The following is a 56,907-nucleotide window of genomic DNA, read 5'->3' as shown; positions in this document are numbered from 1 at the left end:
GCGTCCTCGAGCGGGAAGACCTCGCCCTCCAGCGTGACCGTCTCGCCGTCTCGCGGAAGGGCGCCGCGGAACAGCCCGGCCCAGTTCAGCGTCATGTCATTCCGAGCTCCCTTGCCTGGATCTGCAAGGCCAGAACCTTCGAATAGATGCGGCTCTGCGCCAGGCTTCCGGCGGTGAACCATAGCCCGTCCTGCCCGGTCGGGCGCCACATGTTGCGCAGCTCGCCATCCTCGCCGAAGCCCCAGACGGGACCGATGCGATCGGCGATCGCGCCGCCGAGGAAGTGTCGCACCACCTCCTGCTGGTTGAGGTAGCCGGTCGCCGTCACCAGCAGCTCGGCTGGCACGAGGGAGCCGTCGCGCAGCCGCGCGCCCCCGGCCACGAAGCGCTCGATGTCGGAGAACTGCAGCAGGCCGATCCGCCCGTCCACGATCATGTCCGAGGCGCCGACATTGAAGTAGTAGCCGCCGCCGCGCTGGAGATATTTCATCTGGAAGCCGGTGTCGTCGGGGCCGTAATCGAGACGGAAGCCGCGCGTCTCCAGCGCCTCCAGCAGCGGTTGGTCGACCTTGCGCGAATGCGCGGTCGAGAGCTGGTAGCCATGCTTCATCACCGCGAAGGGCGTGGCCATGGCCAGCAGGTCGCAATCCTCGAAGGGGATGCCCTCGGCATAGATGGAATAGACGCGCTGCGCCTCGCGGATGCCGACCACGTAGGTCGGGCTGCGCTGCACGATGGTAACCTTCGAGCCGCTGGCCGCGAGGTCCTGCGCCACGTCGTGGCCGCTATTGCCGCTGCCGAGCACCAGGGTCGGGCGGTCCTTCCAGGCCGCGCCCTCTGTATAGGCGCCCGAGTGCAGGACGGTGCCCTCGAACTCCTCCAGGCCGGGTAGGCGGGGCTTCACCGGAATGCTGCTGACGCCGGTCGCGAAGACGATGTGGCGCGGCTTCATCTCGCGCTCGGAGCCGTCCGCGCGGCGGACCTTCACGCGCCAATGCCCGCCCGCCTCGTCGTAATCGCCGCCGAGGAAATCCGTCCCGGTCCAGACGTTGAGCTCCATCGCCTCGGCATAGGCCTCGAACCAATGCGCCAGCTTGTCCTTGGGGATGAAGACCGGCCAGGTCGGCGGGAAGGGCATGTAGGGCAGGTGGTTGACGTGCACCTCGTTGTGCAGCGTCAGCGCGTGGTAGCGCTTGCGCCAGTTGTCGCCGATGCGCTGCTGGCGGTCGACGATCAGCGTGTCGATGCCCAGCGCCCCCAGCCGCGCGGCGATGCCCAGCCCCGACTGCCCTGCGCCGATGACCAGCACGGCCGGCTCGCGGTCCTCGTAAAGCTGGCGGCGCAGGCGCTTGTCGAGCCAGTTCTCGCCGCCGAAGTCGCGCTGGTAGTCGGCCTCGCCCGCGCCGGCGCGGTTGAGCTGTTCCTCATGGCCGCGGATGGCGTCGAGCGTGGTCAGCAGCACCCAGGCGCGGGGCCCGGCCGGCGTGGCGACGAGGCGCAGCACGCCCTCGCAGGGTCCGGTCGCGGTCTCGAAGGCGAAGAGGGCCTCGATGCATTCGCGGCCCGCGCGCTTCACCCGGCGCGGCGGCGTGCGCGTCTCGCTGAGACGCAGGCCGCGCGGGGCGATGCGGGGCAGCGTCCCGGCGAGCCGCGCGGCGATCTCCGGGGCGCCGTTGACGGTGTGGATGTCCCACCCGAAGGCCAGAACGTCGCGCCAATGCCCATCGGGCAGGAACAGGGCGGCGGCGGCCGCATGGTCGCCGTCGGTCAGGGCGGCGGCGAAGGCTTCCAGCCATTCGGCGGCATCCGTGCGGGCCGGGCGGTCCATGGCGTTCATGGCGGCGTTTCCTCGATGATTTCCGGCCAGCCGACCGGACGTCTCCCCGGCTGTCAACCGTGGGCGGGGCCGCGCGCCGCAACCCGTCTGCGTAGTTTTCCTGAATGGTACGGCTGGAGAACTTTCTCTACTTGAGATGAGTCGCCAAAAAACGGCAGGGAAACGCAAAAGTGAGCGATGTCCGGGTCGCCCGGGCCAGGCGCTGGGACCTGATCTGGGGTCTCTGGCTGGCCTTCCTCCTCGTGGTCGTGCCCACCCTGGCCTGGGTCCAGCACCTCGTGGCCGCGGCCGAGGCGGGGCGCTGGTGGCTGTGCCTGCTGGGAGGCCTGGTCTTTCCCATCGGCATCGGGAACGGCCTGGGGATCTGGCTCGGCTTCTGGCCCTGAAGGGCTCGGAATCGACAAAGGCCGCCGGCTTGCGCCGACGGCCTCCGAAGCGAGGTTCCGTAGCGGAGGAGCCGCTCAGCCGACCTCGAAGAGCTCCACGTCGAAGACCAGCGTGGCGTTCGGCGGGATGACGCCGCCCGCGCCGCGCGCGCCATAGCCCTTCTCCGGCGGGATCACGAGGCGGCGCTGGCCGCCGACCTGCATGCCCTGCACGCCCTCGTCCCAGCCCGCGATCACCTGGCCCGCGCCCAGATTGAAGCGGAAGAGATCGCCGCGATCGACCGAGCTGTCGAACTTGCGGCCCTTGTTGTCGGCCGCGGCCTCATCGAAGAGCCAGCCGGTGTAATGGACGGCCACGGGCTTGCCGGCGACGGCGGTGTCGCCCGTGCCCAGCTTGATATCGGTCATTGTCGTGTCTTTCCGTGAATGGCGTCGGGCCGGCTCACCGAGCCGGATGGCCTCAACGTGGCGCAATTTCCGAGATACGCAACTGCGTGGGCACGCCCGAGCCGCGGCCGTAATGGCCGATCCAGATGTCGTACTGACCCGAGAGCGGGTTGTTCAGCACCACGCCGGGATCGGTGCCCTTGAAGTCGTCGTTGCAGACCCACCGCCCGTTGGGCAGGTTGATGACCAGCGTCACATCCGCGTTCGAGGTGGCGGCGAGATAAAGCGGGAAGCCGCCTGCGCGGTAGTTCAGCCGCACATCCGGCGGATCGGCGATGGAGCCGACGCAGCCCGGCCCGCCGATGCGCTCGGCGGGGATGTTTCCGCCCGCCGTCACGTTCACGACATAGGGATCGGGCGCGAAATTCGCGGTGAGATTCACCGTGCCGAAGGTCGGCCGGCGGTTGTAGTTCTGCGCAACGACACTGCCCGCCGTGATGGCCAGCACGGCGGCCGAGACGGTCATGATTTTCGGGAACACATACGCCTCCGGATGAATATTCGCCCGAGAGGCTCCCTTTTCATGCCCCCGCGCGCAATCGGAAATTTGTCCCGTTTGTAATGTCGTCAGCGCGCCTCGGACCGCCAGGCGACGATCGCCACCCCCAGCAGCAGCGGCAGCATCAGCCAGGGCGGCAGCAGCGGCAGGGCCGCGATGCCCGTGACGGTGTGGTCCTCGCGGCGGCGCAGCCCGACCCAGCCCGAGCCCTGGGCGTCGCGCCCGGCCGAGACGCTGCGGATCTCGGGCACCGCCGCGCCGTCGCCGAACCAGCGCGCCGCGCCGCCGGTGGCGTTCACCAGCGCCTGCACGCGGGTGGGGTCGGCGCGCAGATCGGCGAATTCCGGAGGGTTGGCCGGCATTGCGGCGGCGAAGGCCTGGCGGCGCCCGTCGCTCACCTGCCACAGCCCCGGCGCGGCGGCCGGCGCCTCGGCGGAAGCGCGGCCGCCACCGGCATTGGCCAGGGGCATCCGGCTGGTCGTGCCGTCGGGGGCGGTGATGGTGATCTCGGGCGGGGCGCCGGAATCCAGGCTGCGGCGGTTCACCATCAGCCGCCCGGCCTCGATCCGCGCGGTGAGGTCCTCCTCCTCCAGCTCCGGCTCGCGCATGAGCCAATGGGCGGTGCGGCGCAGCAGCTCCTGCTGCGGCCCGCCGCCGTCATGCCCGCGCGACCAGAGCCAGATATGGTCCGAGAGCATGAGCGCCACGCGGCCCTGGCCCACCCGGTCCAGCACCAGCAGCGGTGCGCCCCCGGGGCCCTCCATGACGGTGCTGCCGGACCGCGCCTCGGTGCGGATGGTGCGGTACCAGCGGCCCCAGCTCGCCTCGGCGGTCTCGGTATTGGCGCCGGGCAGCCCTTCGGTGACGGGATGGCGGGTCCCCGCGCCGGAGATGCGCGGGCGGAAGGCCTGATCGAGGATCGCCTGGCCGCTGGCCGGCCGCGCCGGCAGCACGGTCCCGAGCGGGGTGGCGGCGAGGCTGGTCGCCCCCACGAATTCCGGCCCCACCGAGACCAGCATGGCCCCGCCGCCGCGCACATATTCGGCGATGTTGCGCAGATAGCTCGGCGGCAGGATGCCGCGATTGGCGAAGCGGTCGAAGACCACGAGGTCGAATTCGCGCAGCTTCACCTGGAAGAGCTCGCGCACGGGGAAGGCGATCAGCGCCAGCTCGTTGAGCGGCGTCAGGTCGTCCTTTTCCGGCGGACGCAGGATGGTGAAGTGGACGAGGTCCACGCCCGGATCGGCCTTGAGCAGCCGCCGCCAGGTCCGCTCGCCCGCATGCGGCTCGCCGGAGACGAGCAGCACGCGCAGCCGGTCGCGCACGCCGTTGATGGCGACGACGACGCGGTTGTTCACCTCCGAGACCTCTCCGGGCCGCGTCTCGGCCACGAGGTCGATGACGGAGGGGCCCGCGCGCTCGATGGGCAAGGTGATGCGGTGCTCGCGCCCGATCGGCACGCTTTCCGTAATCGGGGCCTGGCCGTCGCGCCGCAGGGTCAGCTGCGCCTGACCCGTCTGGGTCGGCACGCCGAGGTCCTCCACGATCAGCCGCAGCTCCACGCTTCGTCCGACGATGCCGAAGCCCGGCGCTTCCAGCAGGCGGATGCGGCGGTCCACCTCGCCCTGGCGGCCGGGCATGAGCAGATGCAGCGGCACGCCCTCGGCCGGCGCCCAGCCCGCGCCATCGGCCGGCACGTCGTGGATCTGGCCGTCGGAGAGCAGCAGCACCCCCGCCAGACGCGCGGCGGGAATATCGGCGAGCGCCTGTTCCAGCGCGGCGAAGGCGCGAGTGCCCTGGTTGCCGCCCTCGGGGATGTCGACGACGCGCAGCTCCACCTCGCGCAGGCGGCCGATCCGCGCCTCGATCTGGCGGCGGGCGGCCTCGATGGCGGCGGCGTGGCCGGCGGCGGCGAAGGTGCTGTCGCTGCGGTCCACCAGCAGCAAGGCGATGTCCGGCCGCGTCTCGCGCGTCTGCTCGATCAGGCGCGGCTGCGCGAGCGCGCCGAGCACGAGCAGGAAGGCCAGGGCGCGCCACCAGGTGCCGCGCGCGCGGCGCAGCACGGCCGGGACCAGCGCCAGCAGGCAGAGCAGGCCGAGCGCGCCGATCAGCCAGAGCGGCAGGATGGGCGCGAGGTCGAAGCCGAAGGCGGTCTGCATCAATTGCCCAGCCTCTCGAGGATGGCGGGCACGTGCACCTGGTCGCCCTTGTAGTTGCCGGTGAGGGCGTACATCACGAGGTTCGCGCCGAAGCGATAGGCCAGCATGCGCTGCCGCGCCCCGCCGGGAACGGCGGCATGGAGGTTCTGGCCGCGCGCATCCACGGCCCAGGCGCCGGCCCAGTCATGGCCGCCGATCACCACCTGGCTCACGCTGTCATTGGCGCGGTCCTGCTCGCGGCTCACCCAGACGGTGCCACCCGCGAAGCGCCCCGGCAGCTCGGCCAGCAGGTAGAAGGCGCGGCGCAGGACGTGCTCCTCCGGCACGGGCATGAGCGGGGGGATGGCGAGGCCCTGCGTCACCCGCCGCAGCGCCGTCCGCGCGCCGGGGGAAAAGCCCTCGCCCGACCCCTCGTCGCGCGTGTCGAAGAGGATGATGCCGCCATTGCGCATGAAGCCGTTGAGCGCGCCGACCGCCTCGGGGCTGAGCGCCGTCGCGTCGGGGCGGACGGTGAAGTAGAGCAACGGATAGATGCTGAGGTCGTCGCGCCCGGGCGTGACGCCGGCCGGCTCGGCCAGGGCGGCGGCGGTGCGGCGGTTCACGAAGTCCGACAGCCCGGTGAGGCCCTGGCGCATGGTCTCGTCGACGCCGCTATCGCCGGTCACGACATAGCCCAGCCGCGTGACGAGGGCGGGCAGCGCCGCCTCCTGGGCCTGGGCAGCGCCGCCCATCAGCACGAAAGCGACGGCGGCCGCGCGGGCGAGGCTCAGCAATCCGCGCAGCCGCAGCGAGGCCAGCAGGTCGATCGCCAGGATCGCCAGCGCCCCCGCCATCAGCCAGGGGCCGAGGTCGCGCTCGGGTGGGATGCCGGCGATGGTCCGCTGCGCCGTACCCGAGGGCGGGTTCGCGTGCAGCCGGGGCGCGGGCAGCGTGTCGCCGAGATTGAGCGCGCGGCGGAAGCCCTCGCCGCCCGAGGTGCCGTACCAGCCGGGCGGGTTGCGCGCCGAGGGCACGGCCTCGCCGCTGGCGGGGATGGCCTGCGCGCCGGGCGGCGGCGGGACGAGCCGGCCGAAGCCGTCCAGCGCCTCCAGCGGGGCGAGGGCGCCTTCGCCCTCCTGGCCGGAGACGCCCGAGGAGAGCGCCACCAGCCGGCGCAGCATGCTCACGAAGAGGCCCGAGAGCGGCAGGTCCGACCATTCGGCCGTGGCCGTGACGTGGAAGAGCACGATGCGTCCCTGGCCGCGCGTCTCGGCGGTGACCAGCGGCGTGCCGTCCGTCAGCTTCGCCCAGACCTTGTCGGCCAGGCGCGGCGAGGGCTCGGCCAGGACCTGGCGCTCGACGCTGATCTCGGCGGGCACGGGCAGGCCGGCGAAGGGCGAGCCCTCGGGGAAGGGCGCGAGATGCTGCGGCTGCTCCCAGGAGAGCGAGCCGCCCAGCTGGCGTTCGGCCCGCAGCTGCACGGGCAGGAGCGCATCGGGATGCTCGGCCAGCCGCGCGCCGGCGAAGCGGATCAGCATGCCGCCGCGCTCGACGAACTGGGTGAGCGCGGTCGTCTCCGGGCCTTCCGCGACCGGGCGGTCGGCCAGGATCAGCACCGAGAGCGGGCGGGCCAGCAGCCGGTCCACCTCGCCGCGGCGCAATTCGGAAAAGGGGTTGAGGGCGCGCTCCAGGTAGAAGAGGTCGCCGATCAACGGAGCGTCGGCCGCCGTCTCCTCCGCGCCGGGCAGCAGCCCTACGGGTCGGCGGCGGAAGCGCTCGTCCAGCAGGACCACCCCGCCCGGGCCGGCCTCGTCGGCGAGGTCCAGGCGATAGACGCGGTTGCGGATCTCGGTGGGCAGTTCCAGCACGGCCTCGGCCTGGGTCTCCCCCGCGCCGAGCTGGAAGGTGGCGCGCGCGAGCGCCCGTCCGTCCTGCGCGCGGGCGATGACCTGGGCCTCGCCCGGCGCGTTCACGGGCGATTGGCGCAGCGTCAGCATCAGCCGGTCGCCCTCGGTGCGCGGCGGGGCGAGCAGGCGCACCGGCCGCGTCTCGGCCCGCGCCAGGGTCAGCGTGCCGCCCGCCGCCAGCCGGGCCATGAAGGCCTCGGCCGTGTCGTCGGCGCGATGGGCGATGCCGTCCGAAAGATAGAGCGCGGAAATCCGTTCCGACCGGTTCCAGTTCTCCAGCGCGGCCAGGGCCGCCTGGCGGTCCGGTGGCCAGGAGCGCGGGCGCAGGGCCGCCAGGCGGGAGGCCAGATCGGCGGCCGGCATGGGGCCGATCACCCTCGGCGGCGCGGCGCCCTCGCCGGGGGCGGTGGTCAGCAGCGCGGCCGGGCGGTTCTCGCGCCCCGCGCGGTCCAGCTCGGATTGCGCGATCGCCACCCGCAGGGGCCAATCGGGGCCCGAGGCCCAGCCATCGTCCAGCACGAGCAATAGCGTGCCCTCGCCGGCATCCGCGCCGGTCGGGCCCAGGACGGGACGCGCCAGGCCCAGGATCAGCAAGGCGGCCGCCGCGATGCGCATCAGCAGCACCCACCAGGGCGTGCGCGCGGGCGTCTCCTCGGCGATGGGCAGGTCGCGCAGAAGCATCGCGGCCGGGAAGTCCATGCGGCGGGGCTGCGGCGGGGTGACGCGCAGCAGCCACCACAGCGCAGGCAAGGCGGGCAGGGCCAGGAGCAGCCACGGGGCGGCGAAGGTGATCATTCAGACGCCCCTGAGAGCCCCGTTCCTGCATCTCCGATGAAATTCATTCTGTAGCATAAGATGGGGCTCATGACGGGGCCAGCGCCTGCCACAGGGACAGCAGGGCCAGTTGGGGGGGCTGGTCGGTGCGATGCGTCGCGAAGCCCCAGCCGGCGGCGCGCGCCATGGTCGAGAGCCCGTCGCGATGGGCGGCCAGGCGCTCGGCATAAAGGTCGCGGATCGTCTCCACCCTCGGCACCAGCAAAGGCGCCTCGCCCTCCAGCCCGTCGAAGCGGATGCGGCCCGAATAGGGGAGGGTCTCCTCCGCGGGATCCAGAATCTGCAGCATCTGTCCGCGCAGGGGCCGCGCGGCATAGCGCGAGATCGTCGCCTGGACCTCGGCCAAGGGCTGCAGGAAGTCGCCGAACATGACCAGCCGGCCGTGGCGCGGCAAGGTGATCTCGTCGGCCGTCCCGGCGGCGGGGCGCATCAGGGCCGCCGCGAGGGCGGGCAGCGCCGAGCGGCCCATGAAGACCTGGCGGTCGCCCGGCGTCAGCCGCACCCGCTCGCCGCCGCGCAGCAGCAGCGCGGCCAGAGCCAGCAGCAGCAGGTCCGCCCGCGCCGCCTTCTCCTCGAGATTCCTTTCCGAGCGCCAGTTCATCGAGGGCGAGGGGTCGCGCCAGAGCAGCACGGTCTGCGCCGCCTCCCACTCCGTCTCGCGCACGAAGAGCCGGTCGGCCTTGGCGCTCTGCCGCCAGTCCACGGAGGAGGCGGCATCGCCCTGGCTATAGGCGCGGAACTGCCAGAAGGCGTCGCCATGGCCCGAGCGCCGGCGCCCGTGGACGCCCTGCATCACCGTATTGGCGACGCGCTCGGCCTCGACGACCAGCGGCGGGAGCCGCGCGGCGGCGGCCTGGGCACGCAGATGGGCGGCCGCGCCGGGACCAGCCGAGATGGGACTAGCCAAGATGGGACTAGCCAAGGCTGGCCTTCAGCTCGGCGATCACATCCGAGAGCTTCACGCCATCGGCCCGCGCCGCGAAGGACAGGGCCATGCGGTGCCGCAGCACGGGCTCGGCCAAAGCCAGCACGTCGTCGAGGCTGGGCGAGAGGCGGCCGTCCAGCACGGCCCGCGCGCGGGTGGCGAGCATCAGCGCCTGGGCGGCGCGCGGGCCGGGGCCCCAGGCCAGGTTGTCGCGCACGCTGCGCAGCCCGCCCTCGCCGGGCCGCGCGCCGCGGACCAGCTTGAGGATGGCGTCCACGATCTGCTCGCCCACCGGCATCCGCCGGATGAGCGCCTGGGCGGCGATCAGCTCGCGCGCCGTCATGGCGGCGACGGGCCTGGCCTCGCTGGCGCCGGTGGTGGCGAGCAGCATGGCGCGCTCGGCCGCCTCGTCGGGATAGTCGACCTGGACCTCCAGCAGGAAGCGGTCGAGCTGGGCCTCGGGCAGGGGGTAGGTGCCCTCCTGCTCGATGGGATTCTGCGTCGCCAGCACGTGAAAGGGCTCGGGCAAGGGGAGGATCTGCCCGGCGATGGCCACCTTGTGCTCCTGCATGGCCTGCAGCAAGGCGGATTGGGTGCGGGGCGAGGCGCGGTTGATCTCGTCGGCCATCAGCAACTGGCAGAAGACCGGACCCTGGATGAAGCGGAAGGCACGCTTGCCGTCCGCCCCTTCCTCCAGCACCTCGCTGCCCAGGATATCGGCCGGCATCAGGTCGGGGGTGAACTGCACGCGCCGCGCATCGAGGCCCATGACCGTGCCCAGCGTGTCCACCAGCTTGGTCTTGCCCAGGCCCGGCACGCCGACCAGCAGGACATGGCCGCCGGAGAGGAAGGTGATCAGCACCTGATCCACCACCTCGTCCTGCCCGAAGATCACCCGGCCGATCGATTGCCGGGCCTTCTGGAGCTTGACGCCCAGGGCCTCGATCTCGGCGATCAGGGATTCTGCGTCAGCCACTTCACCCATGTAGTTGCGGTTCCCATATTGACGAGGTGTGGTGGCGATGCTGCGTTGGGCGGCCGCGCCGGGATCACACGGTGATTGCTCAGGAAAGCCTATGCCGCCCGAAGCTGGGATCAAAGCATCGAATGGGGAGGGTCTCCCCGAATGCGCAAGGCGGATTGACCAATCCATGGGCCAGACGCCCCTTCGACAGAAGCACGACAACGGCCAGATCGACATGCGGATCGCCCGCGATGGGACCTGGCATTACAAGGGCAGCCCGATCAACCGCAAGGAGCTGGTCTGCCTCTTCGCCTCGGTGCTCACGCGCGGCGAGGATGGTAGCTACATCCTTGAAACGCCTGTGGAAAAGGGCTGCATCACCGTCGAGGACGCGCCCTTCGTGGCCGTCGAGATGGTCTGGCGGGACTGCGATTGCGGCGATGGCGGACCCATCCGCCAATGCCTCAGCTTCCGCACCAATTGCGACGAGGTCTTCCCCTGCAACGCCGACCACCCGATCCGCATCCAGATCGACCCACGCACGCGTGAGCCGCGGCCCTACATCACGGTCCGCCCCGGGCTGGAGGCGCGAATCGCCCGGCCCGTCTTCTACGAGATGGTCGCCCTCTCGGTGACCGAGCGCGTGGAGGGCCGCCCTGTCATGGGCGTCTGGAGCGAGGGGGTGTTCTTCCCGATCGACGACGAGCCCGCCCTCGGCGTGGCGGCGGAGTGAGGGCCGAGGAGCTTTGCGCCCGGCTGCGTGACCCCCGCTTCCTGGAATCGATGCCGCCGCCGACCGGCGACGACGCCCTCCTGCCACCCGGAACCATCATCAAGCCGGCGGCGGTCCTCGTGGCGATGGTGCTGCATCCGGACACGCCGGGCGTGCTGCTGACCCAGCGCGCCTCGCATCTCAACAACCATGCCGGCCAGGTGAGCTTCCCCGGCGGGCGGATCGAGCCGGGGGAGACGCCCGAGGCGGCCGCCCTACGCGAGGCCTTCGAGGAGGTGGCGCTGGACCCCAGCCTGCCGCGCGTGATGGGGCGCCTGCCGCGGCACCTCACCGGCACGGGCTATGAGATCACGCCCATCATCGCCGCCCTGCGGCCCGGCTTCACCCTGGTCCCCTCGCCGGACGAGGTGGCCGAGGCCTTCGAGCTGCCGCTCTCCGTCCTGCTCGACCCCGACGCCCCGCGGCGCGAGCGCGCCGAGTGGAAGGGGCAGATGCGCGAATACTGGGTCTGGCCGCACGGCGAGCATTTCATCTGGGGTGCCACCGCAACGATCCTCGTGAACCTCGCCACGGCGCTGCGGGCCGGCTAGGCACAGCCTCATGGGCGTTCTTCTCGAACTGGCTTTCTTCGCATTGCCCTTCCTGGCCTATACGGCCTGGTGGCGCCTGTCCGGGCGCAAGCCGGGGCACGAGCCCTCGCGCCGGCTGGTGACGCTGGCGGCGATCGGCGTGGTCTGCGCGGTGGCGGGGGCGATCTATTTCGGCCTTTCCCGCAGCCTCCAGGGCGACGCCTATGTGCCGGCGCGCATCGAGAGCGGCAGGATCGTGCGGTGAGCCTGCCGGATTATCTGCGCGCCGAGGGGCCCCGGCGCGTCTTCGCCGCCCTGGCGGATTCGCGCGCGGTGGGCGGCTGCGTGCGCGACGGCCTGGCCGGCCTGCCCGTGCGCGACCTGGACATGGCCGCGCCCTATCCGCCCGAGGTGCTGTCGGAGCGGCTGAAGGCGGCGGGCTTCCGCGTCTTCGAGACGGGCCTCTCCCACGGCACGGTCACGGCGGTGCTGGGCGGCGTGCCCATCGAGGTGACCTCCCTGCGGCGCGACCTCGTGACCGACGGCCGCCACGCCGAGGTCGAATGGAGCACCGACTGGCGCGAGGATGCCGAGCGGCGCGACTTCACCATCAATGCCATGTCGATGGGCGCGGACGGCCTGCTGCACGACTATTTCGGCGGCGCGGCGGATCTGGCCGCGCATCGCGTGCGCTTCGTCGGCGACGCGGCCCAGCGCCTGCGGGAGGACTATCTCCGCGCGCTGCGCTTCTTCCGCTTCCAGGCGCGCTATGGCGGACCGGAGCCCGATCCGACCGCCGTCCAGGCCGTGCGCGAGGCGGTGCCCGGCCTCGCCCGCCTCTCGGTGGAGCGCGTCTGGAGCGAGCTGAAGCGGCTGATGGAGGCCGAGGACCCGCGCGCCGCCCTGCGGCTGATGATCGGGACCGGCGTGCTGCCGGCCGTGCTGCCCGAGGCCGGCGATCCCTCGCGCCTCGATCTCGCGCTGGCGCGGGGCGTGACGGACGTGCTGCTGCGCTTCGCGATGCTCCTGCCCGCCGGCGTGAACGTGACGGCCCTGGCTTCGCGCCTGAAGTTCTCGGGCGAGGAGGCCGCGCGGCTGCGGGCCCTGCACGCCATCGCCGAGGCCCCCGGCCCCGAGGAGCGCGACCCCGTCATCCTGCGCCGCTTCCGCGCCGCCGCCCGGCTGCGCAGCGAGGCCGCCCTTCCGGCCGAGATCCTGCTCGTCGCCGCCGCCCAGCATCCCGAGCGGGACTACGGCCCGCTGCTCGACCGCCTGGAGCCCGGCCCCGGCCCGGCCTTCCCGGTCCAGGGCCGCGACGCGATTGCCTTGGGCGTGCCGCACGGCCCGCGCATTGGCCAGCTCCTCGGCCAGCTCCGCGCCTGGTGGCTGGAATCCGGCGCCTCGGCCGGCCACGCCGCCTGCCTCGAAAAGCTGCGCCAACTGGTCGAGGAGGGCGCTTCCTGATACCCCGCGCCCCCATGTCCTCCGAGACCGCCTCGCTCCCCCTCATCCGGCGCTTCTGGCGCGACCACCTGCACCAGCAGCGCGGGCGCCTCATCGTGGCCATCCTCCTGACGCTGATCCTGGCCGGGATCACCGCGCTCTACCCGGTCATCATCCAGCAGGCCTTCGACAGCTTCGGGAAAGGCAATACCGATGTCGTCTGGCTGCTGCCGCCGGTGATCATCCTGGTGACGGCCTCGCGCGGGCTGGCCATGTATTTCCAGCAGACCACCATGCAGGCGGCCGTGCTCGGCAGCATCGAGCATCTGCAGAACGGGCTCTTCGCCGCGCTCACCCGCGCCGACTACGCCGCCGTCAGCGCCGAGGCCCCGGCCCGCCACGTCACCCGCTTCACTTTGGACGCCACCCAGATCCGCGAGGCGCTGGCGCGCAGCATCAACGGCATGGGCGACCTGCTGACGGTGATCGGCCTGGTCGGCTCCATGGTCTGGCTGGACTGGCAGCTCGCCGCCATGGCCGCGCTGCTCTACCCCATCGCCGCCTGGCCGATCGTGACCATCGGCAAGCGCATCCGCCGCGCCTCGCGCGGCATGCAGGACCGCGCGGGCGAGACGAGCGCCTTGTTGAACGAGAGCTTCTCGGCGGCCCGCGTGGTGCGCAGCTACCGGTTGGAAGAGCAGGAGGAGGCGCGCGCCGCCGCCGCCTTTGCCGATCTGCGCAAGAGCCTCCAGCGCATCGTCCGCGCCCGCGCCCGTGTCGATCCCATCCTGGAGGCGCTGGGCGGGCTGACGGTCGGCGTCGTGCTCGGCGTGGTCGGCTGGCGGGTGACGACGGGGCAGGGGACCATCGGCGAGTTCACCGGCTTCGTGGCCGCCGTGCTGATCGCCGCGCGCCCGGTGCGCTCGCTGGGCTCGCTGAACGCGGCCTTGCAGGAGGGCCTCGCCGGCCTCGTGCGCGTCTTCGGCGTGATGGACCTCAAGCGCGAGATCGCCGATGCGCCGGATGCGCGCGCGCTGCCCGCCGGCCAGGGCGAGCTCGTCTTCGATCGTGTGGGCTTCCACTATCCCGGCAGCAACGTCCCCGCGATCCGGGAGCTGAGCTTCCGCGCGGCCCCCGGCGAGACGGTGGCGCTGGTCGGCCCCTCGGGTGCGGGAAAATCCACCGCCATCGCGCTGCTGCCGCGCCTCTATGACGCGACCGCCGGCACCATCGCCATCGACGGGGCCGATATCCGCCACGTCCACATGACCGACCTGCGCGACGCCATCGCCTATGTCGGCCAGGAGGCGGTGCTCTTCGACGACACCGCGCTGGCCAATATCGCCTGCGGCCGCCCCGGCGCCACGCGCGCCGAGGTCGAGGCCGCGGCCCGCGCCGCCCAGGCGCACAGCTTCATCGAGGCCCTGCCGGCCGGCTACGACACGCCCCTCGGCCCGGGCGGCGGGCGGCTCTCGGGCGGGCAGCGCCAGCGCGTGAGCCTCGCCCGCGCACTGCTGCGCAATCCGCGCGTGCTGCTGCTCGACGAGGCCACCAGCGCGCTCGACGCCGAGAACGAGGCGGCCGTGCAGGCGGCGCTGGAGACGCTGCGCGAGGGGCGGACCACGCTGGTCATCGCGCACCGCCTGGCCACCGTGCAGAAGGCCCACCGCATCGTGGTGATGGAGGAGGGCCGCGCCATCGAGCAGGGCACCCATGCCGAGCTGATGGCGCTGGGCGGGCTCTATGCCCGGCTGGTGCGCACTCAGGCCTTCGCCGAGGCCTGAGCGAGATCCCACAGATGCCGCGCGGGCGCTCGCGGCATCTCCTGCCGGCGCACGAGATAGAGGCGCAGCGGCCCGCCTGACAGCGCCAGCGTCCGGGTGACGCGGCCGGTCTGGCGCGCGGCCTCGGGCGCGACCCAGCCGAAGAGGGCCAGGATCAGCTCCGCGCCGAAGCCCTCGCGCATCTGGCGAAAGTCCAGGATGTCGGGGATTTCCACCAGCGTGCCGCCGGCCTCCACCACCGGCTCGAAGAGCGTGCGCGACAATTCCGGATTGAGCCCGCGCGTGAAGACCGCGACCTTGCGGCCCGCCAGCGCGGCCGGGGGGATTTCGGGCAGCGCCAGCAGCGGGTCGCCGGGGGCGAGGATCAGCTCCTGTGTGGTCCGCGCCAGAGCCAGCGCCTCCAGCCCGGCCGGCGGCGCGACGGCCACCGTGAAGGCGAGATCCAGCACGCCCTGCCGCGCGCGCTCCAGCAGCACCGGCGTCCAGCCGATGTCGAGCTCCACGCTGATGCTCGGCCAGCGCCGGCGGAAGGCCTCGATCAGGCTGTTCGTCACGGGGATGTGCGCGCCATAGGGGGGCGTGCCCAGGCGCAGCCGGCCCATCCCGCCGCGCAGGGACGCCGCCAGCTCCTCCACGCCCCGTGCCGCCTCGACCAGCGGCCGCGCGCGCGCCAGCAGGGCGCGCCCCTCCTCGGTGAGCTCCATGCGACGGGTGCTGCGCAGCAGCAGGGGAACGCCGAGCTGCGCCTCCAGCTGGCGGATGCGGGTGGAAAGCCAGGGCTGCGCCACGCCGAGGCGCGCGGCCGCGCGGGTGAAGGAGAGCTCCTCCGCCACAACCCCGAATTGCACCACGAGACGGATATCCAATCGCAACGGGCGGCCCCATTCATACGGTTTTCGTCATAATAGCCGCGAAGCCGTATTGGACAAATCCATTCGCGCCCCGCTTGGATGTCCGGACAACGCGGGCCTCAAGGCCCCAGGGGAGGACGGGATGACGACACGCCGCCAGATGCTCGCAGCCGCCACGGCCGCGCCGGCGCTCGCGGGAGGGCGCGCGAGGGCCCAGGCCCAGGCGCCCATCCGCCTCGGCGTGCTGGGTGATTTCTCCGGCCCCTACCGCCATCTCTCCGGCCCCACCAACGTCGCCTGCGTGCGACAGGCCGTGCAGGATTCCGGCCTGACCGAGCGGGGCATCGCCGTCGAGGTCGTGCAGGCCGACCATCTCCAGCGCGCCGATCTGGGCGTGTCCATCACCCGCGAATGGTTCGACCGCGGCGGTGTGGATGCGGTGCTGGAGGTGAACAACTCCTCCATCGCCCTCGCGCTGAACGGCCTCGTGCGCGAGAAGGACAAGGTGCATCTCAACACCGGCGCGGCCACCACGGAGCTGACCGGGCCGAGCTGCAGCCCCAACACGATCCACTGGACCTACGACACCTACATGGCCGCGCGCTCCTCCGGCGTGGCGACGATCCGCGCGGGCGGCGACAGCTTCTTCTTCATCACCGCCGACATGGCCTTCGGCCACCAGATGGAACGCGACCTCTCGCGCTTCATCGAGGAGGGGCAGGGGCGCGTGGCGGGGCGCGTGCGCTATCCCTTCCCGGGCACCTCGGATTTCTCGGCCTTCCTGCTCCAGGCCCAGGCGAGCCGCGCCAAGGTGGTGGCCTTCCTCAATGCGGGGGCGGACCTCATCAACTGCGTGAAGCAGGCCAATGAATTCGGCCTCGCGCGGCGGGGCCAGAAGCTGCTGGGCATCATCAGCTTCATCAACGACATCCACTCGCTGGGCCTGCCCACCGCGCAGGGCTTCCTGCTCACCGAGTGCTTCTACTGGGACATGAACGACCGCACCCGCGCCTTCACCCGCCGCGTGCTGCCGCGCACGCCCGACAACTATCCCAACCAGTGCCAGGCCGGCGCCTATTCGGCGGCGCTGCACTACCTCAAGGCCGTCGAGCAGATGGGCGCCGCGCGCGCCAAGGCCTCGGGCCGCGAAGTGGTGGAGCTGATGAAGCGCATGCCCACCGATGACGACGTCTTCGGCCCGGGCAGCATCCGCGCCGACGGCCGCAAGCTGCACCCCGCCTATCTCTTCGAGGTGAAGGCGCCTTCGGAATCGCGCGGCCCCTGGGATTACTTCAAGCTGGTGCAGACCTCGTCCCCGGAGGAGGCCTGGCGGCCGCTCTCCGAGGGCGGCTGCCCGCTGGTCGCGGCACGATAGGGAGAACGACGCATGGAACAGCCGCAGGACTTCGACGTGGTGGTGGTCGGCGCGGGCTTCGCCGGCATGTACATGCTGCACCGCCTGCGCGGCCTCGGCCTTTCGGCCGTGGTTCTCGAGGCGGGCGAGGATGTCGGCGGCACCTGGTACTGGAACCGCTATCCCGGCGCGCGCTGCGACGTGGAGAGCATGCAGTACTCCTTCTCCTTCTCGGAGGAATTGCAGCAGGAATGGCGCTGGTCGGAGCGCTTCGCCGCCCAGCCCGAGATCCTGCGCTATGCCAGCCACGTCGCCGACCGCTTCGACCTGCGTCGCGACATCCGCTTCCACACCCGCGTCGTCTCCGCCGTCTTCGACGAGGCCGCCGCGCGCTGGACGGTGCGCACGGAGCAGGGCGCGGTGATCTCCGCGCGGCATTGCGTGATGGCGACGGGCTGCCTGTCCAATGCGCGCAAGCCGGAGTTTCCGGGGCTGGAGAGCTTCCGTGGCCGGAGCTACCACACCGGCCAATGGCCCCATGAGGGCGTGGACTTCACCGGGCTTCGCGTCGGCGTGATCGGCACCGGCTCCTCGGCGATCCAGGCGATCCCGGTCATCGCGCGGCAGGCGCGGCACGTCACCGTCTTCCAGCGCACGCCGAATTTCTCCATCCCCTCGCGCAATCGCGAGATGGATGAGGACTACGAGCAGTCCTGGAAGGGCGATTATCCCGCGCGCCGCGTGAAGGCGCGGCAGATGCGGACCGGCATCGACTATCCGATCAATCCCACCCCCGCGATGGAGGCCAGCGAGGCCGAGCGCCGGCGCGAATACGAGGCGCGGTGGGAGCGCGGCGGCACCGCCTTCATGGCCTCCTTCGGCGATCTCATCCTCGATGAGAAGGCCAATGCGACCGCCGCCGATTTCGTGCGCGGCCAGATCCGCGCGACGGTGAAGGACCCCGCCGTCGCCGAGCTGCTCTGCCCGCACAACCACCCGATCGGCACCAAGCGCATCTGCGTGGACACCGAGTATTACGAGACCTTCAACCGCGAGAACGTCTCGCTGGTCGATGTGCGTTCCGCGCCCATCGAGGCCGTGACGCCCGAGGGCCTGCGCACGGCGGAAGCCGGCTACGAGCTCGACGCCCTCGTCTTCGCCACGGGCTTCGACGCCATGACGGGCACGCTGCTGGCCATGGACATCCGTGGCCGCGACGGCCTCACCCTCGGCGAGAAATGGGCGGCCGGGCCGGTCACCTATCTGGGGCTGATGACGGCGGGGTTCCCGAACCTCTTCCTGGTGACCGGGCCCGGCAGCCCCTCGGTGCTGAGCAACATGATCGTTTCCATCGAGCAGCATGTGGACTGGATCGCGGGCGCCCTGGCCCACGGCAAGGCGCGCGAGATCGAGACCATGGAGGCGACCGACCAGGCCGAGACGCAATGGGTGGCGCATGGCAACGAGGTCGCGCAGCGCACGCTCTATCCGCGCGCCAACTCCTGGTACATGGGCGTGAACGTGCCCGGGAAGCCGCAGGTCTTCATGCCCTATATCGGCGGGGTCGGGGCCTATCGCGAGATCTGCGACGCGGTGGCCGCCAAGGGCTATGAGGGCTTCCGGCTGGAAAGGCGGCGCGCGGCGGCGGCGGCGGAATAGCCGGATGCAACTCCGGCCGGGGATCCGCGTTACGCGGCTATGCGTGCCGCTGTTGCCCTCGCCGCGCTGATCGCCCTGGCGGCCTGCAAGGAGCACCGGGCGACCTCGCTTGTGCCGGTGCCGGAGGAAAGGCAACTGGCCGCGCGGACGGCGGTCGAGGCGTCGCTGCAGTCCCGTCTGCGCGGGCAGGGGACGCGGCCGCGCGGCGTGCAGGTCTTCTCCCAGGCGCTGCGCGATACCGTCGCCGTCTGCGGCCGCTCGGCCATGACCGGCGTGGCGGATTCGCGCCTGATCCCCTATGTCGCGGTCGTGTCCTTCGAGGGCGAGGCGGCGCGCGTGGCGAACCTCGTCTTCGGGGCGACGGGGCCCGAGGCCTCCCGCGTCTTCGTCGAGATGGTCGACCGCTGCTTCGACGGCGGCGGCCCCGCGACCACGCGGGTGACGGCGCGCATCTATCCCCCGCTGCCGGTCCCGGCCGCGGCCGAACCCGAGATCCTGGCCGAGGCGCGGCCCGAGCCGGCGCGGCCACTCGGGACCGTGACCGTTTCCGCGCGCAGCCCGGCGAATCTGCGCAGCGCCTCGCATGGCGGCGAGGTGATCCGCAGCCTGCCGGCCTCCAGCACGCTGGAGGTGATCGGCGAGGCGCCGGGCGGCTGGTACCAGGTGGGCCAGTCGGGCAGGCCGATGGGCTGGGTCCACGGCTCGGTGCTGGAGCCGCGCGGGCGCTGACTCACAGCGCTGATTCAGGGCGCCTGCGGCTCGCCGCCGAACAAGGGCAGGCCCTCGGTCTCGCCGGGCGCGGCGTTGAAGTTCGAGACGGTCACGCCCACCAGACGGATGCCCTTTCGCGGCGGATAGACCGAGCGGATCAGCTCCAGGCTCGCCTGGCGCAGCTGCTCCTGCGCCGTCACGCCGCCGGCATGGCTGCGGCTGCGGGTGATCTGGCGGAAATCGGCGAATTTCACCTTCACCGTCACGGTGCGCCCGAAGGCCCGGGTCTTTTCGCACCATTCCCAGACGTCGTCGGCCATGCGCAGCACACCCGCCTCGATCTCGGCGGCCTCGGTGAGGTCGCGGTCGAAGGTGGTTTCCGAGCCGGAGGATTTGCGCGTGCGGTCAGGATCGACCGGCCGGTCGTCCAGCCCGCGCGCGATGCCGTGATACCAGGCGGCGGAGCTGCCGAAATGCTCCTGCAGGAAGGCCATCGACCGCGCGCGCAGATCGGCCCCGGTCTCGATGCCGAGGGCGCGCATGCGCTCGGCCGTCACCGGGCCGACGCCGTGGAAGCGCCCGACCGGCAGGCCCTCCACCCAGGCCGCGCCCATCTCGGGCGTGACGGCGAACTGGCCATTGGGCTTGCGCTGGTCAGAGGCGAGCTTGGCGAGGAACTTGTTGTAGGAAATCCCGGCCGAGGCGGTCAGGCCGGTCTCGTCGTGGATGCGCGCGCGGATCTCCTTCGCCGTCGCCCAGGCGGTCGGCAGGCCGCGCAGGTTCTCCGTCACGTCCAGATAGGCCTCGTCCAGCGAGAGTGGCTGAATCAGCGTCGTGTAATCGGCGAAGATGGCGTGGATCTGCCGCGACACCGCCCGATAGACCTCGAAGCGCGGCGGCGCGAAGACCAGCTCGGGGCATTTGCGCAGCGCCGTCACCGAGGGCATGGCCGAGCGCACGCCGAAGGTCCTCGCCTCATAGCTCGCGGCCGCGACGACGCCGCGCGCGGCGGGCGAGCCGACCGCGACGGGGCGGCCACGCAGGCTCGGATCGTCCCGCTGCTCCACGGAGGCGTAGAAGGCGTCCATGTCGACATGGATGATCTTGCGGGGGGCTTCGCGCTCCATCCGCGGCATCCTAGCGCATAGAGAACGGGACGTGAACATGTGGACAGCGTCCGCGCGCGGCGAAACTCTCCCCGATGCGGCGGGTTCATGAAGCGACGACCGAGACGCCTTGTCGCAGGGAGATCACCATGTCCGACGAATACGCCCTTGGCCAGCAACGCATCCGCGAGCGGGCCTTCGAACTTTGGGAAGAAGCGGGCTCGCCCGAGGGCGAGGAGCAGCGCTTCTGGTTCGCCGCCAAAGTCGATATCCACCAGCAGGAGGCCAAGCTCGACAAGGAGGTGGCGGGCAGCTTCCCCGCCAGCGATCCCCCCTCCTCCAACGTGGTGACCGGCGCGACCGGCGAGCATATCGTCGCCGCCGAGGAGGCCGCCGACGCCAAAACCGACGGACGCAAGTCACGGTGAGGCGCGTCGAGGCCGGCGCGCCCTATCCCTTCGGCGCCACCGTCACGCAGCGCGGGACCAACTTCGCCATCTTCTCCGACAATGCGGAGGGCATGGAGCTTTGCCTCTTCGACGGTACGGGGGGCACCGAGCAGGAGCGCGTGGCCGTCACCGAATGCACCGACGGCGTGTGGCATTGCCACCTGCCGGGCATCGGGCGCGGCCAGGTCTATGGCTGGCGCGTGCACGGCCCCTGGGCGCCGGAGGCGGGGCATCGCTTCAACCCCGCCAAGCTGCTGCTCGACCCCTATGCGCGCAAGCTCGTGGGCGAGATCAAATGGGATGACGCGCTGCACGGCTATCCCGTCGGCACGGGCGACGATGCCGATCTCACCCAGGACGATCGCGACAGCGCGCCCTTCATGCCCAAGGCGCGCGTCATCACCAACCTGCCGCTGACCGCGACGGCGCCGCCGCGCAACTTCTGGCCGCGCACGGTCATCTACGAAGCGCATGTGCGCGGGCTGACCATGCGCCATCCGCTGATCCCCGAAGAGGCGCGCGGCACCTTCGCCGCCCTCGGCTCCACGCCGATGGTGGAGCATCTCCAGCGCCTGGGCGTCACGGCGCTCGAGCTGCTGCCGGTGCAGGCCTTCACCCAGGACCGCAATCTCGTGGAGAAGGGCCTGGCCAATTACTGGGGCTACAACACGCTGAACTTCTTCGCGCCCGAGCCGCGCTATCTCGGCAATGGCGGGCTGGACGAGATCGCGGCGGCGGTGGACCGCCTGCACCAGGCCGGCATCGAGGTCATTCTCGACGTGGTCTACAACCACACCTGCGAGGGCAATCACCTCGGCCCGACACTGTCGTGGCGCGGCATCGACAATGCCAGCTACTACCACCTCATGCCCGGCGAGCCGCGCTTCTACGACAACCTCACCGGCACCGGAAACGCGCTCAACGCCAGCCATCCGCGCGTGATGCAGATGATCATGGACAGCCTGCGCCTCTGGGCCACGGTCTATGGCATCGACGGCTTCCGCTTCGACCTCGCGACCACGCTGGGCCGGCGCGCCGACGGCTTCGATCCGGGCCATCCGCTCTTCCTCGCGATGCGCCAGGACCCGGTGCTGGGCCGCTGCAAGCTCATCATGGAGCCCTGGGACGTGGGGCCGGGCGGCTATCAGCTCGGCAATTTCCCGGCCGGCTTCTCCGAGTGGAACGGCGATTACCGTGACGTGGTGCGCGAGTTCTGGGTGGGATCGGACGGGCTGCTGCCCGCCTTCGCCTCGCGCTTCGCCGCCTCGTCGGATCTCTTCGGGGAAGCGCGGCGGCGCCCCTGGTCCAGCCTCAACTTCATCACCGCGCATGACGGCTTCACCCTGCAGGACCTCGTCTCCTACGACCACAAGCACAACGAGGCGAATGGCGAGGACAACCGCGACGGCCACGACGACAACAAGAGCTGGAACTGCGGCGCCGAGGGCGAGACGGACGATCCCGAGATCCTGGAGCGCCGCGCCCGCCAGAAGCGCAACCTGCTGGCCACGCTCTTCCTCTCGCAGGGCGTGCCGATGATGCTGGCCGGCGACGAGATGGGCAATTCCCAGGGCGGCAACAACAACACCTATTGCCAGGACAACGAGATCGGCTGGGTGGACTGGGACCGCCAGGACGAGCCGCTGACGGAATTCGTCGCGCGCCTCGCGGAGCTCCGCAAGAAGCGCAGCGCCTTGTCGCGCCCGGCCTTCCTCACCGGCGTGCGCAACGAGCGCGGCGTGCCCGATGTGGCCTGGTTCGCGGTGAACGGCGCACGCATGAACGAGGAGGAGTGGAACCAGCCGCATGCCAAGTGCCTCGTGGTGCGTCTCGCGCCCGCGCAGCCCGGCGATGTGAGCCTGCTCATCATGCTCAACGCCGCCGATCACGGCGTGGACTTCACCATCCCGCCCGGCGGCTCGGGCAAGTGGGAGGCGATCCTGGACACGGCCGCCCATCTGGAAGGCGAGCGCCGCGCCACCGGCGAGACGGTGATCGCGGAGGGACGATCGCTGATCGTCTGGGAGGCGCGCGCGTGACGACGCGCTTCGGCCCGCTCCCCGGGCCGGAGGGCGCGCTCTTCCGCCTCTGGGCGCCCGATGCGCAGGTGGTGTCTCTGGCCCTGCCGGATCGCGATCCCATCGCGATGCGCGCGGCGGGGGAGGGGTTCTTCGAAGCCACCGTGCCGGGCGCGCAGGCCGGCCAGCGCTATCGCTTCCTCATCGGGGACGAGCCCGTGCCCGACCCCGCCTCGCGCCAGCAGGAGGGCGATGTCGGCGGCTGGAGTCGGCTGCGCGCGGATCTCCCGCCGATGCGCCAGACGGCGCCGCCGCGCCCCTGGCATGAGGTCGTGCTGGCGGAACTACATGTCGGCACGGCCACGCCGCAGGGTGATTTCGAGGCCTTGATCGAAAGGCTGGATCACTACGTGGCTTGCGGCATCACGGCCATCGAGCTCATGCCCGTCGCCGATTTTCCGGGCCGGCGGAACTGGGGCTATGACGGCGTCCTGCCCTTCGCGCCCGAGGAATCCTATGGATCGCCCGCGGCCCTGCGCGCGCTGGTGGATGCGGCGCATGCGCGCGGCCTGGGGGTGATGCTGGACGTGGTCTACAACCACTTCGGGCCCCACGGGAATTTCCTGCCCCTCTACGCGAAGCGCTTCTTCAACGAGGCGCATCGCACGCCGTGGGGCGCGGCGATCGCGCTGGAGCAGCCACTGGTGCGGCGCTTCTTCGTTGAGAACGCGGTGATGTGGCTGAGCGAATACGACTTCGACGGCTTGCGCCTGGATGCCGTCCACGCCTTCGCCCCACCGGGCGGGGACCTGCTCCTCGCGGAGATCGCGGCCGCCTGCCGCGCGGTGAAGCCGGACGCCTGGCTCGTGCTGGAGAACGATCACAACGCCACGCGCTGGCTGGAGCGCGACGGCTCCGGGCGGCCGCGCCTCTACACCGCGCAATGGAACGACGACGCGCATCACGCGCTGCACGTCACCACGACGGGCGAGTCCTCGGGCTACTACGCCGAATTCGCCGAGGACCCCGCCGCGGCGCTCGGCGTCACCCTCGCGGAGGGCTTCCTGCGCCAGGGCGCGTCCTCGGCGCATCTACCGCCCGAGGCCTTCGTGCATTTCGCGCAGAATCACGACCAGATCGGCAATCGCCCTCTCGGCGACCGGCTGGCGGGCGGCATCGCGGCCGAGCGGCTGGCCTTCCTGCGCTTCGTCCTGCTGCTGAGCCCGGCCGTGCCCATGATCTTCCAGGGCGAGGAAGCGGGGCTCGACACGCCCTTCCCCTTCTTCTGCGATTTTTCGGGCGAGCTGGCCGAGGCGGTGCGCGAGGGCCGCGCCAGGGAATTCTCAGCGTTCTTCGCCGGCGCGAGCGAGCTTCCCGACCCGCTCGATCCGCAGACGATGCAGGCGGCGAAAATCCCCTGGGAGCGCATGACGCCCGAAGCGCTGGCGCCCTTCCGCAAGCTCACCGCGCAGCGCCGGCGCATGGTCTGGCCGCTGCTGGCCTCGGGCTATCGCGGCGGCGAATGGCGGCAGGAGGTGAGCTTGCTGCTCTGGCGCTGGCGCTTCGCCGCCGGCACGCTCTGCCTGCTCGCCAATCCCGATGCCCTGCCCGGCGAGATGTCGATCCAGCCGCGGCAGGACGGCGCGAGCGTCGGCGCGGCCGTCTTCGACGGATCGCATACGCGCCTCGGCCCCTGGTCGGCCTGCGCCTGGGTGGAGCCGGCATGACCGACTGGCGCGCGACCTACCGGCTGCAGTTCCATGCCGGCTTCACCTTCGACGACGCGCTGGCCATCCTCCCCTATCTGGCGCGGCTGGGGGTGAGCCACCTCTACGCCTCGCCGCTCTTCGCCGCGCGGCCGGGCTCGACGCATGGCTATGACGTGGCCGATCCGACGCGGATCAATCCCGAGCTCGGCGGCCGCGAGGGCTTCGACCGGCTGAGCGACGGGCTGCGCGCCGCCGGGCTCGGCCTGCTGCTCGACATCGTGCCCAACCACATGGCCGCCGACCGCGCCAATCCCTGGTGGATGGGCGCGCTGGCCGGCGGGCGCGAGGGCCCGGCCGCCGCGATCTTCGACATCGACTGGGAGCGGCATCCGCAATTGCTGCTGCCCGTGCTGGGCGACACGCTGGTCGAGACGCTGGCCCAGGGCGCCATCGCGCTGGAACTGGACGGCGAGGGCTGGATCGTCGCCAGCGCCCATGGCGAGCATGCCTGGCCGCTGCGCTCCGAGGATGCCGCCCAACTCCTCGAAGCGGCGGGCCTTGCCGAGCAGGGTCGACTCTGGCGCACCGACAGCACGCCCGATTTCTCCGGTGCGCGCGCGGCCCTGCGGGCGCTGGCGCCGGCCCAGGCCGCGGTGCTGCGCGCCGTGCTCAAGGCCGAGGACTTGCCCGCCTTGCTGGAGCGGCAGCACTGGCGCGCGGTGCATTGGCGCTCGGGGCGCGACGCGCTGTCCTCGCGCCGCTTCTTCAACGTCAACGAGCTGATCGGCGTGCGCGTGGAGCGGGAGGAGGTGTTCGCGCTCACGCACCGCCTGACCCTCGAACTGGTGCGCGAGGGCCGCGTCGATGGGCTGCGCATCGACCATATCGACGGGCTCGCCGATCCTCTCGGCTATGCCAAGCGCCTGCGCGCCGCGGTCGGGCCGGGGGTGCCGGTCCTGATCGAGAAGATCCTCGGCCATGGCGAGACAATCCGCCCCGAATGGCCCGTGGACGGCACCACGGGCTACGAGCGGCTGAACGTGCTGAACCGCGTCTTCGTCTCGGACGAGGGCTATCGCGCGCTTGCCGCCCATCTCGACGCGCAGGGCTGGGTGACGGGCACGCCGGACGCCCGGCTGCTGGCCGCGAAGCGCCAGATGCTGGAGGAGAGCTTCGCCCCGGAGCTGGAGCAGATCGCCGATCTCGCGCAGTCGCTGGCCACACCGGACGCGGCCATCGAATTCGCTTTGCCGACGCTGCGCGCGGCGCTCTCCTCGCTGCTGGTGAATGGCGCCGTCTATCGCAGCTACCTGACCGGCCCGCGCGCCGAACCGGCGGATCGGGCGCTGTGGGACGGGATGCTCGCCGCCGTCGAGGCGGAGGGCGATCCCTGGACGAGCGGGGCGGCGCGCTGGCTGGCGGAGGTGATCCTGACCGGGGATGGCGCCACGGCGGCCGAGCTGCGCCGGCGCTTCCAGCAGCTCAGCGGGCCGCTGACGGCGAAGGGGCTGGAGGACACGGAATTCTATCGCGCGGTGGCGCTGCTCTCCGTCAACGAGGTGGGCGGCGAGTTGGCGGAGGCGGGCGGTGACGTCGCCACCTTCCACGCCTGGGCCGCGCCACGCGCCGCGACCCATCCCCGCGACCTGACGCCGCTCGCCACCCACGACACCAAGCGCGGTCCCGAGGTGCGGGCGCGGCTGAATCTGCTGTCCTGGGAGCCGGAGAGCTGGATCGCCGCCGCCACGCGGTGGAGGGAGATGAACGCGCCGCTGCGCGCCTCCGAGGGGCCCGATCCGGCGGATGAATGGCTCATCTACCAGACGCTGCTCGGCGCCTGGCCGATCGACGCGGCGCGGCTGCGTGAATACCTCACCAAGGCGATGCGCGAGGCCAAGCGCCACACGCGCTGGGAGAATCCGCAGGAGGGCTATGAGAGCGCCTGCCTGGACTTCGCGACGGCCCTGCTGGAATCGCCCGAAGCCGCTGGTTTCCGCGCGGAGCTGGCGGATCATGTCGCCCGGCTGGACCTGCCGACGCGCGTCAACGGCCTCGCCCAGGCCGTGCTGCAACTCACCTTGCCGGGCCTGCCGGACATCTATCAGGGCACCGAATGGTGGGATTTTTCCCTGGTCGATCCGGACAACCGCCGCCCGGTGGATTACGCGGCGCGCGCGGCGGCGCTGGACGGCGCGCTGCCGCCCTTGGCCGAGGACAGCCTCGGCCTGACGAAGCAGCGCGCGACACATCGCCTGCTGCAATGGCGCCGCGACAATCCGGCGCTCTTCGAGGGCTATGCCGCGCTCGACCTGCCCCGGGACTTCCTCGGCTTCACGCGCGGCGGTGGAAAGCTCGCCGTGATCGTGCCGAGGCGTGCCTTCGCCCTCGCGCCGCCTCCCATGCCGCCCGGTGCGTGGCGCGACCTCCTGCCGGAGATCGCGCCCGTGAAGGTCCTGATCCGGACTTAGAACATCACCCGATCAGACGGAATCGTCTGGTCGGGTGAAGATGCTCGAAAAAACAAAGAGCTAGAGACTTCGAAGTGAGCCCTTGCGAACGAAGAAGGCTCTAGTGAGACGACGGCGTGAGCACCAATGTGCCCAGCGCCGGCAGCGTCAGCGACAGCGAGGCCTCCAGCCCGTGCGAGGCCTCGTTCCAGGCCGTCACGCGGCCGCCATTGCCGGTATTCGCGCCGCCATAGATCCCCGCATCCGAGTTGAAGACCTCCAGCCAATCGCCGCCGCGCGGCGCGCCGATGCGATAGCCCTGGCGCGTCACGGGGGTGAAGTTGCAGATCACCAAAGCGGGATCGGTGCCGTCGGGCCCGAAGCGCAGCCAGGCGAAGACGCTGGCCTCCCTGTCGTCCAGCACGACCCAGCGGAAGCCGGCGGGGTCGCAATCCAGCGCGTGCAGCGCGGGCAGGCGGGCATAGAGGACGTTCAGGTCGCGTACCATGCGCTGCATGCCGCCATGGCGCGGATCGTCGAGCAGGTGCCAGTCGAGCGAGCGGTCGTGGCTCCATTCGCGCGGCTGGCCGAATTCGCAGCCCATGAAGAGCAGCTTCTTGCCCGGATGCGTCCACATGAAGCCGAGATAGGCGCGCAGATTCGCATAACGCTGCCACTCGTCGCCCGGCATCTTGGCCGGCATCGCCCCTTTGCCGTGCACCACCTCGTCATGCGAGATGGGCAGGATGAAGCGCTCCGAGAAGGCATAGACCAGGCCGAAGGTCATCAGGCCGTGGTCGTAACGGCGGTAGATGGGATCGGTCTCCATGTAGCGGAGCGTGTCGTTCATCCAGCCCATGTTCCACTTGAAGTCGAAGCCCAGGCCGCCGTCGCGCGCCTTGCGCGTGACGCCGGGGAAGGAGGTGGATTCCTCGGCGATCAGCAGCTTGCCGGGGCAGCGTTGCGCGATGACCTCCGACAGCTCCTTGAGGAAGGAGATCGCCTCCAGATTCTCGCGCCCGCCATGGATGTTGGGCACCCATTCGCCCTGCTTGCGGCTGTAGTCGCGGTAGAGCATCGAGGCGACCGCATCCACGCGCAGCGCGTCCACGCCGTAATGCTCCAGCCAATGCAGCGCGCTGCCGATCAGGAAGTTCCGCACCTCCTGCCGGCCGAGATTGTAGATCAGCGTGTTCCAGTCCTGGTGGTAGCCCTCGCGCGGGTCCGCATGCTCGTAGAGCGCGGTGCCGTCGAACTGCGCGAGGCCATGCGCATCGGACGGGAAATGCGCCGGCACCCAGTCCAGGATCACGCCGATGCCGGCCTCATGGCAGCGTTCCACCAGTCGGGAGAAATGCTCCGGTGCGCCGAAGGGCGCATGCGTCGCGAATTGCCCGAGCGGTTGGTAGCCCCAGGAGCCGCCGAAGGGATGGGCCATGATCGGCAGGAATTCGAGATGGGTGAATCCCATCCCCTTCACATAGGGAATGAGCTTGTCGCCCAGCTCCTCCCAATCCAGCGGCGCATTGCCCTCGGCGCGCGCCCAGGAGCCCGGATGCACCTCGTAGACGGAGATCGGCTTGAGCGCCGGATCGCCCGCGACGACCAGCGGGCGCGGGGGGATGATGCGCGCGGTATCGGCGACGATGGAGCCGGTGGCCGGCGGCGGCTCGGCCTGCCAGGCCATGGGATCGGCCTTCAGCGGCAGCGCGTTCCCCTGGGCGTCGAGCAGCTCGTATTTATAGACCGCTCCGGGCCCGATGCGCGGGATGAACAGCTCCCACACGCCGGCCTCGTGGCGCAGGCGCATGGGGTGGCGGCGCCCATCCCAGCTGTCGAAATCGCCCACGACCGAGACGCGCCGCGCATTGGGCGCCCAGACCGCGAAGCGCACGCCCGGTATGCCGTCGATCACCATCGGATGCGCGCCGAGGCAGCGGCCGATATCCTGGTGCCGCCCCTCGCGCAGCAGATGCAGATCGAGCTCGCCGAGCAGCGGGCCGAAGCCATAGGGATCCTCGGTCTCCTGGACCGTGCCGCTCCAATCGATGCGCAGGCGATAGGGACCGGGCGCGATCCCGCCGGCGAAGAGCCCGGCCGGATGCAGCCGGGTCATCGGCACGCTCTTGCCGCCGGCGAGCAGCGTCACCGCGCTGGCCCCCGGCAGGAAGGCGCGCACGAGGGGGCCGGAGGGCGTCGTCTGCGGCCCCAGGATCGAGAAGGGATCGCCATGCCGTCCGTCGATCAGCGCCCAGACGGCTTCGGGATTCAGCGCCGATTCAGCCATGCGGCGCCTCCTGGGCCAGGACGCGGCTGGCGAGCAGTTCCAGGCCCCGCAGCGGGATGTGCAGCCAGCCCGGCCGGTTGGCCACCTCGTAGCAGACCTCGTAGGCGGCCTTCTCCAGCAGGAAGAGGTCCAGCAGCGCGGCCTCGGCTCCGGCGGTGACCCAGGGGCGCGGCGCCACGGCCTCCACCTCGCGATAGGCGGCGAGGAAGCAGTCGCTGGCGCTCTGGCGGAAATGCTCCAGCAGGGCGGCGGCGCGGTCCGGCGGCAGGCCGTGGACGCCCTCGCGCTCGGCGCCCGCCGCGGCGGCCGCATAGTCGAAGGAGCGCAGCAGCCCCGCCATATCGCGTATCGGCGAGGATTTGGCGCGGCGCCGTTCGAGCGACTTCGACGGCTCGCCCTCGAAATCGATGATGGAGGCGTCGCCCTGGACCACGAGAACCTGGCCCAGATGGAAGTCGCCATGCACGCGCGTCTTCAGCGTGCCCCGCGCGGCATCGGCGAGGCGCGCCACCGCGGCGAGAAGCTCCGGGCGGCGGGCCTTCAGGCTTTCGGCCTGGGCCCTGTGGCCGTGGGAATGCCAGCTCGTCACGCCCTCGAGCGCCTGGAGCGCGGCGTCGATCTGCGCGCCGGCCGCCTGGCCCCAGTCCAGGGCATCGGCAGCACTCGCGGGCTCGGGCTGGAAGGCGGGGTCGTCGCTGTCCAGCGCGAGGACGGCGTGCATTTCCGCCAGGCGCCGCCCCATGGCCGAGGCGAAGCCGAGATAGCTGTCGAAGACGCCGTCCTGCGCCTCCAGCGGCGCCTCGGAGACCGCCAGGGTGTCGATGACGCGGCTAATGAATTCCGTCGTCCAGCCCCAGCCGTCGCCCTGGTTGCGCACGAAGCCCTGGAGAACGACCAGCGTGCGCGGCACGCCATCGGGCGAGACGCGCACCACCTCGCCCAGCAGCGGCGCGGTCTGGGCGAAGCCGCGCTCGGTGAGGTGGCGCGTCATCTCCGTCTCGGGGCTGATGCCCTCGGTCACGCGGCGCACCAGCTTGAGCACCGCGAGGTCTCCGATGATGAGCGAGGAGTTGGACTGCTCGGCGGAGAGGCGGCGGATTTCCGCGTCGTCGGGGATGTCGACGCTCTCGAAGGCGGAGGTCGGCAGGAAGCGGATCTCGCCCTGGCTCAGCGGCATCACCGCGCGCTCGCGCAGGCCGCGCAGCACGGAGCCGGGCAGGGCGTCGAGCGCGAAGGCATCGGTCAGCACGCCCACGCGCCGGCCGCGGCGGATGCGCGCCAAGGCGAGCTGCTGCGGCAAGGCGGAGACGGTCTCGTCCTCCCAGGCGATGCCCATGGGCAGCAGGTAGCGGCCGAGGCCCGTGGCGTCATTCGCCTCGACCTCGGCGAGCAGCACTTCCGCGCCGTCGCGCCCCGTCATGATCTCCTGGAAGACGAGGCGGGCCTGCGGCACGGCGTCCTTGCCGGCGAACCAGCGGCGGCGGGCCAGATAATGCGGCAGGATGTCGACCTCGATGGTCTTGAGCGGCACGGGTGCGAGCACTTCCGACAGGCTCTTGCGGAGCACCAGCGTCAGGAGCTCGGACAACGGCTCGGGCGAGGGCATGTGCCAGCTCGGAAGCGCGGCCTGGGTCGCGAGCAGGAACCAGTAGAAGCCATAGGGGGGAAGCGTCAGCAGGTAGGGAAGCTGGCCGATCGGCGGGAAGGAGGAGCCGCCGACCAGCTCCACCGGCACGCGCCCGGCGAAGACGGAAAGGTCGAGCTCCACGGCCTGCGCGGTGCGCGAGAGGTTGCAGACGCACAGGATGGTCTCGCCCTCGAATTCGCGCAGATAGGCGAGGATCTTGCGGTTGCCCGGATAGAGATAGCCGAAGGTGCCGCGGCCGAAGGAGCGGTGGCGCTTGCGCACGGTCAGCATGCGCCGCGTCCAGTTCAGCAGCGAATGCTGATCGGCCGATTGCGCCTCCACGTTCACGGCGTCGTAGCCATAGACCGGGTCCATGATCGAGGGCAGGACGAGGCTGGCCGGATTGGCACGGCTGAAGCCGCCGTTGCGGTCGGGCGACCATTGCATCGGGGTACGCACGCCGTCGCGATCGCCGAGGTGGATATTGTCGCCCATGCCGATCTCGTCGCCGTAATACATCACCGGCGTGCCGGGCATGGAGAGCAGCAGCGAATTCATCAGCTCGATGCGGCGGCGGTCATGCTCCAGCAGCGGCGCGAGGCGGCGGCGGATGCCCAGGTTGATGCGCGCGCGCTTGTCGGAGGCATAGGTCTCCCAGAGGTAGTCGCGCTCCTTGTCGGTCACCATCTCGAGCGTCAGCTCGTCATGGTTGCGCAGGAAGATCGCCCATTGGCAGTTGTCGGGGATGGCGGGCGTCTGGCGCAGGATATCGGTGATGGGGAAGCGGTCCTCCTGCGCCATCGCCATGTACATGCGCGGCATCAGGGGGAAGTGGAACGACATGTGGCACTCGTCGCCATCGCCGAAATAGAGCTGCGTGTCCTCGGGCCATTGGTTGGCCTCGGCGAGCAGCATGCGCCCCGGCGCCACGCGGTCCAGCTCCGCGCGGATCTTCTTCAGCACCACATGCGTCTCGGGCAGGTTCTCGTTGTTCGTGCCGTCGCGCTCGATGAGATAGGGGATGGCGTCCAGCCGCAGCCCGTCCACGCCCGCCTCCAGCCAGAAGCGCATGACGGAGAGCACCTCCTTCAGCACATGCGGATTGTCGAAATTGAGGTCGGGCTGATGGCTGTAGAAGCGGTGCCAGAAATAGGCGCCGGCCACGGGGTCCCAAGTCCAGTTCGACTTCTCGGTGTCGAGGAAGATGATGCGCGTGCCGTCGTACTTCTTGTCGTCGTCGGACCAGACGTAGAAGTCGCGATGCACCGAGCCCTTCTTCGCCAACCGCGCGCGCTGGAACCAGGGGTGCTGGTCGGAGGTGTGGTTGATGACGAGCTCGGTGATGACGCGAATGCCGCGCTCATGCGCCGCCGCGATCAGCCGGCGAAGATCGGCCATGGTCCCGTATTCCGGGTCCACCATCTTGTACTCGGCGATGTCGTAGCCGTCGTCGCGCCGGGGCGAGGGATAGAAGGGCAGCATCCAGATCGTGTTAACGCCGAGCTCGGCGATGTAGTCGAGCTTCCGCAGCAGGCCGGGGATATCGCCGATGCCATCGTTGTTGGAGTCGAAGAACGACTTGATGTGCAGCTGGTAGATGATCGCGTCCTTGTACCAGAGCGGATCCTGGCCATGGGGCGGCGTGGGGATATGCGGCGTCTTGGGAGCCATGAATCAGACCTTGTCGGCGGCGCGAAGGCGCCAGATGGCGAAGGGCAGGGATTGGGGGTCGAGGCGGAGGTGCCGGTGGGTGCCCTCCCAGCGTTCCTCGCCGCCCTGCCAGAGATCTTCCGCGAGCAGCGCCGCGCCCCAACCGAGGCCCAGCACGGCCTGCGGCAGCTCGATCCACGTCTCCAGTGCCTGGTGCGGGTCCATCGACACCGCGACGAGCACGATGCTGGAGCGATCCTCCGTGGCCTTCACGAAGAGCAGCACGCCGTCATGGCCGGAAGCGAGGATGGTGGTGCCGAGATGCGTGTGCAGCGCAGGGTTCTGCCGGCGCAGCGCGTTCAGCCGCGCGATCTCGGCGCGGATATGGCCGGGGCGTTCGTGGTCCCAGACGCGGATCTCGTATTTCTCGCTGTCGAGATAGTCTTCCTTGCCCGGCTTCTCCGGGCGCGCCTCGCAGAGCTCGAAGCCGTTATAGATGCCCCAGAGGCCCGAGAGCGTGGCCGCCAGCGCCGCGCGGATCAGGTGGCCGGGCCGTCCCGAGTTCTGCAGGAAGACCGGGTTGATGTCGGGCGTGTTCACGAAGAAATGCGGGCGGAAGAAGTCCGCGACGGGGGCCTGGTTCAGCTCCGTCATGTACTGCCCCAGCTCCCAGGCCTGATTGCGCCAGGTGAAGTAGGTGTAGGACTGCGAGAAGCCGACCTTGGCCAGGCGATACATCACCTTGGGCCGCGTGAAGGCCTCTGAGAGGAAGACGCAATCGGGATCGCGCGCGCGCACATCGGCGATCACCCACTCCCAGAAGGGCAGGGGCTTGGTGTGCGGATTGTCCACGCGGAAGAGCTTCACGCCCTCCTTCGCCCAGAACAGCACGACGTCGCGCAGCGCGACCCACAGCGCGGGTACCGCGCCCTTCGCGTAGAAGTCGACGTTGACGATGTCCTCGTACTTCTTCGGAGGGTTCTCGGCGTAGCGAATGGTGCCGTCGGGCCGCCAGTCGAACCAGTCGGGATGCTGCTTCAGCCAGGGATGGTCGGGCGAGCACTGGATGGCGAAGTCCAGCGCCAGCTCCAGCCCTTCCTTCGCCGCCGCGGCCACCAGCCGCCGGAAATCCTCGAGCGTGCCGAGCTGTGGATGCAGCGCGTCATGCCCGCCCGCTTCGGAGCCGATGGCATAGGGGCTGCCGGGATCGTCGGGGCCGGGGGTGAGGGTGTTGTTGCGGCCCTTGCGGTTCTTCTTGCCGATGGGATGGATCGGCGGGAAATAGAGCACGTCGAAGCCCATCTCGCGCACGCGCGGCAGTTGCGCGATCACGTCGTCCAGCGTGCCGTGGCGCCTGGCGTCACCGCTCTGCGAGCGCGGGAAGATCTCGTACCAGGCGGCGAAGCCGGCGGCGCGGCGCTCGACGTCGAGCGTCAGCAGCGGCTCCTGGATCACCTGGAAGGGACGCTGGTCCGCCTTGATCATCAGCGAGACGACACGCGGCATGGCGAAGAGCTCGACGGCGCCGGCGGCATCCGCGCGGGGCAGGGCCTTGAGCAGCGCCTTGAGTTCCGTCGCCTCGCCGCGCGGCAGTTTCGCGAGGGCGGCCTCCAGCAGCACCATGCCCTCGCGCCGCTCCAGCGCGATGTCGACGCCGGCGGCCTGCTTCTTCGTGATCTCGTCGAGGAAGGCGGCATAGACATCGACCCAGGCGCAGACCGTGTAGACGTGCCGTCCCACGCGATCGGGCAGGAAGGTCGCGCTGTGGATGTCGTTGAGGCTGTGCCGCATGGGCACTTCGCGCCAGGCCTTCTCGTCCGAAGGCCGCCAGAGCAGGCGCACGGCCAGCTTCGTGGCGCCATCCGTGAAGACGTCGGCGGTGACGGTGACCGGCTGGCCGACGATGCGCTTCACGGGGAAGCGCCCGGCATCGACCTCGGGGCGGATGGCCTCGATGGCGATGCGTGGCGATTGCGCGAAGGCAGTCGCGGCGCGCGCGGCGGCTTCGGGCTTGAGGAGGACCGGCTTCGTCTCCTGGAACGCAACGGCGCGCAGCTCGCCGGGCCGCAGGGCGATGCCGCTCGCCAGCTCGGCGCTCCGGCTGGGCCGGGGCAGCAGGCCCAGCACCTGCGCCGCGGAGACGGTCGCGGCATCGGTCAGCGAGGGATTGGCCAGGACGACCCGCGCCTCGCTCTCCCGCAGGACCACGGCCACGGCCGCCTGGGGGCCGGAGAGCAGAAGCGGCGCGTCGGTGGCCGCGGCGCGCTGCCCGCGTTCGGCATTCGCCGCGCGCACGACCTCGCGCAGGTCCAGGCGCGGATCGCGGCGCAGCTCGGCGAAGGCGCCGGCCTGGCCCGCGCCATGGCCCATGCGCTGGAGGTCGCCGAATTCGAAACCCATGGGCATGAGCCACGCCGCGCCGGTGAGGGCGGCAAAGCGCAGCGCGCGCTCGGCCGCGACATGGCCCAGCTCGCGGCTGGAGAAGCCCGCCGCCAGGCGTCGCGCGAAGGGCGCCTCGGGCATGGTCAGGAGCGGGGCGACGCGGCAGAGCCGCGCGGCCTCCTCGCCCCACCAGGAGGCTTCGTAGTCCCACCAGGGCAGCGAGGAGGCGGCGAGGTCGAAGCCGCAGCCCGCCAGATCCGCCACCTGATCGGTGCTCCGGCCCTGTGTCCAGGCGAGGAAGACGGCCTCGGGATGGCCCTGCCGCGCGCCCTGGATGATTTCCTTCCAGAAAGCGCCGCCCGCGCCGGCATCCAGGCAACGAAACCCCGCGACGCCGGCCTGCATCCAGCCGGTCAGCCGTTCCCGCCACCAGCGGCGCGGGCCGGCGCTGGAGGCGAGCGCGGCCCCCTGCGACATGGGCCCGCGCGGATCGGGCGGCAGGCCCTCGCGCGGATCGGGCAGCCGCCAGTCCGGATGCTCGCGCAGCAGGACGGCGTCGGTGTCGAGACGATCGGTGGTGAGATCGAGGATCAGCGAAAGCCCGGCCGCGCGCGCCTCTGCCACGATGCGCCGAAGACCCTCGCTCGCGTCGCCGCCACCCAAGGCCGCATGCAGCCTGTCGTGATCGGCGGTGAGGAAGACCGAGTTGTCCCGCCCCGTGGCGAAGACGGGCGGCAGCACCAGACCCTCGAATCCGAGGGCGGCGATGCGCGCGAAATCACCGGCCCAGCTGTCGAGCGGGCCGGCGAGAAGGTGGTGGAAATAATAGAGCGATCGGGGTGGGGTGGCACCAGCCAACAATCAGGCATCCTTCCGGCAGGACCGTGCATCGGTCGGGGTCTGCTGGGCTAACCGCCTCGGCGCGTCCGGGTTGCCATCCGGCACGCCGAGACCGTCATCCATCGGCCTCGTTCAGAGATTCACCAGGAAGGGATCGAAGTCGTTGGAATCCGGGTGGTCGATTTCGTCGGCCTCTTCCGAGGAGAAGCGGTCGAAGGGTTCGAAGCCGCCTGGCTCGAGGAAGGGCTCGGGATCGTTCAACATGCGGCCTCCTGCCAATGCTTGGCGTAGGAACGCGGCAGGTTACGAAAAGTTTCAGTCGGTGGGCCCCGCGCCCTGCGCGCCGCCGAAGGCGCTCGCCCGGAAGCGCTGGGCGTGTCGCCCTTGCTTTGGCCGAGCGCCTCGGGCAGCGTTGCGGCGAGGCCGATCGGAACATGAATCGGCCCAGCCAGGGAGACAATTGCCATGACGTCCAGCACGTCCATGTCACGCCGTTCCGTGATCGCCGGCGCTGCCACTTCGGGAAGCCTGCTGATGGCCGGCTCGGGCGCCGAGGCGCAGCCCGCCAAGCCCGCCGAGCTCAAGATCGGCATCACCACCTTCCTCTCCGGCCCGGCCAGCGTCTTCGGCGTTCCCGCCAAGCAGGCGGCCGAGATGCTGACCGACCAGATCAACGCGGCCGGCGGCATCGGCGGCGTGCCGATCCGCCCCATCTTCGTCGATGAAGGCCCCGGCACCGAGCATCTGGTGGGCGAATTCCGCCGCCTCGTGCAGTCCGAGGGCGTGCACGTCGTCTTCGCCTCCATCTCCTCGGGCTCCTGCCTCGCCTGCACGCCGCTGTCCGACGAGCTGCGCAAGACGACGGTGCTGTGGGATTGCGGCACGCAGCGCATCTTCGAGGAGGGCAACCACCCCTACGCCTTCCGCACCCAGGGCTACGGCACGCCCGAGGTGCTGGCGCCGCTGCTCTATCTGTTGAAGCACAAGCCGGACTTCCGCAGCATCGCCGTCATCAACCAGGACTATGCCTGGGGCCGCGATTCCTGGGAGCTTTGGAAGACCGCGATGGACGCGATGAAGCCCGGCGTGCGCGTCGTGGCCGAGCTCTTCCCGCGATTCAACAGCACCGATTTCTCGACCGAGATCACGCGTCTGCTCGCGCTGCGCCCGGACGTCATCCTCTCCACCTCCTGGGGCGGGGAGCTGGTCACGCTGGTGCGTCAGGCCAGCGAGCGGCGGCTGATGGAGCGCTCGCTGATGGTGCTACCGGTGGCCGAGGCCTCGATGCCCTCGCTCGGGCGCAACATGCCGGCGGGCCACATCATCGGCTCGCGCGGCGATCATTGGATCAACCATCCGCGCCCGCGCGACAAGGCCTCGCTCGACCGCTTCACGGCCGCCTATCAGGCGCGCTTCAACCAGCCCAGCATCTACCCCTGCCATCACATGGCCCAGGCGCTCTCCGCGCTGCAGGCCGCCTATAACAAGGCGATCGCGGCCAAGGGCGGCGCCTGGCCGAACGACCAGGAGCTGGCGGCGGCCTTCCGTGGCCTGACCTTCGACACGCCCACCGCGACGATCACCATCCGCGAGGACGGCCAGGGGCTGGAGGACCAGATCGTCGGTCTCTCCTCCTTCAACCCGGCCTATCCCTATGCGGTGCCGGAGAAGATGATGCTCTACCCCGCCGCAGGCATCAGCGCGCCGGTCGGGCAGAAGAGCGTCGACTGGCTCAAGACGCTGCGCGCCGGCATGGAGAACACCGCCGGCTCGGCGATCTAGCAGGAGCGCAGGCGCATGTATGGCTGGTTCGAGGAGAACGGGCTGCTGCTCGGTCTCGCGCTGCTGGACGGGCTCGCCTATGCGGCGCTCGTCTTCATGGTGGCGGTGGGGCTGAACCTCGTCTTCGGCGTGCTGCGCGTGCTGAACGTCGCCCATGGCTCGCTCTATGCGATCGGCGCCTATGCGGCGGCGAGCCTGGGCCTCTTCCTCTCGGCGCGGGGCCTGCCCGACTGGGCGAGCCTCGCCGTGCTGGTGGTCGCGGCCGCCTTGGTGGGCGGCATCCTCGGCCCGCTGATCGAGCGGGTGCTGCTGCGGCGGATCTATTCGCAGGAGCCGGTGCTGCAGCTCCTCGTCACCTTCGCGCTCTTCATGATCCTGGAGGATGTGCAGAAGCTGGTCTGGGGCACGCAGCCCGTGCAGAACGACGCGGCGATGCGCCTGCTCGGCAATTTCGACGTGCCCTTCGCCGGCGACTTCATCCCCTTCACCGCCTACCAGCTCTTCGTGCTGCCCGGCGTGGCGGTGGCGACGCTGGTCGGCCTCGTCTGGTTCCTGCGGCGGACGCTGACGGGGCGCGTCATCGTCGCCGTCACGACCGATCGCGAGGCCGCGACGGCCATGGGCATCGACGCCTCGCGCATCTATCTGCTGACCTTCACCTTCGGCGCGGTGCTGGCCGCGCTGGGCGGGGCGCTATCCTCGCCCACGGCCTCGCTGGTGCCGGGGCTGGGCGCGCAGACCATCGTGCTCTCCTTCGCCGTGGTGGCGACCGCGGGGCTCGGTCAGATCGAGGGCGCGGCGCTGACCGCGCTGATGATCGGCCTCGCCCGTTCCATCGCCGTCTACTTCATGCCGGAGGCCGAGGTGCTGACGCCCTATCTCATCATGGTGGCCGTGCTGCTGGTCCGCCCCCAGGGCCTCTTCGGGGCGGCGGAGACGCGGCGGATATGAGGCGCCCCCAATGAGACGAACGGAAACGATCCTCGCGATCGCGGGCGCGGCGCTGCTGGTGCTGCTGGCCTTTCTCGCGCCCTGGCTGCGCTTCGTACTGACCATCGCACTCGCCAAGGGCATCGCGGTGCTGGGCATCCTGCTGCTGCTGCGGGCGGGGCAGGTGAGCTTCGGCCACGCGCTCTACCTCGCCTTCGGTGCCTATACGGTGGCCTTCCTGGCGCCCTCGACGCCCGAGGCGCTGATCCTGATGCCGGTGGCCATGCTGCTCTCGGGCGCGCTGGGGCTGGTGGTCGGTCTCTTCGTCTCGCGCTACCGCGAGATCTTCTTCGGCATGCTGAACCTCGCGATCAGCATGGTCTTCTACTCGCTGCTGGAGAAGCTCTACCACTACACCAAGGGCACCGACGGCATCCGTGTCGGCGTGCCGCGCTTCATGGGCATGACGCTGGAGCGCGACCAGTTCGAATGGGCGATGTTCGGCACCGCTCTGGTGCTCGCTCTGGCCATCGGCTTCTTCGTGCGCCTCTACCTCGCCTCGCCGATGGGGCAGGCGCTCTCGGCCATCAAGACGCGCGAGACGCGGCTGGAATTCATGGGCCTGCCGGCGCGCGGCGTGCTGCTTTCGGCCTATGTGCTCTCCACGCTGATGGGCGGGCTGGCGGGCAGCATCATCGCCATGACGACGCGCCATGTGACGCCGCTGCTCGGCTACTGGACCGTCTCGGGCGAGCTGGTCTTCATCGCCATCCTGGGCGGGGCGGGGGCGGCGCTCGGTCCCTTCCTCGGCGCGATCACCTTCGAGCTGGTGCGCGTCTATGCGGCGGCGAGCTTCGCCGATGCCTGGCAGGCGATCCTCGGCCTCGTGCTGATGGGGGTGATCCTGTTCTTCTCGCGGGGGCTGTGGGGCATGGTCGAAAGCCTGTGGAGGAAGCGCGCATGAGCGACGTCCTCCTCTCGGCCCAGGGGCTGCGCCTGGCCTTCGGCGGCGTGAAGGCCGCCGACGGCATCGACCTCGACGTGATGCGCGGCGAGTTCCTCGCCATCATCGGCCCGAACGGCGCGGGCAAGACGACCTTCATCAACATGACCACGGGCTATCTGCGCCCCCAGGCCGGCACGATCAGCTACGAGGGCCAGTCCATCACCGGCATGGCGCCGCGGCGCATCGTGGCGCGCGGCATCGCGCGCTCCTTCCAGCTGCCGCAGCTCTTCACCGAGCACACCGTGCTGGAGAACGCGGCCCTCGCCATCGCCGCGCGCGAGGGGCCGTGGTCGCCCTTCCGCCCGCTGCTGCGCCCGGCCTGGCGCGAGGAGGCCGAGGATCTGTTGGAGCGCTTCGGCCTCTCGGCCATCGCCGATTCCCGCGCCGACGCGCTCAACGAGGGCGCGCGCAAGCTGGCCGACATCGCCATGGCCGTGGCACTCAAGCCGCGCCTGCTGCTGATGGACGAGCCCACCTCCGGCGTCGCCGCCAACGAGAAGATGCAGGTGGTCGAGACCCTGGCCCGCGTGCTGCGCGCCGCCCAGGTCACGGCCGTCTTCGTCGAGCATGACATGGATGTGGTGGAGCGCTTCGCCGACCGCGTGGCCGTGTGGTCGCAGGGCAAGATCGCGGCCCTCGGCCCACCCGCCGCCGTGCTGGCGGACCCCCAGGTGCAACGCGACGTGATCGGGATCGAACGCCATGCTGCGGCTTGACGGGGCTTCGGTCGATATCGCCGGCGTGCCGGTGCTGCGCGGCGTGTCGCTGCACGTGCCGCCGGGCGGGCGCGTGGCGCTCATCGGGCGCAACGGCGCGGGCAAGACCACCACGCTGCGCGCGCTGATGGGGCTGCTGCCGCTGCGCGGGGGCAGCGTCTCCGTGGCCGGCGAGGAGGCCTCGCGCGTGCCGGCGCATTTCCGCGCGCGGCTGGGCGTGGGCTATGCGCCGGAGGACCGCCGGCTTTTCGGCACCTTCACCGTGCAGGACAACATGCTGCTGCCGGCCCAGGTGCTGAAGCTGGACCCGGCCGAGACGGCGCGGCGGATGGAGGCGGTCTTCACTCTTCTGCCGGAGCTGCGCGATCTCGCGCCGCGCAAGGCGGCCGGCCTCTCGGGCGGGCAGGGCAAGATGGTGGCCCTGGCGCGCGCGCTGATGATCGGCACCCGCGCGATCCTGCTGGACGAGCCCTTCCAGGGCCTCGCCCCCGCGCTCGCCCTGCGTTACGCCGAGGCGCTGCGGCGGTTGCGGGATGCGCTGCCGGACGTCGCGATCCTGATCACGGAAAGCAATCCCGGCCTGCTGCGCCCGCTGGTGGACAGCACCTATGTGATCGAGCGCGGCGAGATCGCGCCCGCCTGATCAGCTGCCCTTCGGGGCGGTATCCGGCGGCATGGAATCGCCCAGGCCCAGGCTGCGCTGCATGCAGACCGTGTCGATCCAGCGGCCGTGCTTGTAGCCCACCGAGCGCAGCGTCCCCAGGCTCTCGAAGCCCTGGCCCAGATGCAGCCGCAGCGAGGCGACATTGCCGCTGTCGCCGATCATCGCGATGATCTGGCGGTAGCCCAGCACCTCGCAGCGATCCACGAGCGCGCGCAGCAGGGTCGTGCCTACGCCCCGCCCGGCGATGTCGTGGCGCAGGTAGATCGAGTTCTCGACCGTGTTCCAATAGGCGCGGCGTGGGCGATAGGCGCTCACATAGGCATAGCCGAGCACCACGCCGTCGCCCTCGGCGACGAGATAGGGATAGCCCTGGGCGGCGAGCACGTCGTGCCGCTTCTGCATCTCCGCCGCGCCCGGCGGATCCGTCTCGAAGGTGGAGGTGCCATGCAGGACATAATGTCCGTAGATGGCGGCGATCGCCTCCATATCGGTGTCGCGGACGGGCCGCACCGTGATGGTGGCGGTCTGCACCGGATCGGCATCCATGGCGTGTAGACCTTTCTGTTCCGCAGCCTGAGCAGGCCATTAAACGCAACAGAGGGGATCGCGCCAGGATACCCCGGCAAAAGAAGCGCGCCCGCAGGCAGGGGCATGGAAAAGCGGCGCCGCCTTCCCATGCCCCGCCCCATGCCCTTGCCAGGTCAGGCCGCGACCTCGACCATCACGAGCTCGGCCTCGTCATTCGCGACGATGACGATCTCGTCCTCGCGATAGATCGCCGCGCCGTCGCGCGGGCCGAGCGGCGTGCCGTTCACGCTGGCGCTGCCCTTGGCCGCGACCAGATAGGCGGCGCGGCCTTCGGCTAGCGGGTAACGCAGCTCCTGGCCCTTGGAGAGCGTCGTCGCCATCACCGCGGCATTCGCGTTGATGGGCAGCGCGCCCGCCTCGGTGTCTCCGGGACGTCCGCCGGCCAGCACCTCGAAGCCTGCCTCGCGCCCGGCCTTGGGGAAGGTCTTGGCGCCCCAGTTGGGCTTGGCGCCGCGCACGTCGGGCATGATCCAGATCTGGAACAGCGTCGTCTTCGTCGGCTCCAGATTATACTCGCTATGGGTCACGCCCGTGCCGGCCGACATGATCTGCACGTCGCCCGCCTCGGTCCGGCCCTCATTGCCCAGGCTGTCGCGGTGGGTGATGGCACCCTCGCGGACATAGGTGATGATCTCCATGTCGCGATGGGGGTGCGGATCGAAGCCGTGCCCGGCGGCGATCTCGTCGTCGTTCCAGACGCGCAGCTTGCCCCAGCTCATGCGGGCGGGGTCGTGATAGCCCGCGAAGGAGAAGTGATGGCGGGCGTTGAGCCAGCCGTGGTCGGCGTGGCCGAGGGTGTCGAAGGGGCGGATGTCGATCATGGATTTGATCCCGTGAGCCGGTTTGTGGCTTCGAGGGAACAGATAGTCGCCCGGGGGTGCCCTTCGCCATGCCGGCGAATGGATCATCCATATTCAGCTCATTGATGACGCGTCCGGAGCAGGTCGAGGCCCTTGGGCGTGGGCGCGACGTAGAGGCCGCCATCGGCCGCGCGGCGGTTCTCGATGACGCCCTCCTCCATCGCATCCTCCCAGACGGTGAGGCGCGGGCAGGAGGTGCGCCAGGCCTCGATGGCCTCCGCATAGGGGCGCGGCGCGCGGGCGAGCCACTCCACCATGTCGAGCATGAGGGCGTTGATGACGGGTGTGCTCATGGGGTGTTCATCCATCCGGAGATCAGGAGCCAGGCGCCCTGGGCCAGGTAGAACAGGCCGATGGCGGTGATCAGCCGCTTCGACCATTTGCGGAAGCTGGTATCCGTCATCGCGTCCAGCACGCGGCGGGCCAGCGTGGTGCCGAGCATCGAGCAGGCGACGCCCATCACCGCCAGCCCGATCGAGACGCTGCCGGAATTCGGGATCAGCGTCGCGAAGTAGACGAATTTCAAGGCGTGGCTCACGACCTGGCAGAAGGCCTTGGTGGCGACGATCTGCCGCCGGTCCTGCTCGGCCCGGCCGAGGAAGAAGGTGTCGGAGAGCGGGCCGGTCACGCCGGTCACCAGCATCAGCATCATGCAGGCCGCGCCATAGGCGAGCCCGTGCGAGATGCGGTCGGGATCGGGCCGCAGCGAGGCGGGCAGCGCGCGGGCGAGGAAGGGCGTGGCGCCGAGGGCCAGCAGCGCCCAGGGCTTGTCGGGCACGAACTGCACCGTGGCCCAGGCGGCCGTCGCCAGCACGGAGCCGGAGAGGTAGGCGCCCACGCTGCGCCAGCGGACGTAGCGGATCCACAGGATGGCGCGCCAGCCGTTGGAGCCGATCTGGGTGATGGCATGCAGCGCCATGGCGTCGGGCAGCGGCATCAGCGCCAGCAGCACGCCGACGAGGATCAGCCCGCCCGCCATGCCGAAGATGCCCGAGAGCAGGGCGGTGCAGATCATGACGGCGCCGAGCAGCGCGGTGAGGGTGAGCGACATGGCGCGGAATCTGCGCGCTGGCGCAACGATGCGAAAGGGAAGATATTCAGGGCTGACCCTCAGCTTTCCTGGGGCTAGAGCATCACCCGATCAGACGGAATCGTCTGGTCGGGTAGAGATGCTCGAAAAAACCAAAGAGCTGGAGATTTCGAAGTGAGCCCTTGCGAACGAAGAAGGCTCTAGGGATCAGATGTCCAGAAGCCTGCCCTTCCTGAACGGGTTGCGCGCCTTCGAGGCCGCCGCGCGCCATGGCAGCTTCGCCGCCGCCGGGGCGGAGCTGCATGTCAGCCCGGCCGCGGTCAGCCGGATGGTGCGTCTGCTGGAGCTGCGGCTGGGCATCGCGCTGTTCGAGCGCGGCGCGAACCGCCTCGCGCTGACGGCGGCGGGCGCGGCCTATCGCGTGGGGCTGGGCGGCATCTTCGACGAGCTGGAGCGGCTGACGGTCGCGACCATGGCCCAGGCCGGCCAGCGGACGCTGATCCTCGGCGTGGGGCCGAGCTTCGCCACGCACTGGCTGATCCCGCGCCTGGCCGACTGGCACGCGCGCGCGCCGAGCATCCAGGTGCGCGTCACGACCGGCGGCGCGGCGGCCGCCTTCGACGAGGGCTGGAGCTGCGGCATCCGGCTGGGAAGCGGGGAATGGCCGGGCTTCGAGGCCACGCCGCTCTTCGCGGCCGATCTGCTGCCGGTCTGCGCGCCGGCTTTGGCGGCCGGGCTGGCGCGGCCGGAGCAGCTGGCCGGCGTGCCGCTCCTGCGGGTGGCGCATGCCGCCGAGGACTGGCCGCTCTGGCTGGAGGCGCAGGGGCTCGGCCGGATCGCGGCGCGCGGGCCGGTCTTCGACTTCTACGGCCAGGCGCAGCAGGCGGCGGCGGACGGCCTGGGCGTGGCGATGGGCATCCGGCCCTATATCGACGACGCGCTGCGGCTGGGCCGGCTGGCCACGCCCTTCGCGGCCTCGGTGCCGAAGGAGAAGGGCTGGTTTCTCATCCATCGGCCGGGCCGCGAGAAGGACCCCGCCTTCGCCGCCTTCCGCTCCTGGATCGTCGAAGCGGCCGCGTGAAAACCCAGCCTGGATGTGCTGAGATGGGGGCAACCCATCGTCGGTGCCCAGCTGAGGATCGCACCATGGAACTCGCCGTCCGCCACTCCGCCTCCTCGACCGGCGCCGTCATCTACTGGCCCGGAAGGGCGCCGCCGCGCGGCGGCGTGGTGTGTCTGCACGGGAGCGAGGGCGGGTTCGCGGGCTGGAACGACGTGACCTGCGCCCTGCTGGCCGCCAACGGCTTCGCCGCCCTGGCGTGCAACTACACCCCGGAGAGCCGCTGGCCGAGGCAGCCGGATATCGACGACGTGCCGCTGGAGCGCGCGGAGACCGCGCTGCGGTCGCTGCGGGAGGAGCTTGCGCCGTATGGCTGCGGCCTCGGCCTGTTCGGAATGTCGCGCGGGGCCGAGCACGCGCTTCTGCTCACCCAGCTGCTGGCCGAGGACGGCGCTTCCATTCAGCCCGATGCCGTCGCCGTCCATGCCCCTCCCGATGAGGTCTGGCCCGCCTTCATCGTGGCCGATTTCGAGACCGGCCTGCCCTGGGCGGGCGATCGTCATCGTCCCCCATGGTCCTGGTGGGGCACCCACGAGCGGACCCGCCCGGGAACGCTCCTCGGCGCGGCGGCCTTCCCTTGCCCCGTCTTCATCGCGCAAGGCACGCGGGACAATGTGTGGGGCGACGAGATGGCGCGGCGCCTGGTCGCGCGCATGACCGAGGCGGGGGCGGCACCGGAGGCCCACTTCTTCGAAGGGGAGGATCACACCTTCGGGGCGGAGGGCCGGAACCTGGAGGGGAGCCTGGTCATCGACTTCTTCAGCCGACATCTCGCGCCGGGCCGATGACCGGGTTGGCGGCGGACGTGCCTAACGGCACATCAGCACGGGCACGTCGCTGTTCTCCAGCACATGCCGCGTCACGCCGCCCAGGATCAGCTGCCGCAGCCGCGAATGGCTGTAGGCGCCCATGCAGAGCAGGTCCGCCCCGAAGTCCCGCACGCCGCCCAGCAGCCCCGCGCCGACATCCTTGGTCATCGGCTTGAACTGCATCGCCTCGGCCGAGATCTCGTGCCAGTGCAGATAGGCCAGGATGCCCTCCACCTTGGGCCCGCGGCGCTGATACTCGTCGGCGTAGAGGATGCGGCGCGCCTCGGCGCGGTGCAGCCAGGGCAGGGCCGCGTCGATCGCGGCGGCGGATTCGGCCGAGCCGTTCCAGGCGCAGCAGACGCGCGTGCCGATCGTCGCCGGCGCCACGCGGGGCGCGATCAGCACGGGGCGGCCGCTGTCGAAGAGCACGGCGTGGAGCGCGTCCGAGCTGGAGACATCCTCGTCGGCCTCGGGGTGGGGCACCACGGCCATGTCGTAGAGGCGCGACTGCTGGGCGACGACATCCTCCTCGCGGCCGGCGATGGATTCGAAGGAGAGCGTCGGCCCGTCGGACTTGAGCGCCGTCTCGGCGGAATCGGCGATGGTGATGTCGCCCGCATTGGCGGCGAAGCGCTGGAACATGGCGCGGACGCGCCCGGCGCGATCGCCGCTCTCGCGCTCGGTCGCGGCCATCATCTCCTCGATCATGGCGCCCGACAGGCCCTCGCCCGCCAGCGGCGCGACGTCGCGCGCATCGACGCGCACGTGCAGGCAATGGACATGCGCGCCCCATATGCGCGCGACGAGCAAAGCGGTGGCGAGAGCGGCTTCTCCCGCGGCGGTTCCCGTGAGCGGCAGAAGCAGGCGGCGATAGGCCATGGCGATGTCCTCGAAACCGATTGATCCGACTTGGTTATGGCGGGCCGTAAGGCAGTAAGTCCAGCATCTTGCACGCAGTTGCGCCGGCAGTGGAAGTGACGTCGAGTCGGGTCCAGTCGATGACGCCGGGATCGCGCCCGGCCAGGGCCTCCAGCACGGCGACGTCGGCATCCGAGGCGTCGCCGGTGCGCGACGCCACGCGGGCGCGCAGGATATCCAGCGGCGCCTCCAGCCAGAAGCCATGGAACCGGGGCGTGACGGCGGCGATGGCGTCGCGCTCCGCGGCGGCGAGATAGGCGCCGTCGGCGACGACCGACCGGCCGGCTTCGAGCGCGAGGCGCGCGCCGTCGCGCAGCGCGGCGAAGACCCGCGCGCTTTCGCGGGGGGCATAGGCCGTCGCGGGCAGGCGCTCTTCCGGCGGAACGCCGTGCAGGCGCTTGCGGATCTCATCGCTGCGCAGCTGGACCGCGCCGGGGGAGGGGCCGAGCGCGGCGGCGAGGCGCCGGCCCACCGTCGTCTTGCCCGTCCCCGGCAGCCCGCCGATCGCGACCAGCACGGGCGGGGGCGCGGGCTCCAGCCAGTCCAGCGCGGCCGCCATCAGCCGCGAGGCGTCGCCGCCCGTCCGTGCCAGGACATGCGCGCGGATGAAGGCGCGCAGCGAGAGCCACAGCGGCAGGCCGCGCAGCAGCGCCACGTCCCCGGTGCGGGCGATGTAGCGGTTGAGCACCCGGTTGGCCGGCCCGCGGCCGTGCCGCATCGCGAGATCCATGACGAGGAAGGCCAGGTCGTAGCCCGTGTCGATGGTGGCCAGCGCCTCGTCGAATTCCAGCGCGTCGAAGGGCGTGGGGCGGCCCTCCATCAGGCAGAAATTGCCCAGATGCAGGTCGCCATGGCAGCGGCGGAGGAAGCCGTCGCGCGCCCGCGCGGCGAGCCAGGGCCTCAGCGGATCGTGCAGGGCCAGGGCGGCCTGCGACCAGCGCTGGACGTCCTGCCGAGGCAGGCCCGCGGTCAGCCCCGCCTCGCGATTGCCGGTGATCACGCCGGTCATGTCGCCGCCGCCCTCCCGGCGCGGGGTGGCGGCATGCAGGCTCACCACCGCGTCCGCCAGGGGATCGAGCAGCGCCGGCTCGAAGGGGCGCTCGCAGAGGAAGGCGTCGGCGGGCAGGCGGCGCATGCGCAGCACCCATTCCACCGCCGCGCCTTCGCCGCCGAAGCGCAGGCCCTCCGGCCCGCGCGTGAGCTTCTCGACGCCCAGATAGAGCTGCGGGGCATGCGGGGCGTTGAGCTCGTATTCGCGCTTCACCAGCCGCTCGCGGTCCTCCAGGCGGGTGAAGTCGAGAAAGCCGAGGTCCACCGCCTTCTTCAGCTTCAGCGCCTCATGGGCGCCGAGGAAGACGGCGGAGATATGCGTCTGCGTCACGCCACCGCCGGTGAGCCGGGCGAGGAAATCGGCGGCCTCCCGCTGCCCGGGGGGCACCACCACCATCAGGGGTAGAGCGCTTCCTCGCGCCAGGTCCCGCCTTCGGGGAAGAAGACGCGGCGCTCATGCAGGCGGAAGGGCATGTCGCGCCAGAACTCGATGCGGTCGGGCACCAGGCGGAAGCCCGACCAGAACTCCGGCCGCGGGATCGCGCCCACGCCGAATTTCAGCGTGTATTCCGCGACCGCCTTCTCCAGCGCCCAGCGGCCCTCCAGCGGGCGCGACTGGCGCGAGGCCCAGGCGCCGATGCGCGAGCCGCGGGCACGGGTGGCGTAATAGGCGTCGGCCTCCTCGGCCGTGACGGCCTCGACGCGGCCCTCCACGCGCACGCTGCGCCGCAGCGACTTCCAGTGGAAGCACAGGGCCGCGAAGGGATTGGCGGCCAGTTGGTCGCCCTTGCGCGATTCGAGGTTGGTGTAGAAGACGAAGCCCTGCTCGTCCTGGCCCTTCAGCAGCACCATCCGCGCGGAGGGGCGTCCCTCGGGCGTGCTGGTGGCCAGGCACATGCCGTTGGGGTCGTTGGGTTCGGATTTCTCCGCCTCGGCGAACCATTCGGCGAAGAGGGCGTAGGGGTTGGTGCTGTCGGCCATGGCCCATCCTTAGACCGGATTGCCTCCGGCGAGAATCCGGCCCCGCGGCGGGATGGAGGAAATCATGCCGGTTTCATGCATTCCGGAACAAGCCAAGGGCCTTGCCCGGTTCGGGGCCATGTGTCACCACCACTGACGCCCACCACCCGCCGCGGCCCCGCGCCGCGCCAGAACTACGGATCGACATGAAGGAAGACGCAGCCCACGCCCTGCCCACCGGGACGCTGATGCAAGGCCGTCGCGGCCTCATCATGGGCGTGGCCAATGACCGCTCGATCGCCTGGGCCATCGCCCGGGCCTGCGCGGCGCAGGGCGCGGAACTGGCCTTCACCTATCAGGGTGAGGCGCTGGAGAAGCGCGTCCGCCCCCTGGCGGAGAGCATCGGCAGCGACATCGTCATCCCCTGCGACGTCGGCAGCGACGAGGACATGGACGCCGCCTTCGGCGCCATCGAGGAGCGCTGGGGCAAGCTCGACTTCTTCGTCCATGCCATCGGCTTCGCGGACAAGCAGTACCTGCGGGGCCGCTTCATCGACACCCCGCGCGAGGCCTTCCTCCAGGCGCTGGACATCTCCTGCTACTCCTTCGCCGCCACCGGCCGCCGCGCCGCGGCCCTGATGAGCGAGGGCGGCTCGCTGCTCACGCTCAGCTATCTGGGCGCCGAGAAGTGGGTGCCGCACTACAACGTGATGGGCGTGGCCAAGGCCGCGCTGGAGGCCTCGGTGCGCTACATGGCAGCCGATCTCGGGCCCAACGGCATCCGGGTGAACGCCATCAGCGCGGGGCCGATCAAGACGCTGGCCGCGAGCGGCATCGGCGACTTCCGCTATATCCTCAAGTGGAACCAGTACAATTCGCCGATGCAGCGCAATGTCGGGCTGGATGAAGTGGGCGGGGCAGGGCTCTACCTGCTGTCGCCGCTCAGCACGGGCGTCTCGGGCGAGGTGCATCACGTGGATTGCGGCTACCACATCGTGGGGATGAAGAACCCCGACGCGCCCGACCTCACCATCGACAAGGGCTGATCCCCTCGTCGTCGCAGGCTCCCCCCGCGATGGGGGAGCGGGCGGTGAGGACTGCCGGGAACGCCCCTTCGAATCTCCTCGCGCTTTACCTTACGTCATGTAAATTTGTGCCGTAATGAAATTTGCAGCGAGCCGCCCAAGAACGCGGCCGCGGGGAATTCGGAAAGGATGGCGTTCTGATGAATCGTCGCAATATCGTCGCCGGGACGGCCGCCGGCGCCCTGGGCGCCGCCGCTCTGGCCGCCCCGGCCCTGGCCCAGGCCATGCCCGAAGTCCGCTGGCGCTGCGCCTCTTCCTTCCCCAAGTCGCTGGACACCATCTTCGGCGCGGGCGAGCACGTCGCCAAGCGCGTCCTGGCCCTGACCGACGGCAAGTTCCAGATCCGCGTCTTCGGCGCCGGCGAGCTGGTTCCCGCGCTCGAGGTCGCCAATGCCGTCACGGGCGGCACGGTGGATTGCGGCCACACCGCCTCCTACTACTTCGTCGGCAAGGACCCGACCTTCACTTTCGATTCCACCTGGCCCTTCGGCTTCAATTTCCGCCAGCTCAATGCCTGGATGGAGCATGGCGGCGGGCGCGTCGCACTTCGCGAATTCTTCGAGCCGATGAACATCGTCTCCATGCCCGCCGGCAATACCGGGGCGCAGATGGGCGGCTGGTTCCGCCGCGAGATCCGCACGCCGGAGGACCTGCGCGGCCTCAAGTTCCGCGTGGGCGGCTTCGCGGGCAATGTGCTGGCTAAGCTCGGCGTGGTGCCGCAGCAGATCGCGGGCGGCGACATCTATCCGGCGCTGGAGCGCGGCACGATCGACGCCGCCGAATGGGTCGGCCCCTATGACGACGAGAAGCTCGGCTTCAACCGCGTCGCGCCCTTCTACTACTATCCCGGCTGGTGGGAGGGCGGGCTGAACCTGTCCTTCTACAGCAACAAGCCGAAGTACGACGCGCTGCCGCAGCTCTACAAGGAAGCGTTGGAAAGCGCCTGCCGCGACGCCACCATCGAGACGATCTCCAAATACGACGCGGTGAATCCGCCCGCGCTGCGCCGCCTCGTCGCCGCCGGCTCGCAGCTGCGGCCCTTCCCGCGCCCGGTGCTGGAAGCCTGCTACAACGCGGCCAACGAGCTCTATGCCGAGACTTCGGCGGCGAACCCGATGTTCAAGAAGATCTACGACCACGCCAAGGCCTTCCGCGACACGACGCTCCCCTGGTTCCGCGTGGCGGAGAACACCTTCGACAGTTTCAACTACCTGATGCAGTCGCAGGAGCAGCAGCGCCGCTGAGCGGAGGGCGGCAGGATGGGCCCGCTTCTGAGCGCCAGCCACGCGATCGACGTGCTGAACCGGTGGGTCAGCCGGCTCGCCGTCTGGGCCGTTCTGCTGGCCTGCGTGGTCAGCGCCGGCAATGCGGCCGTGCGCTACCTCGTCTCCTACAGCTCCAATTCCTGGCTGGAGGTGCAGTGGTACCTCTTCACCGTGATCGTGATGCTCGGGGCGGGCTACACCCTGCACCGGAACGAGCATGTGCGGGTGGACCTGGTCTACGGCAACCTGCCGTCGCGCGCGCGGCTGTGGGTGGATGTCTTCGGACTCGTCCTCTTCCTGGGGCCCGCCATGGCGATGCTCGCCTGGATGACCTGGCCCTTCTTCCTCGACAGCTGGCAGCGGCAGGAGAGCTCCTCCAATGCCGGGGGGCTGCTGCGCTGGCCGGTGAAGCTGATCCTGCCGATCGGCTTCGCGCTGATTTTCCTGCAAGGCATTTCCGAGCTCATCAAGCGCGTCGCGGCGCTGATCGGCACCGCCCCCGACGAGGTCGAGCTGGTGGCCGAATACGTGCGCCCCGAGCAATAGGACACCGCCCCGGATGAGCCTCGAACTCATGCCGCCGATCATGTTCGGCGGCCTAGTGATCTTTCTGCTGATCGGCTTTCCGGTCGCTTTCTCGCTGGCCGCCACGGGGCTCTTCTTCGGCTTCCTCTCGATCGAGATGGGCTTCTTCACCACCGCCTATCTGGGCAATCTCCCGCTGCGGATCTTCGGCATCATGTCGAACGACCTGCTGCTCTCCATCCCGTTCTTCACCCTGATGGGCGCGGTGCTGGAACGCTGCGGCCTCGCCGAGGATCTGCTGGAGGGCACCGGCCAGCTCTTCGGCAAGGTGCCGGGCGGTCTTGCCTTCGCCGTCATCCTCGTGGGCGCGGTGCTGGGCGCGATCACGGGCACGGTCGCGGCCTCGGTCATCGCCATGGGCATGATCTCGCTGCCGATCATGATGCGCTACGGCTACGACATGCGGATCGCGACCGGCGTCATCGCCGCCTCGGGCACCATCACCCAGGTGATCCCGCCCTCGCTGGTGCTGATCATCCTGGGCGACCAGCTCGGCCGCTCGGTCGGCGACATGTATGCCGGCGCCATCGGCCCCTCGATCCTGCAGATCCTGCTCTTCATGGCCTTCATCGCGGGTGTGGCGATCTTCGCGCCCCACAAGGTGCCGCCGCTGCCGCCGGAGGCGCTGACCGTGCGCGGCTGGCCGCTCTACTGGCGCGTGATGAAGGGCATGGTGCCCTCGATCGTGCTGATCTTCCTGGTGCTCGGCACCATCTTCCTGGGCCTGGCCACGCCGACCGAGGCGGGCGCGATGGGCGCCGTGGGCGCCATCGTCCTCGCCTGGATCAACGGGCGCTACACCTGGGCGCTGCTCTACCAGGCGATGGAGAGCACCATGCGAATCACCGCCATGGTCATCTTCATCCTCGTGGGCTCGACGGTGTTCAGCCTGGTCTTCCAGGGCGTGGACGGCGGGCTGTGGATCGAGCATCTGCTGTCGCACATCCCCGCGGGTCAGGTCGGCTTCCTGATCTTCGTGAACATCTTCATCTTCTTCCTCGCCTTCTTCCTCGACTTCTTCGAGATCGTCTTCATCGTGATCCCGCTGCTGGTCCCGGTGGCGACCAAGCTCGACATCGATCTGGTGTGGTTCGGCGTGCTGCTCTGCGTGAACATGCAGACGAGCTTCATGCACCCGCCCTTCGGCTTCGCGCTCTTCTACCTGCGCGGCATCGCGCCCAAGGAGGTGAAGTCCAGCGACATCTACTGGGGCGCGATCCCCTGGGTGGGGCTGCAGCTGGTCCTCGTCGCGGTCGTCATCTTCTGGCCCCAGAGCGTGACCTATTGGCTGGACCGCGGGACGGGGGTGGATCCCTCCACGGTGCAGATCGAGGTGCCCATGCCCGATTCAGGGGATGACGAGGCGGCGCCGCCGGTCTTCTGACGCCCTCGGAAGGGGCTAAGGGAGGGGGCGGTCAGCCCTGCCGCAGCCGGTCCACCGTGCGCTGCGCCGTATCCGCCTCCAGCTGGAAATGCTGGAGCGCGAAGCCCGCCATGCCGAGGGCGATCTCGCGCTCGCCCATCACCACCAGCCCCACGCCGTCGAGCCGGCCGAGGAAGCTCGCCTCCTCGTCGTTATGCGCGCGCGCGGTCGCGGCGATGGTGGGGTTGGCCGCCCGCGCCATGTCCAGCACGCGCCGGCAGCCGAAGGCGTCGGGCATGGCCAGGATGATGAGGCTCGCCGTCTCCGGCCGCGCGGCCTTGAACACCTCGGACTGGGCGGCATCGCCCCAGACGACGGCCATTCCCTTGGCGCGCAGATCCATGGCCACGCCGTGGTCGGCCTCGATGGCGACATGGGGAATGTCATGCTCGGCCAGGGCCTTGGCGACGACGCGGCCCACGCGGCCATAGCCGGCGATGATCGCATGGCCGCTGAGCCCCGGCGGCACCGCCGCGAAGGCCCGCACCCCGGAACGGCGCGCGATCCAGGCGCGGTAGCGCCGCTCGCCGACCAGGCGCGTGGCCAGCTGCTCGGACAGCGAGAGCGAGATCGGCGTGAGGATGATGGTGAGCGTGGCGGCGGCGAGGATCGGCCCGCGCGCGGAGGCGGGCAGGACGTCGAAGCCGATGGCCAGCTCCTGGAGCACGAAGGAGAACTCGCCGATCTGCGCCAGCCCGCCCGCCACCGTGGCCGCCGTGGGCAGGGCCACGCGCAGCAGGGTCAGCAGGATCAGGATCGCCATGCCCGTGCCCAGCAGGGCGCAGAAGGAGGCCGCCAGGGCCAGCCAGGGCGCGGCCAGGATGGCCACGGGGTCCACCAGCATGCCCACCGAGACGAAGAACAGCGCCACGAAGATGCGCTGCAGCGGCATGGTCTCGGCGGCCGCCTGATGGCCCTGCGGGCTCTCGGCCAGCAGCACGCCGGCGAAGAAGGCCCCCAGCGCTGGCGAGACGCCGAAGAGCGCGGCGCAGCCGAAGGCCGTCCCCAGCGCGGTGACGACCACGGCCAAAGTGAAGAGCTCGCGCGAGCCGGTCGCGGCCACGGTGGCCAGCAGCCGCGGCAGCAGCACGCGGCCCGCCACGCCCAGCAGCAGCACGAAGGCCACCAGCTCCACCGCGGTCTTGGCCAGGGCGCCGCTCAGCTCGCCGGGATTGCCCGCCAGCACCGGCAGCAGCACCAGCGCCAGCACGACGATGAGGTCCTGCGCCACGAGCCAGCCCAGCGCGACCCGGCCCGCCTCGCCGGCCAGCCGGCCGCGTTCCTCCAGCGTGCGCGTGGCGACGGCCGTCGACGAGATGGAGAGCGCGAGCCCGAAGACGATCGCCGGCCCCACCGAAAGGCCCAGCACCGTCCATCCCAGCGCCCCGCCCAGCGACGTGCCGATGACGACCTGGCCCAGCGCACCCGGCACCGCCACCCGCCACACGGCCGCGAGATCGCGCGGGCGGAAATGCAGCCCGACGCCGAAGAGCAGCAGCGCCACGCCGATCTCGGCCATGGCCGAGGTCATCCCGTGATCGGCGACGAAGCCCGGCGTATAGGGGCCGACCAGGAGCCCGGCGGCGAGATAGCCCAGCAAGGGCGGCAGCCGCAGCAAACGGGCCACGAGCCCCAACCCGAAGGCGAGCGCGAGCGCGACGACGAGAGTCGCCAGAAGTGACGAAACGGCATGCATGGAGGAAGGCTAACCCGCTCTTTACTTAACGCGCCATGGGGCGGCCGCGATCTCTTTGCCGCGGACATCGCGCGGGGACGGAAAGCTCGTGGCGCAGGGCGCCGCCACCCAGTGGCCGCGCGCTCGCGCCCAGGCTAGGAAAGGAGGGCCATGAGTCACAACAGCTTCGGTCACCTCTTCCGCGTCACAACCTGGGGCGAAAGCCACGGGCCCGCCATCGGCTGCGTCGTGGACGGCTGTCCACCCGGGCTCGAGCTGGACGAGGCCTGGATCCAGCCCTTCATGGACAAGCGAAAGCCCGGCACGTCCAAATTCGTGACGCAGCGGCAGGAGCCGGACCAGGTCCGCATCCTGTCGGGCGTCTTCGAGGGGCGCACGACCGGCACGCCCATCGCGCTGCACATCGACAACCAGGACCAGCGCTCCAAGGACTATGGCGAGATCGCCAAGTCCTTCCGTCCCGGCCATGCCGACATCGCCTATGAATGGAAATACGGCATCCGCGACTATCGCGGCGGCGGGCGGGCCTCGGCGCGCGAGACGGCGATGCGCGTGGCGGCCGGCGCCGTGGCGCGCCGCATCCTGGGCGCGGGCGTCGTGATCCGCGGCGCGCTGGTGCAGATCGGCGCCGACAGGATCGACCGCGAAGCCTGGGACTGGGATCAGGTGGGCCGCAACGACTTCTGGTGCCCCGACGCCAAGGCCGCGATCCGCTGGGAGGAACAGCTCTCCGCCGTGCGCAAATCCGGCAGTTCCGTGGGCGCGGTGATCGAAGTGCGGGCCGAGGGGGTTCCCGTCGGGCTCGGGGCTCCCATCTATGGGAAGCTCGACGCGGAAATCGCGGCGGCGCTCATGTCCATCAACGCCGTGAAGGGTGTGGAGATCGGCGATGGTTTCGCCGCCGCCGCCCTCTCCGGCGAGGAGAATGCCGACGAGATGCGGATGCGCCAGGACGGACATGTGGAGTTCCTCGCCAATCACGCGGGCGGGGTCCTCGGCGGCATTGCCACCGGGCAGCCCATCATCGCCCGCTTCGCCGTGAAGCCGACGAGCTCGATCCTGACGCCGCGCCAGGCGGTGACCCAGGCGGGCGGGAACACCGACCTCCTCACCAAGGGCCGCCACGATCCCTGCGTGGGTATCCGGGCCGTGCCGGTGGGCGAGGCCATGCTGGCCTGCGTGCTGGCGGACCACCTGTTGCGCCACCGGGCCCAGAACCCCGGGGCGCCGATCCTCGGGCGGCTGCCGCGCGAATAACGCGGGTTGAGGCACGGGAAGGAATCCTGTTAGCGTGCCTCGTGATACCGATCGGTATCACTCTCGATGTTCCGCACATCCCGACGAGGGCTCATGCCGCCTGCTGAATCGACGACCGCCGATGCGAGCGCGCTGAAGGCCTTCGTGGCCCTGGCGGGCGCCGCCACCTGGCGCAAGCGCGTGCTGCACCTGGGCACTCAGGCGCAGCCGGGCTCCCTGGCCGGGCGCGCCGCGCAGCAGCGCCACATGCTGGAGCTGATCCTCGCCCGGCTCGACCGGCCTGAGATGATGGCCAAGGCCGGTCGTGCCGATCGCCTGGTGCTGGGCTTCGCGCGCGAGGTCACGGGCCTCGCCCGCCTCCTGCCCGATGCCGGGCGCAAGCGGCTGAAGGCCATGCTGGCCGAGGGCCTGGCCGGCCAGGCGAACCTCATCCCGCTCTTCCACCTCGTCCGCACGGCCTCGCTGCTGCGCGCCCGCGGCTTCGAAGTGCGCTTCGACGGCCTGCAGGACGGCGCCGACCACGACCTGCGCATCGAGCGCGGCGGCGCGGTGACCGAGGTGGTCTGCGAGACGGTCTCGGCCGAGGAGGGCCGCCCGTTGCATCGCGGCCATTGGGCGATGCTGGTGGACCGCGTGAATCCCGAGCTCCAGACCTGGCTCGCCGCCCATCCCGGCCGCTACATCCTGAAGATGACCCTGCCCGAGGGCGTGTCCGACACGGCGCAGCTCGCCGATCTGCACACGCGCATCTCGGCCATGCTGGCCGATGAGCGGCGGCAGGATTCGAGCGCGGACGCCGTGCTGAAGCTGGACCCTCTGGTGCTGGCCGGCGCCCAGGCCGCGAGCGACCCGCAGCGGGGCCTGCCGGCGCAGCTGCGCCAGGTCTTCGGGGTGGAGGCGCATCTGGCCGTCACGGCCGATCCCGCGAGCGGCAGCGTGCTGGTGATGGCGGCCCGCTCGGGGCGCGAGAACGCGATCTCCCAGGCCGTGGCGCGGCGGCTGGCCGCGACGGCGCAGGCGCGGCTGTCGGGCCGGCAGCCCGGCATTCTCGCCGTCTTCCTCGACGATCTGGAGGCGGCCGAGTGGAACTCGCTGCGCAACACGCTGGAGCTGGAGGGCGCGGTGCGGCGCTTCCTCACCGAGCCGGTGGCCCGGCGCGTCGTGGCCGTGACCTGCACGACGCGTCAGGAGTTCTTCGGCGTCGGCGCCTCGGTGCCGGAGGGCGAATTGCGCTTCCGCAATCCGGGCCATCCGGCGGCGAAGCATGCGGGGCTGGAGCCCGCGATCAGCAGCAACTGACCAGGGTCAGTTGGAGGCCAGCCGCGCGGCCAGGCGCGTCACATCGACCGCGCGGGTGACCGCCTCGTATTCCTCGCCCAGGATCACGAAGAGCGCCTCATCGGCCGGGTTGCTGCCATTGGCGCGGTTATAGGCCGCGACATGGCAGTGCATGAGCGTGGCCGCGGCCTGCGAGCGATGCACCCCGCGCGTGCCCTTCACATGCTTGTAGATGCCCTTGGCCGAGCGCTTCATCCGGTCGAGCAGCGAGACGCCCGCGGAGAGGCTGGAGCCGGCGATGAAACCGCCGGCCGCCCCGAAGATCGTGC

The 56,907-nt window shown here is 70.6% G+C and carries 50 protein-coding genes (1 of these 50 only partly in view); 26 read left to right on the top strand and 24 right to left on the bottom strand.

Translation table 11 applies throughout. From position 1 onward, the window contains the following. Positions 1-95 carry the 5' end (the start) of a dipeptidase gene (locus ACO057_RS00475; protein WP_421988384.1) on the bottom strand. The gene continues 1,285 nt to the left of window position 1, outside the view, so only the first 95 of its 1,380 coding nucleotides appear in the window; it begins with the start codon at positions 93-95; its stop codon lies off the left edge, out of view. Beyond that, positions 92-1,837 (bottom strand): FAD-dependent oxidoreductase, encoded by a 1,746-nt coding sequence (locus ACO057_RS00470; RefSeq protein ID WP_421988383.1) that lies wholly within the window; start codon positions 1,835-1,837, stop codon positions 92-94. Before ACO057_RS00470 ends, ACO057_RS00475 begins: the two co-directional genes overlap by 4 nt. 170 nt (positions 1,838-2,007) lie before the next feature. Here ACO057_RS00470 and ACO057_RS00465 point away from each other — a divergent pair, with 170 nt between their 5' ends. Next, positions 2,008-2,223: a hypothetical protein gene (locus tag ACO057_RS00465; RefSeq protein ID WP_421988382.1), complete on the top strand. Its 216-nt coding sequence runs from the start codon at positions 2,008-2,010 to the stop codon at positions 2,221-2,223. A 75-nt stretch (positions 2,224-2,298) separates the two neighbouring features. On the opposite strand, the gene ACO057_RS00460 is transcribed toward ACO057_RS00465, so the two are convergent. The 6 genes from ACO057_RS00460 to ACO057_RS00435 form a co-directional block, all read right to left on the bottom strand. Then, positions 2,299-2,631, bottom strand: coding sequence for an FKBP-type peptidyl-prolyl cis-trans isomerase (locus tag ACO057_RS00460; protein WP_421988381.1), 333 nt, complete (start codon positions 2,629-2,631; stop codon positions 2,299-2,301). Between the two features lie 52 nt (positions 2,632-2,683). Further along, entirely contained in the window at positions 2,684-3,151 is a 468-nt protein-coding gene (locus tag ACO057_RS00455) for a hypothetical protein (protein WP_421988380.1), read from the bottom strand. An 86-nt stretch (positions 3,152-3,237) separates the two neighbouring features. Continuing rightward, positions 3,238-5,328: a hypothetical protein gene (locus tag ACO057_RS00450; RefSeq protein WP_421988379.1), complete on the bottom strand. Its 2,091-nt coding sequence runs from the start codon at positions 5,326-5,328 to the stop codon at positions 3,238-3,240. Continuing rightward, a complete protein-coding gene (locus ACO057_RS00445) occupies positions 5,328-8,009 on the bottom strand; it encodes a DUF4159 domain-containing protein (protein WP_421988378.1) in 2,682 nt (893 codons plus the stop codon). The genes ACO057_RS00450 and ACO057_RS00445 overlap by 1 nt, the downstream gene beginning before the upstream one ends. Before the next feature lie 67 nt (positions 8,010-8,076). Further along, the gene (locus tag ACO057_RS00440) at positions 8,077-8,955 is read right to left on the bottom strand and encodes a DUF58 domain-containing protein (RefSeq protein ID WP_421988377.1); all 879 of its coding nucleotides are present in this window, start codon (positions 8,953-8,955) and stop codon (positions 8,077-8,079) included. A gap of 7 nt (positions 8,956-8,962) precedes the next feature. Next, positions 8,963-9,958, bottom strand: coding sequence for an AAA family ATPase (locus ACO057_RS00435; protein ID WP_421988376.1), 996 nt, complete (start codon positions 9,956-9,958; stop codon positions 8,963-8,965). Positions 9,959-10,124: 166 nt separating this feature from the next. On the opposite strand from ACO057_RS00435, the gene ACO057_RS00430 reads away from it, so the two are divergent. The 5 genes from ACO057_RS00430 to ACO057_RS00410 are packed head-to-tail and all read left to right on the top strand — an operon-like array spanning position 10,125 to position 14,466. Beyond that, the gene (locus ACO057_RS00430) at positions 10,125-10,670 is read left to right on the top strand and encodes a DUF1285 domain-containing protein (protein WP_421988375.1); all 546 of its coding nucleotides are present in this window, start codon (positions 10,125-10,127) and stop codon (positions 10,668-10,670) included. Positions 10,671-10,720: 50 nt separating this feature from the next. Further along, positions 10,721-11,260, top strand: coding sequence for a CoA pyrophosphatase (locus ACO057_RS00425; protein ID WP_421988374.1), 540 nt, complete (start codon positions 10,721-10,723; stop codon positions 11,258-11,260). A 10-nt stretch (positions 11,261-11,270) separates the two neighbouring features. Continuing rightward, a complete protein-coding gene (locus ACO057_RS00420) occupies positions 11,271-11,504 on the top strand; it encodes a hypothetical protein (RefSeq protein WP_421988373.1) in 234 nt (77 codons plus the stop codon). Next, positions 11,501-12,703, top strand: a complete 1,203-nt coding sequence (locus ACO057_RS00415; protein ID WP_421988372.1) for a CCA tRNA nucleotidyltransferase — start codon at positions 11,501-11,503, stop codon at positions 12,701-12,703. The genes ACO057_RS00420 and ACO057_RS00415 overlap by 4 nt, the downstream gene beginning before the upstream one ends. Positions 12,704-12,717: 14 nt before the next feature. Beyond that, positions 12,718-14,466, top strand: a complete 1,749-nt coding sequence (locus tag ACO057_RS00410; protein WP_421988371.1) for an ABC transporter ATP-binding protein — start codon at positions 12,718-12,720, stop codon at positions 14,464-14,466. On the opposite strand, the gene ACO057_RS00405 is transcribed toward ACO057_RS00410, so the two are convergent. Next, a complete protein-coding gene (locus ACO057_RS00405; RefSeq protein WP_421988370.1) occupies positions 14,445-15,314 on the bottom strand; it encodes a LysR family transcriptional regulator in 870 nt (289 codons plus the stop codon). The two genes, ACO057_RS00410 and ACO057_RS00405, sit on opposite strands and share 22 nt — an antisense overlap. 145 nt (positions 15,315-15,459) lie before the next feature. Here ACO057_RS00405 and ACO057_RS00400 point away from each other — a divergent pair, with 145 nt between their 5' ends. The 3 genes from ACO057_RS00400 to ACO057_RS00390 are packed head-to-tail and all read left to right on the top strand — an operon-like array spanning position 15,460 to position 19,059. Continuing rightward, on the top strand, positions 15,460-16,692 hold the full coding sequence (locus ACO057_RS00400; protein ID WP_421988369.1) for an ABC transporter substrate-binding protein: 1,233 nt from the start codon (positions 15,460-15,462) through the stop codon (positions 16,690-16,692). Between the two features lie 12 nt (positions 16,693-16,704). After that, positions 16,705-18,330, top strand: coding sequence for a flavin-containing monooxygenase (locus ACO057_RS00395; protein ID WP_421988368.1), 1,626 nt, complete (start codon positions 16,705-16,707; stop codon positions 18,328-18,330). 39 nt (positions 18,331-18,369) lie between these two features. After that, positions 18,370-19,059 (top strand): SH3 domain-containing protein, encoded by a 690-nt coding sequence (locus ACO057_RS00390; RefSeq protein WP_421988367.1) that lies wholly within the window; start codon positions 18,370-18,372, stop codon positions 19,057-19,059. 14 nt (positions 19,060-19,073) lie between these two features. Here ACO057_RS00390 and dinB read toward each other — a convergent pair whose 3' ends face one another. After that, entirely contained in the window at positions 19,074-20,168 is a 1,095-nt protein-coding gene (dinB, locus tag ACO057_RS00385; RefSeq protein WP_421988366.1) for a DNA polymerase IV, read from the bottom strand. 128 nt (positions 20,169-20,296) lie between these two features. Here dinB and ACO057_RS00380 point away from each other — a divergent pair, with 128 nt between their 5' ends. Genes ACO057_RS00380 through treY form a run of 4 tightly spaced genes read left to right on the top strand, consistent with a single transcriptional unit; the run spans position 20,297 to position 26,791 of the window. Further along, complete coding sequence (locus ACO057_RS00380) at positions 20,297-20,575, top strand: DUF2934 domain-containing protein (protein ID WP_421988365.1); 279 nt, start codon at positions 20,297-20,299, stop codon at positions 20,573-20,575. Continuing rightward, positions 20,572-22,635 (top strand): glycogen debranching protein GlgX, encoded by a 2,064-nt coding sequence (gene glgX, locus ACO057_RS00375; RefSeq protein ID WP_421988364.1) that lies wholly within the window; start codon positions 20,572-20,574, stop codon positions 22,633-22,635. Before ACO057_RS00380 ends, glgX begins: the two co-directional genes overlap by 4 nt. Beyond that, on the top strand, positions 22,632-24,341 hold the full coding sequence (gene treZ / locus ACO057_RS00370) for a malto-oligosyltrehalose trehalohydrolase (protein ID WP_421988363.1): 1,710 nt from the start codon (positions 22,632-22,634) through the stop codon (positions 24,339-24,341). Before glgX ends, treZ begins: the two co-directional genes overlap by 4 nt. Then, a complete protein-coding gene (gene treY, locus ACO057_RS00365) occupies positions 24,338-26,791 on the top strand; it encodes a malto-oligosyltrehalose synthase (RefSeq protein WP_421988362.1) in 2,454 nt (817 codons plus the stop codon). Before treZ ends, treY begins: the two co-directional genes overlap by 4 nt. Positions 26,792-26,891: 100 nt before the next feature. On the opposite strand, the gene glgB is transcribed toward treY, so the two are convergent. From glgB to ACO057_RS00340, 5 genes are all read right to left on the bottom strand, one after another. Next, on the bottom strand, positions 26,892-29,057 hold the full coding sequence (gene glgB, locus ACO057_RS00360) for a 1,4-alpha-glucan branching protein GlgB (RefSeq protein ID WP_421988361.1): 2,166 nt from the start codon (positions 29,055-29,057) through the stop codon (positions 26,892-26,894). Next, entirely contained in the window at positions 29,050-32,355 is a 3,306-nt protein-coding gene (treS, locus tag ACO057_RS00355; RefSeq protein ID WP_421988360.1) for a maltose alpha-D-glucosyltransferase, read from the bottom strand. Before treS ends, glgB begins: the two co-directional genes overlap by 8 nt. A 3-nt stretch (positions 32,356-32,358) precedes the next feature. Then, entirely contained in the window at positions 32,359-35,574 is a 3,216-nt protein-coding gene (locus ACO057_RS00350) for a maltotransferase domain-containing protein (RefSeq protein WP_421988359.1), read from the bottom strand. A gap of 114 nt (positions 35,575-35,688) precedes the next feature. Continuing rightward, entirely contained in the window at positions 35,689-35,820 is a 132-nt protein-coding gene (locus ACO057_RS00345; RefSeq protein ID WP_421988358.1) for a hypothetical protein, read from the bottom strand. Then, positions 35,814-36,041, bottom strand: a complete 228-nt coding sequence (locus tag ACO057_RS00340) for a hypothetical protein (RefSeq protein ID WP_421988357.1) — start codon at positions 36,039-36,041, stop codon at positions 35,814-35,816. The genes ACO057_RS00345 and ACO057_RS00340 overlap by 7 nt, the downstream gene beginning before the upstream one ends. On the opposite strand from ACO057_RS00340, the gene ACO057_RS00335 reads away from it, so the two are divergent. Genes ACO057_RS00335 through ACO057_RS00315 form a run of 5 tightly spaced genes read left to right on the top strand, consistent with a single transcriptional unit; the run spans position 36,040 to position 40,633 of the window. Beyond that, complete coding sequence (locus ACO057_RS00335; protein WP_421988356.1) at positions 36,040-37,338, top strand: ABC transporter substrate-binding protein; 1,299 nt, start codon at positions 36,040-36,042, stop codon at positions 37,336-37,338. The genes ACO057_RS00340 and ACO057_RS00335 overlap by 2 nt on opposite strands. A gap of 15 nt (positions 37,339-37,353) precedes the next feature. Beyond that, positions 37,354-38,289: a branched-chain amino acid ABC transporter permease gene (locus ACO057_RS00330; RefSeq protein WP_421988355.1), complete on the top strand. Its 936-nt coding sequence runs from the start codon at positions 37,354-37,356 to the stop codon at positions 38,287-38,289. A gap of 10 nt (positions 38,290-38,299) precedes the next feature. After that, positions 38,300-39,232: a branched-chain amino acid ABC transporter permease gene (locus ACO057_RS00325; protein WP_421988354.1), complete on the top strand. Its 933-nt coding sequence runs from the start codon at positions 38,300-38,302 to the stop codon at positions 39,230-39,232. Then, positions 39,229-39,990: an ABC transporter ATP-binding protein gene (locus ACO057_RS00320; protein WP_421988353.1), complete on the top strand. Its 762-nt coding sequence runs from the start codon at positions 39,229-39,231 to the stop codon at positions 39,988-39,990. The genes ACO057_RS00325 and ACO057_RS00320 overlap by 4 nt, the downstream gene beginning before the upstream one ends. Further along, complete coding sequence (locus ACO057_RS00315; RefSeq protein WP_421988352.1) at positions 39,977-40,633, top strand: ABC transporter ATP-binding protein; 657 nt, start codon at positions 39,977-39,979, stop codon at positions 40,631-40,633. The genes ACO057_RS00320 and ACO057_RS00315 overlap by 14 nt, the downstream gene beginning before the upstream one ends. Here the strand turns inward: ACO057_RS00315 and ACO057_RS00310 are convergent, their stop codons facing one another. The 4 genes from ACO057_RS00310 to ACO057_RS00295 all read right to left on the bottom strand — a co-directional run bounded on the left by ACO057_RS00310 (position 40,634) and on the right by ACO057_RS00295 (position 43,153). After that, positions 40,634-41,200, bottom strand: a complete 567-nt coding sequence (locus ACO057_RS00310; protein WP_421988351.1) for a GNAT family N-acetyltransferase — start codon at positions 41,198-41,200, stop codon at positions 40,634-40,636. It lies immediately after the preceding gene. Positions 41,201-41,355: 155 nt separating this feature from the next. Next, positions 41,356-42,063 carry a pirin family protein gene (locus tag ACO057_RS00305; protein WP_421988350.1) on the bottom strand — a complete coding sequence of 236 codons (708 nt, stop codon included), beginning with the start codon at positions 42,061-42,063 and terminating at the stop codon, positions 41,356-41,358. 98 nt (positions 42,064-42,161) lie between these two features. Beyond that, on the bottom strand, positions 42,162-42,395 hold the full coding sequence (locus ACO057_RS00300; RefSeq protein ID WP_421988349.1) for a hypothetical protein: 234 nt from the start codon (positions 42,393-42,395) through the stop codon (positions 42,162-42,164). Continuing rightward, positions 42,392-43,153, bottom strand: a complete 762-nt coding sequence (locus ACO057_RS00295; protein ID WP_421988348.1) for a TSUP family transporter — start codon at positions 43,151-43,153, stop codon at positions 42,392-42,394. Before ACO057_RS00295 ends, ACO057_RS00300 begins: the two co-directional genes overlap by 4 nt. Positions 43,154-43,343: 190 nt before the next feature. Between ACO057_RS00295 and ACO057_RS00290 the strand changes: the two genes are divergently transcribed. Next, positions 43,344-44,213: a LysR substrate-binding domain-containing protein gene (locus tag ACO057_RS00290; RefSeq protein ID WP_421988347.1), complete on the top strand. Its 870-nt coding sequence runs from the start codon at positions 43,344-43,346 to the stop codon at positions 44,211-44,213. Between the two features lie 65 nt (positions 44,214-44,278). Continuing rightward, positions 44,279-45,040: an alpha/beta hydrolase family protein gene (locus tag ACO057_RS00285; RefSeq protein ID WP_421988346.1), complete on the top strand. Its 762-nt coding sequence runs from the start codon at positions 44,279-44,281 to the stop codon at positions 45,038-45,040. Between the two features lie 21 nt (positions 45,041-45,061). Here the strand turns inward: ACO057_RS00285 and ACO057_RS00280 are convergent, their stop codons facing one another. From ACO057_RS00280 to pdxH, 3 genes are read right to left on the bottom strand one after another with little or no spacing between them, the layout of a single operon-like run. Beyond that, positions 45,062-45,940: a universal stress protein gene (locus ACO057_RS00280; RefSeq protein WP_421988345.1), complete on the bottom strand. Its 879-nt coding sequence runs from the start codon at positions 45,938-45,940 to the stop codon at positions 45,062-45,064. 34 nt (positions 45,941-45,974) lie between these two features. Next, the gene (locus ACO057_RS00275; protein ID WP_421988344.1) at positions 45,975-47,426 is read right to left on the bottom strand and encodes an AAA family ATPase; all 1,452 of its coding nucleotides are present in this window, start codon (positions 47,424-47,426) and stop codon (positions 45,975-45,977) included. Further along, positions 47,426-48,010 carry a pyridoxamine 5'-phosphate oxidase gene (pdxH, locus tag ACO057_RS00270; protein ID WP_421988343.1) on the bottom strand — a complete coding sequence of 195 codons (585 nt, stop codon included), beginning with the start codon at positions 48,008-48,010 and terminating at the stop codon, positions 47,426-47,428. Before pdxH ends, ACO057_RS00275 begins: the two co-directional genes overlap by 1 nt. Before the next feature lie 185 nt (positions 48,011-48,195). On the opposite strand from pdxH, the gene fabI reads away from it, so the two are divergent. The 4 genes from fabI to ACO057_RS00250 all read left to right on the top strand — a co-directional run bounded on the left by fabI (position 48,196) and on the right by ACO057_RS00250 (position 52,308). After that, entirely contained in the window at positions 48,196-49,035 is an 840-nt protein-coding gene (gene fabI / locus ACO057_RS00265) for an enoyl-ACP reductase FabI (protein WP_421988342.1), read from the top strand. A gap of 179 nt (positions 49,036-49,214) precedes the next feature. Beyond that, on the top strand, positions 49,215-50,318 hold the full coding sequence (locus tag ACO057_RS00260) for a TRAP transporter substrate-binding protein (protein ID WP_421988341.1): 1,104 nt from the start codon (positions 49,215-49,217) through the stop codon (positions 50,316-50,318). Between the two features lie 15 nt (positions 50,319-50,333). Further along, entirely contained in the window at positions 50,334-50,885 is a 552-nt protein-coding gene (locus ACO057_RS00255) for a TRAP transporter small permease subunit (RefSeq protein ID WP_421988340.1), read from the top strand. Positions 50,886-50,898: 13 nt separating this feature from the next. Then, on the top strand, positions 50,899-52,308 hold the full coding sequence (locus tag ACO057_RS00250) for a TRAP transporter large permease (protein WP_421988339.1): 1,410 nt from the start codon (positions 50,899-50,901) through the stop codon (positions 52,306-52,308). A gap of 31 nt (positions 52,309-52,339) precedes the next feature. Here ACO057_RS00250 and ACO057_RS00245 read toward each other — a convergent pair whose 3' ends face one another. Then, complete coding sequence (locus ACO057_RS00245; protein WP_421988338.1) at positions 52,340-54,043, bottom strand: cation:proton antiporter; 1,704 nt, start codon at positions 54,041-54,043, stop codon at positions 52,340-52,342. A gap of 150 nt (positions 54,044-54,193) precedes the next feature. On the opposite strand from ACO057_RS00245, the gene aroC reads away from it, so the two are divergent. Both aroC and ACO057_RS00235 read left to right on the top strand, forming a co-directional pair. Then, entirely contained in the window at positions 54,194-55,300 is a 1,107-nt protein-coding gene (gene aroC / locus ACO057_RS00240; protein WP_421988337.1) for a chorismate synthase, read from the top strand. Between the two features lie 93 nt (positions 55,301-55,393). Then, a complete protein-coding gene (locus ACO057_RS00235) occupies positions 55,394-56,599 on the top strand; it encodes a hypothetical protein (RefSeq protein WP_421988336.1) in 1,206 nt (401 codons plus the stop codon). Positions 56,600-56,605: 6 nt separating this feature from the next. Here the strand turns inward: ACO057_RS00235 and ACO057_RS00230 are convergent. Next, on the bottom strand, positions 56,606-56,907 hold a 302-nt coding region (locus ACO057_RS00230; protein ID WP_421988335.1), incomplete at its 5' end, for a hypothetical protein.

It is taken from the genome of Roseococcus sp., assembly GCF_965227005.1.
In the GTDB taxonomy this organism is placed as follows: Bacteria; Pseudomonadota; Alphaproteobacteria; order Acetobacterales; family Acetobacteraceae; genus Roseococcus.
This window is presented reverse-complemented; position numbering and strand designations above follow the sequence as displayed.

Coding starts and splice junctions, on each gene's coding strand:
- ACO057_RS00470 (WP_421988383.1), bottom strand. CDS start 1,837: ATGAACGCCATGGACCGCCCGGCCCGCACGGATGCCGCCGAATGGCTG.
- ACO057_RS00460 (WP_421988381.1), bottom strand. CDS start 2,631: ATGACCGATATCAAGCTGGGCACGGGCGACACCGCCGTCGCCGGCAAG.
- ACO057_RS00450 (WP_421988379.1), bottom strand. CDS start 5,328: ATGCAGACCGCCTTCGGCTTCGACCTCGCGCCCATCCTGCCGCTCTGG.
- ACO057_RS00445 (WP_421988378.1), bottom strand. CDS start 8,009: ATGATCACCTTCGCCGCCCCGTGGCTGCTCCTGGCCCTGCCCGCCTTG.
- ACO057_RS00435 (WP_421988376.1), bottom strand. CDS start 9,958: ATGGGTGAAGTGGCTGACGCAGAATCCCTGATCGCCGAGATCGAGGCC.
- ACO057_RS00430 (WP_421988375.1), top strand. CDS start 10,125: ATGGGCCAGACGCCCCTTCGACAGAAGCACGACAACGGCCAGATCGAC.
- ACO057_RS00425 (WP_421988374.1), top strand. CDS start 10,721: ATGCCGCCGCCGACCGGCGACGACGCCCTCCTGCCACCCGGAACCATC.
- ACO057_RS00420 (WP_421988373.1), top strand. CDS start 11,271: ATGGGCGTTCTTCTCGAACTGGCTTTCTTCGCATTGCCCTTCCTGGCC.
- ACO057_RS00410 (WP_421988371.1), top strand. CDS start 12,718: ATGTCCTCCGAGACCGCCTCGCTCCCCCTCATCCGGCGCTTCTGGCGC.
- ACO057_RS00400 (WP_421988369.1), top strand. CDS start 15,460: ATGACGACACGCCGCCAGATGCTCGCAGCCGCCACGGCCGCGCCGGCG.
- ACO057_RS00395 (WP_421988368.1), top strand. CDS start 16,705: ATGGAACAGCCGCAGGACTTCGACGTGGTGGTGGTCGGCGCGGGCTTC.
- ACO057_RS00390 (WP_421988367.1), top strand. CDS start 18,370: ATGCGTGCCGCTGTTGCCCTCGCCGCGCTGATCGCCCTGGCGGCCTGC.
- dinB (WP_421988366.1), bottom strand. CDS start 20,168: ATGGAGCGCGAAGCCCCCCGCAAGATCATCCATGTCGACATGGACGCC.
- ACO057_RS00380 (WP_421988365.1), top strand. CDS start 20,297: ATGTCCGACGAATACGCCCTTGGCCAGCAACGCATCCGCGAGCGGGCC.
- treY (WP_421988362.1), top strand. CDS start 24,338: ATGACCGACTGGCGCGCGACCTACCGGCTGCAGTTCCATGCCGGCTTC.
- glgB (WP_421988361.1), bottom strand. CDS start 29,057: ATGGCTGAATCGGCGCTGAATCCCGAAGCCGTCTGGGCGCTGATCGAC.
- treS (WP_421988360.1), bottom strand. CDS start 32,355: ATGGCTCCCAAGACGCCGCATATCCCCACGCCGCCCCATGGCCAGGAT.
- ACO057_RS00345 (WP_421988358.1), bottom strand. CDS start 35,820: ATGTTGAACGATCCCGAGCCCTTCCTCGAGCCAGGCGGCTTCGAACCC.
- ACO057_RS00335 (WP_421988356.1), top strand. CDS start 36,040: ATGTCACGCCGTTCCGTGATCGCCGGCGCTGCCACTTCGGGAAGCCTG.
- ACO057_RS00340 (WP_421988357.1), bottom strand. CDS start 36,041: ATGGACGTGCTGGACGTCATGGCAATTGTCTCCCTGGCTGGGCCGATT.
- ACO057_RS00330 (WP_421988355.1), top strand. CDS start 37,354: ATGTATGGCTGGTTCGAGGAGAACGGGCTGCTGCTCGGTCTCGCGCTG.
- ACO057_RS00325 (WP_421988354.1), top strand. CDS start 38,300: ATGAGACGAACGGAAACGATCCTCGCGATCGCGGGCGCGGCGCTGCTG.
- ACO057_RS00320 (WP_421988353.1), top strand. CDS start 39,229: ATGAGCGACGTCCTCCTCTCGGCCCAGGGGCTGCGCCTGGCCTTCGGC.
- ACO057_RS00315 (WP_421988352.1), top strand. CDS start 39,977: ATGCTGCGGCTTGACGGGGCTTCGGTCGATATCGCCGGCGTGCCGGTG.
- ACO057_RS00310 (WP_421988351.1), bottom strand. CDS start 41,200: ATGGATGCCGATCCGGTGCAGACCGCCACCATCACGGTGCGGCCCGTC.
- ACO057_RS00305 (WP_421988350.1), bottom strand. CDS start 42,063: ATGATCGACATCCGCCCCTTCGACACCCTCGGCCACGCCGACCACGGC.
- ACO057_RS00300 (WP_421988349.1), bottom strand. CDS start 42,395: ATGAGCACACCCGTCATCAACGCCCTCATGCTCGACATGGTGGAGTGG.
- ACO057_RS00295 (WP_421988348.1), bottom strand. CDS start 43,153: ATGTCGCTCACCCTCACCGCGCTGCTCGGCGCCGTCATGATCTGCACC.
- ACO057_RS00290 (WP_421988347.1), top strand. CDS start 43,344: ATGTCCAGAAGCCTGCCCTTCCTGAACGGGTTGCGCGCCTTCGAGGCC.
- ACO057_RS00285 (WP_421988346.1), top strand. CDS start 44,279: ATGGAACTCGCCGTCCGCCACTCCGCCTCCTCGACCGGCGCCGTCATC.
- ACO057_RS00280 (WP_421988345.1), bottom strand. CDS start 45,940: ATGGCCTATCGCCGCCTGCTTCTGCCGCTCACGGGAACCGCCGCGGGA.
- ACO057_RS00275 (WP_421988344.1), bottom strand. CDS start 47,426: ATGGTGGTGGTGCCCCCCGGGCAGCGGGAGGCCGCCGATTTCCTCGCC.
- pdxH (WP_421988343.1), bottom strand. CDS start 48,010: ATGGCCGACAGCACCAACCCCTACGCCCTCTTCGCCGAATGGTTCGCC.
- fabI (WP_421988342.1), top strand. CDS start 48,196: ATGAAGGAAGACGCAGCCCACGCCCTGCCCACCGGGACGCTGATGCAA.
- ACO057_RS00260 (WP_421988341.1), top strand. CDS start 49,215: ATGAATCGTCGCAATATCGTCGCCGGGACGGCCGCCGGCGCCCTGGGC.
- ACO057_RS00255 (WP_421988340.1), top strand. CDS start 50,334: ATGGGCCCGCTTCTGAGCGCCAGCCACGCGATCGACGTGCTGAACCGG.
- ACO057_RS00250 (WP_421988339.1), top strand. CDS start 50,899: ATGAGCCTCGAACTCATGCCGCCGATCATGTTCGGCGGCCTAGTGATC.
- ACO057_RS00245 (WP_421988338.1), bottom strand. CDS start 54,043: ATGCATGCCGTTTCGTCACTTCTGGCGACTCTCGTCGTCGCGCTCGCG.
- aroC (WP_421988337.1), top strand. CDS start 54,194: ATGAGTCACAACAGCTTCGGTCACCTCTTCCGCGTCACAACCTGGGGC.
- ACO057_RS00235 (WP_421988336.1), top strand. CDS start 55,394: ATGCCGCCTGCTGAATCGACGACCGCCGATGCGAGCGCGCTGAAGGCC.